Annotated in this window: 54 protein-coding genes and 1 pseudogene (1 of these 55 running past the window's edge); 29 read left to right on the plus strand and 26 right to left on the minus strand. The window is 63.9% G+C overall.

Annotated elements, in window-relative coordinates:
• Positions 1-963: 963 nt before the first annotated feature.
• Positions 964-1425, minus strand: a complete 462-nt coding sequence (locus ACIQT2_RS20435) for a DUF3817 domain-containing protein (RefSeq protein WP_402950175.1) — start codon at positions 1423-1425, stop codon at positions 964-966.
• Positions 1426-1457: 32 nt separating this feature from the next.
• Positions 1458-2051: a hypothetical protein gene (locus ACIQT2_RS20440; protein ID WP_402950178.1), complete on the minus strand. Its 594-nt coding sequence runs from the start codon at positions 2049-2051 to the stop codon at positions 1458-1460.
• A gap of 149 nt (positions 2052-2200) precedes the next feature.
• On the opposite strand from ACIQT2_RS20440, the gene ACIQT2_RS20445 reads away from it, so the two are divergent.
• The 5 genes from ACIQT2_RS20445 to ACIQT2_RS20465 all read left to right on the plus strand — a co-directional run bounded on the left by ACIQT2_RS20445 (position 2201) and on the right by ACIQT2_RS20465 (position 7871).
• Positions 2201-2929: a FadR/GntR family transcriptional regulator gene (locus ACIQT2_RS20445; RefSeq protein WP_402950181.1), complete on the plus strand. Its 729-nt coding sequence runs from the start codon at positions 2201-2203 to the stop codon at positions 2927-2929.
• Positions 2926-3936, plus strand: a complete 1011-nt coding sequence (locus tag ACIQT2_RS20450; protein ID WP_402950184.1) for an asparaginase — start codon at positions 2926-2928, stop codon at positions 3934-3936. Before ACIQT2_RS20445 ends, ACIQT2_RS20450 begins: the two co-directional genes overlap by 4 nt.
• Before the next feature lie 9 nt (positions 3937-3945).
• Entirely contained in the window at positions 3946-5361 is a 1416-nt protein-coding gene (aspA, locus tag ACIQT2_RS20455; RefSeq protein ID WP_402950187.1) for an aspartate ammonia-lyase, read from the plus strand.
• Between the two features lie 139 nt (positions 5362-5500).
• Entirely contained in the window at positions 5501-7009 is a 1509-nt protein-coding gene (locus ACIQT2_RS20460) for an amino acid permease (RefSeq protein WP_402950190.1), read from the plus strand.
• A gap of 190 nt (positions 7010-7199) precedes the next feature.
• On the plus strand, positions 7200-7871 hold the full coding sequence (locus ACIQT2_RS20465) for a FadR/GntR family transcriptional regulator (protein WP_400333613.1): 672 nt from the start codon (positions 7200-7202) through the stop codon (positions 7869-7871).
• On the opposite strand, the gene ACIQT2_RS20470 is transcribed toward ACIQT2_RS20465, so the two are convergent.
• From ACIQT2_RS20470 to ACIQT2_RS20490, 5 genes are read right to left on the minus strand one after another with little or no spacing between them, the layout of a single operon-like run.
• Positions 7868-8728 (minus strand): amidohydrolase family protein, encoded by an 861-nt coding sequence (locus tag ACIQT2_RS20470; protein WP_402950192.1) that lies wholly within the window; start codon positions 8726-8728, stop codon positions 7868-7870. The two genes, ACIQT2_RS20465 and ACIQT2_RS20470, sit on opposite strands and share 4 nt — an antisense overlap.
• Entirely contained in the window at positions 8721-9674 is a 954-nt protein-coding gene (locus ACIQT2_RS20475; RefSeq protein ID WP_402950194.1) for an aldo/keto reductase, read from the minus strand. Before ACIQT2_RS20475 ends, ACIQT2_RS20470 begins: the two co-directional genes overlap by 8 nt.
• The gene (locus tag ACIQT2_RS20480; RefSeq protein WP_400333605.1) at positions 9671-9985 is read right to left on the minus strand and encodes an L-rhamnose mutarotase; all 315 of its coding nucleotides are present in this window, start codon (positions 9983-9985) and stop codon (positions 9671-9673) included. Before ACIQT2_RS20480 ends, ACIQT2_RS20475 begins: the two co-directional genes overlap by 4 nt.
• Entirely contained in the window at positions 9978-11264 is a 1287-nt protein-coding gene (locus ACIQT2_RS20485; RefSeq protein WP_402950197.1) for an alpha-L-fucosidase, read from the minus strand. Before ACIQT2_RS20485 ends, ACIQT2_RS20480 begins: the two co-directional genes overlap by 8 nt.
• The gene (locus ACIQT2_RS20490) at positions 11261-12565 is read right to left on the minus strand and encodes an L-fuconate dehydratase (RefSeq protein WP_402950199.1); all 1305 of its coding nucleotides are present in this window, start codon (positions 12563-12565) and stop codon (positions 11261-11263) included. The genes ACIQT2_RS20485 and ACIQT2_RS20490 overlap by 4 nt, the downstream gene beginning before the upstream one ends.
• Positions 12566-12707: 142 nt before the next feature.
• On the opposite strand from ACIQT2_RS20490, the gene ACIQT2_RS20495 reads away from it, so the two are divergent.
• The 4 genes from ACIQT2_RS20495 to ACIQT2_RS20510 all read left to right on the plus strand — a co-directional run bounded on the left by ACIQT2_RS20495 (position 12708) and on the right by ACIQT2_RS20510 (position 17146).
• Entirely contained in the window at positions 12708-13619 is a 912-nt protein-coding gene (locus ACIQT2_RS20495) for a fumarylacetoacetate hydrolase family protein (protein ID WP_402950202.1), read from the plus strand.
• Between the two features lie 3 nt (positions 13620-13622).
• Entirely contained in the window at positions 13623-14384 is a 762-nt protein-coding gene (locus ACIQT2_RS20500) for an SDR family NAD(P)-dependent oxidoreductase (protein ID WP_402950205.1), read from the plus strand.
• Between the two features lie 107 nt (positions 14385-14491).
• Entirely contained in the window at positions 14492-15784 is a 1293-nt protein-coding gene (locus ACIQT2_RS20505) for an ATP-binding protein (protein WP_402950208.1), read from the plus strand.
• A gap of 117 nt (positions 15785-15901) precedes the next feature.
• Positions 15902-17146: a low temperature requirement protein A gene (locus ACIQT2_RS20510; RefSeq protein ID WP_402950210.1), complete on the plus strand. Its 1245-nt coding sequence runs from the start codon at positions 15902-15904 to the stop codon at positions 17144-17146.
• A gap of 4 nt (positions 17147-17150) precedes the next feature.
• Here the strand turns inward: ACIQT2_RS20510 and ACIQT2_RS20515 are convergent, their stop codons facing one another.
• The 3 genes from ACIQT2_RS20515 to ACIQT2_RS20525 all read right to left on the minus strand — a co-directional run bounded on the left by ACIQT2_RS20515 (position 17151) and on the right by ACIQT2_RS20525 (position 19408).
• Complete coding sequence (locus tag ACIQT2_RS20515) at positions 17151-17945, minus strand: hypothetical protein (RefSeq protein WP_402950213.1); 795 nt, start codon at positions 17943-17945, stop codon at positions 17151-17153.
• A complete protein-coding gene (locus ACIQT2_RS20520) occupies positions 17942-18508 on the minus strand; it encodes an RNA polymerase sigma factor (RefSeq protein WP_402950216.1) in 567 nt (188 codons plus the stop codon). The genes ACIQT2_RS20515 and ACIQT2_RS20520 overlap by 4 nt, the downstream gene beginning before the upstream one ends.
• 111 nt (positions 18509-18619) lie before the next feature.
• Positions 18620-19408, minus strand: coding sequence for an SDR family NAD(P)-dependent oxidoreductase (locus tag ACIQT2_RS20525; RefSeq protein ID WP_402950219.1), 789 nt, complete (start codon positions 19406-19408; stop codon positions 18620-18622).
• 122 nt (positions 19409-19530) lie between these two features.
• Between ACIQT2_RS20525 and ACIQT2_RS20530 the strand changes: the two genes are divergently transcribed.
• Complete coding sequence (locus tag ACIQT2_RS20530) at positions 19531-20157, plus strand: TetR/AcrR family transcriptional regulator (protein WP_402950222.1); 627 nt, start codon at positions 19531-19533, stop codon at positions 20155-20157.
• Between the two features lie 18 nt (positions 20158-20175).
• Here ACIQT2_RS20530 and ACIQT2_RS20535 read toward each other — a convergent pair.
• Together ACIQT2_RS20535 and gluQRS are read right to left on the minus strand one after the other, a co-directional pair.
• Positions 20176-21306, minus strand: a pseudogene (locus ACIQT2_RS20535) (serine hydrolase domain-containing protein).
• 9 nt (positions 21307-21315) lie between these two features.
• Positions 21316-22218, minus strand: coding sequence for a tRNA glutamyl-Q(34) synthetase GluQRS (gene gluQRS / locus ACIQT2_RS20540; protein ID WP_402950224.1), 903 nt, complete (start codon positions 22216-22218; stop codon positions 21316-21318).
• Between the two features lie 346 nt (positions 22219-22564).
• Between gluQRS and ACIQT2_RS20545 the strand changes: the two genes are divergently transcribed.
• The 3 genes from ACIQT2_RS20545 (at position 22565) to ACIQT2_RS20555 (ending at position 25276) form a co-directional block, all read left to right on the plus strand.
• The gene (locus ACIQT2_RS20545) at positions 22565-23032 is read left to right on the plus strand and encodes an Lrp/AsnC family transcriptional regulator (protein WP_397326320.1); all 468 of its coding nucleotides are present in this window, start codon (positions 22565-22567) and stop codon (positions 23030-23032) included.
• Positions 23033-23129: 97 nt separating this feature from the next.
• The gene (locus ACIQT2_RS20550) at positions 23130-24614 is read left to right on the plus strand and encodes a WXG100 family type VII secretion target (RefSeq protein WP_402950227.1); all 1485 of its coding nucleotides are present in this window, start codon (positions 23130-23132) and stop codon (positions 24612-24614) included.
• Between the two features lie 149 nt (positions 24615-24763).
• Positions 24764-25276 carry a hypothetical protein gene (locus ACIQT2_RS20555; RefSeq protein WP_402950230.1) on the plus strand — a complete coding sequence of 171 codons (513 nt, stop codon included), beginning with the start codon at positions 24764-24766 and terminating at the stop codon, positions 25274-25276.
• Positions 25277-25324: 48 nt separating this feature from the next.
• Here the strand turns inward: ACIQT2_RS20555 and ACIQT2_RS20560 are convergent, their stop codons facing one another.
• Complete coding sequence (locus ACIQT2_RS20560; RefSeq protein WP_400333570.1) at positions 25325-25780, minus strand: Lrp/AsnC family transcriptional regulator; 456 nt, start codon at positions 25778-25780, stop codon at positions 25325-25327.
• Between the two features lie 105 nt (positions 25781-25885).
• Between ACIQT2_RS20560 and ACIQT2_RS20565 the strand changes: the two genes are divergently transcribed.
• Entirely contained in the window at positions 25886-26533 is a 648-nt protein-coding gene (locus ACIQT2_RS20565) for a LysE family translocator (RefSeq protein ID WP_402950233.1), read from the plus strand.
• Here ACIQT2_RS20565 and ACIQT2_RS20570 read toward each other — a convergent pair.
• The 3 genes from ACIQT2_RS20570 to ACIQT2_RS20580 all read right to left on the minus strand — a co-directional run bounded on the left by ACIQT2_RS20570 (position 26530) and on the right by ACIQT2_RS20580 (position 28428).
• A complete protein-coding gene (locus tag ACIQT2_RS20570) occupies positions 26530-26997 on the minus strand; it encodes an SRPBCC family protein (protein WP_402950236.1) in 468 nt (155 codons plus the stop codon). The two genes, ACIQT2_RS20565 and ACIQT2_RS20570, sit on opposite strands and share 4 nt — an antisense overlap.
• A gap of 1 nt (position 26998) precedes the next feature.
• Complete coding sequence (locus ACIQT2_RS20575) at positions 26999-27364, minus strand: ArsR/SmtB family transcription factor (RefSeq protein ID WP_400333563.1); 366 nt, start codon at positions 27362-27364, stop codon at positions 26999-27001.
• A 92-nt stretch (positions 27365-27456) separates the two neighbouring features.
• Positions 27457-28428, minus strand: a complete 972-nt coding sequence (locus ACIQT2_RS20580) for a hypothetical protein (RefSeq protein WP_400333561.1) — start codon at positions 28426-28428, stop codon at positions 27457-27459.
• 155 nt (positions 28429-28583) lie between these two features.
• On the opposite strand from ACIQT2_RS20580, the gene ACIQT2_RS20585 reads away from it, so the two are divergent.
• On the plus strand, positions 28584-29057 hold the full coding sequence (locus tag ACIQT2_RS20585; RefSeq protein WP_400333559.1) for a DUF4383 domain-containing protein: 474 nt from the start codon (positions 28584-28586) through the stop codon (positions 29055-29057).
• An 80-nt stretch (positions 29058-29137) separates the two neighbouring features.
• Here the strand turns inward: ACIQT2_RS20585 and ACIQT2_RS20590 are convergent, their stop codons facing one another.
• The 7 genes from ACIQT2_RS20590 to ACIQT2_RS20620 form a co-directional block, all read right to left on the minus strand.
• Entirely contained in the window at positions 29138-31198 is a 2061-nt protein-coding gene (locus ACIQT2_RS20590) for a glycosyl hydrolase family 28 protein (protein ID WP_402950239.1), read from the minus strand.
• A gap of 204 nt (positions 31199-31402) precedes the next feature.
• A complete protein-coding gene (locus ACIQT2_RS20595) occupies positions 31403-32083 on the minus strand; it encodes a response regulator (RefSeq protein WP_402950242.1) in 681 nt (226 codons plus the stop codon).
• On the minus strand, positions 32076-33413 hold the full coding sequence (locus tag ACIQT2_RS20600) for a sensor histidine kinase (RefSeq protein WP_402950244.1): 1338 nt from the start codon (positions 33411-33413) through the stop codon (positions 32076-32078). Before ACIQT2_RS20600 ends, ACIQT2_RS20595 begins: the two co-directional genes overlap by 8 nt.
• A 113-nt stretch (positions 33414-33526) precedes the next feature.
• Complete coding sequence (locus ACIQT2_RS20605; RefSeq protein WP_402950247.1) at positions 33527-34342, minus strand: IclR family transcriptional regulator; 816 nt, start codon at positions 34340-34342, stop codon at positions 33527-33529.
• 87 nt (positions 34343-34429) lie between these two features.
• Entirely contained in the window at positions 34430-35686 is a 1257-nt protein-coding gene (locus ACIQT2_RS20610; RefSeq protein ID WP_402950249.1) for an aminopeptidase P family protein, read from the minus strand.
• A 31-nt stretch (positions 35687-35717) separates the two neighbouring features.
• The gene (locus ACIQT2_RS20615; protein WP_402950251.1) at positions 35718-37064 is read right to left on the minus strand and encodes an MFS transporter; all 1347 of its coding nucleotides are present in this window, start codon (positions 37062-37064) and stop codon (positions 35718-35720) included.
• A gap of 715 nt (positions 37065-37779) precedes the next feature.
• Complete coding sequence (locus ACIQT2_RS20620) at positions 37780-38451, minus strand: GntR family transcriptional regulator (protein ID WP_400333547.1); 672 nt, start codon at positions 38449-38451, stop codon at positions 37780-37782.
• Positions 38452-38602: 151 nt separating this feature from the next.
• Between ACIQT2_RS20620 and glyA the strand changes: the two genes are divergently transcribed.
• From glyA to purU, 7 genes are read left to right on the plus strand one after another with little or no spacing between them, the layout of a single operon-like run.
• Entirely contained in the window at positions 38603-39952 is a 1350-nt protein-coding gene (glyA, locus tag ACIQT2_RS20625; protein ID WP_402950254.1) for a serine hydroxymethyltransferase, read from the plus strand.
• Positions 39949-41169: a sarcosine oxidase subunit beta family protein gene (locus ACIQT2_RS20630; protein ID WP_402950256.1), complete on the plus strand. Its 1221-nt coding sequence runs from the start codon at positions 39949-39951 to the stop codon at positions 41167-41169. Before glyA ends, ACIQT2_RS20630 begins: the two co-directional genes overlap by 4 nt.
• Positions 41170-41181: 12 nt before the next feature.
• A complete protein-coding gene (locus ACIQT2_RS20635) occupies positions 41182-41547 on the plus strand; it encodes a sarcosine oxidase subunit delta (protein ID WP_402950258.1) in 366 nt (121 codons plus the stop codon).
• Positions 41544-44489 (plus strand): 2Fe-2S iron-sulfur cluster-binding protein, encoded by a 2946-nt coding sequence (locus ACIQT2_RS20640; RefSeq protein WP_402950261.1) that lies wholly within the window; start codon positions 41544-41546, stop codon positions 44487-44489. Before ACIQT2_RS20635 ends, ACIQT2_RS20640 begins: the two co-directional genes overlap by 4 nt.
• Entirely contained in the window at positions 44482-45120 is a 639-nt protein-coding gene (locus tag ACIQT2_RS20645) for a sarcosine oxidase subunit gamma (RefSeq protein WP_402950264.1), read from the plus strand. Before ACIQT2_RS20640 ends, ACIQT2_RS20645 begins: the two co-directional genes overlap by 8 nt.
• Positions 45120-46499: an L-serine ammonia-lyase gene (locus ACIQT2_RS20650; protein ID WP_402950267.1), complete on the plus strand. Its 1380-nt coding sequence runs from the start codon at positions 45120-45122 to the stop codon at positions 46497-46499. The genes ACIQT2_RS20645 and ACIQT2_RS20650 overlap by 1 nt, the downstream gene beginning before the upstream one ends.
• A gap of 2 nt (positions 46500-46501) precedes the next feature.
• Positions 46502-47401 (plus strand): formyltetrahydrofolate deformylase, encoded by a 900-nt coding sequence (gene purU / locus ACIQT2_RS20655; protein ID WP_402950269.1) that lies wholly within the window; start codon positions 46502-46504, stop codon positions 47399-47401.
• 119 nt (positions 47402-47520) lie between these two features.
• Here the strand turns inward: purU and ACIQT2_RS20660 are convergent, their stop codons facing one another.
• A complete protein-coding gene (locus ACIQT2_RS20660) occupies positions 47521-48210 on the minus strand; it encodes a type 1 glutamine amidotransferase domain-containing protein (RefSeq protein WP_402950272.1) in 690 nt (229 codons plus the stop codon).
• Between the two features lie 20 nt (positions 48211-48230).
• The gene (locus ACIQT2_RS20665; protein WP_400333529.1) at positions 48231-48620 is read right to left on the minus strand and encodes a nuclear transport factor 2 family protein; all 390 of its coding nucleotides are present in this window, start codon (positions 48618-48620) and stop codon (positions 48231-48233) included.
• A gap of 199 nt (positions 48621-48819) precedes the next feature.
• On the opposite strand from ACIQT2_RS20665, the gene ACIQT2_RS20670 reads away from it, so the two are divergent.
• Positions 48820-49764, plus strand: coding sequence for an AraC family transcriptional regulator N-terminal domain-containing protein (locus tag ACIQT2_RS20670; protein WP_402950276.1), 945 nt, complete (start codon positions 48820-48822; stop codon positions 49762-49764).
• A 35-nt stretch (positions 49765-49799) separates the two neighbouring features.
• Here the strand turns inward: ACIQT2_RS20670 and ACIQT2_RS20675 are convergent, their stop codons facing one another.
• Complete coding sequence (locus ACIQT2_RS20675) at positions 49800-52214, minus strand: LuxR C-terminal-related transcriptional regulator (protein ID WP_402950279.1); 2415 nt, start codon at positions 52212-52214, stop codon at positions 49800-49802.
• Positions 52215-52341: 127 nt separating this feature from the next.
• On the opposite strand from ACIQT2_RS20675, the gene ACIQT2_RS20680 reads away from it, so the two are divergent.
• From ACIQT2_RS20680 to ACIQT2_RS20705, 6 genes are all read left to right on the plus strand, one after another.
• The gene (locus tag ACIQT2_RS20680) at positions 52342-52548 is read left to right on the plus strand and encodes a hypothetical protein (RefSeq protein ID WP_400333523.1); all 207 of its coding nucleotides are present in this window, start codon (positions 52342-52344) and stop codon (positions 52546-52548) included.
• A 73-nt stretch (positions 52549-52621) separates the two neighbouring features.
• On the plus strand, positions 52622-53641 hold the full coding sequence (locus tag ACIQT2_RS20685) for a DJ-1/PfpI family protein (protein ID WP_402950282.1): 1020 nt from the start codon (positions 52622-52624) through the stop codon (positions 53639-53641).
• 29 nt (positions 53642-53670) lie between these two features.
• Positions 53671-54138 (plus strand): nuclear transport factor 2 family protein, encoded by a 468-nt coding sequence (locus ACIQT2_RS20690; RefSeq protein ID WP_402950284.1) that lies wholly within the window; start codon positions 53671-53673, stop codon positions 54136-54138.
• A complete protein-coding gene (locus ACIQT2_RS20695) occupies positions 54138-54638 on the plus strand; it encodes a nuclear transport factor 2 family protein (protein WP_402950287.1) in 501 nt (166 codons plus the stop codon). The genes ACIQT2_RS20690 and ACIQT2_RS20695 overlap by 1 nt, the downstream gene beginning before the upstream one ends.
• Before the next feature lie 19 nt (positions 54639-54657).
• Entirely contained in the window at positions 54658-56175 is a 1518-nt protein-coding gene (locus tag ACIQT2_RS20700; RefSeq protein ID WP_400270236.1) for a toluene monooxygenase, read from the plus strand.
• Positions 56176-56177: 2 nt separating this feature from the next.
• A protein-coding gene (locus ACIQT2_RS20705; RefSeq protein WP_402950290.1) for a toluene-4-monooxygenase system B family protein crosses the window boundary here: on the plus strand, positions 56178-56237 show its beginning. It continues 246 nt past the right edge of the window; 60 of the gene's 306 nt are visible here — the first part of the coding sequence; it begins with the start codon at positions 56178-56180; its stop codon lies off the right edge, out of view.

The following is a 56237-nucleotide window of genomic DNA, read 5'->3' on the forward strand; positions in this document are numbered from 1 at the left end:
CTCCGTACCGCCACGACCAACATTGGCCCCCAAACGCGCCCAGAACGCGGGAAAGACCCACCAACCGGGCCCAAAGTAGGTCGCGAAGGAACACCAGTGCGGGACCTCCGCCCGGCCTGATGCGAGACAGAGACACCCGCAGGGCCGCGCCACGGGCCAGCGCAGGAGTTGTCCAGATAACGCTCCCAAGCAGTTCCGACCAAGGTTGATTGTTCATAGCGTGGATGCGTGATCCCACCGCTTCCCAAGCCCATCGATGTCAACCTTCACAGCGCTCCAGCCGAGTGGTGGCAATTCCTTGCAGGCCTGACGCCTCTGGCTGCTTTGATAGCAGCCGGCATTGCGGGGTGGATTGCATGGAAGTCCCTCCGCCAGAAGACTGCAGCTGATAACCGGGCAGAATGGTGGCGTCGCGCCCAGTGGGCCTTCGACAGCATCCTTTCGGACGAACCGAGACGGGCACAGGCAGGCCTCCGGATCATAGCCGTTCTCGCTCAGGGCCCTCCGGGCGCGGAGGAACTGAAGATCATCGAAGGCGCAACCGACGATTCGCTGGGGGTTGCCGAGGGGCCAGCCCTTAGACCTTTCAGCCGTCACGATTACCCGGGTGACGACACTAGCAAAATGGAATCAAACACTCGCCCCGAACTCCCCTCGGCCGGTTCAGGGCGGGAGGGTAGCGAAGCGGGAAGACAACCCGACTAACGAGGAGTGCAAAGAATGGAGTCTCAAGGGATGCATGCCGAGGGAGCCGCGGAACAAGAATCCACATATCCCATCAAACATCTGGCATCCTCATACGATCGCGGTGTTCAAATTGCCGCTGCCCGCGTCCGCATCATCACAGATCGGGGGCTGGGCAAACAAACCCCTGACTGGATCCTCCAACTCGCCGCCGAGAGATTGTCAGGCGACTACTAAAGGTTCTCCCCGCCTTTGCTTGTCACAGCGGACGACGCAGCTCTACGAGAACCACGTATCCGGCGGCCCCATGTATAGCAGGAAGCTGAACACGGCCGCCACACCAACAAGCACTACACCCAAGGCCAGAATCGGCTTGGCCAAGATCCAGGCCTGAAGTTTCTCCAACACCCCAACAGGCTCTTCTCCGCCAGCGGCAAGCCGCCATCCGCCACGCAACAGGCCACGACGATCGAGTGATTTCTCAACAGGGATCGTGGCGTACGGGATCACCGCAGACGTTACGGCCAGAAGCCCGGTGCCCGCAGGCCACTTCTGGTTGATCCACATGAAGGCGGCCGTAAACGCGTAGCAGAGGAACACAAACCCGTGGATGCCACCCGCGATGCTGACGCCAACATCCGTTGTCTTCGTGACGTATTTGAGGAAGAGCCCTATCAACAAGAGCGTCCACGTCACGGCTTCGGCAAAGGCAACAGTACGGAAGAGGGCGCGGGGCAGCATGGAAAACCTCACATCGGGGAACAGGGGTCGCCCTAAATAACGGACGGAAGCGATGCCTCGTTCCTGATCCGCGAAGAACCGAACTCCAAAGCCACAGTTTCGAGCTCCAGGGGTTCCTGGTGCTTGGTGCGGGCTCTGCCGACGGCTACATGCGGTATCCAACGGGGCGACCTGTACCCGAGTGCCGGCGAACTCAGGATGAAGTCGTCGATGTTGTCCAGGCCGAGGTCGTCCAAAAGTACGTGGAGCCCTTGGACAAGCAGGGTTTGGTAGTCATGAACAGCTTGCGGAACCTCGACTTCCAAGCTGCTGACACGGCCGCCACCCAGGGTGACCAGCTTCGCGGATTTGCCTAGGAATCCGTCCAGCACCGGCAGTCCTCTCAGCCAACTGGAGACTTCCCGAATCACGACGTCTGCGCTGGCAATCCCGCCTGTCCAGGCAACAACATCTGTAGCCAACCGATCCAGGATGCCTACGTGCAACAGCGTCATGTGGAGGCCCTCCGGTTTTCGCACGGAGTCGACGTATCGTCCGAGCGATTCCAAAGGCGCTTCGACGTCGAGCACCGGCACCTCGACGGTAATGCGGGGTAAGCGCTCAGCAGTGGGGTGACTGGCCCTCATGCCAGCCATTATCCGACGGAACCGGGCACCATGGCAGCCCGCCAGCGAAACCCTGCCACCCGCCGTCGTACGCCACCCCAAACGCCCAAAGCGTGAAGCGGTTCTTTCAGCGTTGACAGTGCCTTGTGACCCGTGCCATATTCGATAACGTGAACCTGTCAGACAGCCGGACAGCCGGACAGCAAGGCCAAGAACAAAGCCGCGCAACGCCCACCCCCATCTCCCGCATTTCCGCAGCTGAGGCGGTCTTTGCGGCACTCAGGCGAGCCATCGAGGGCGGGCAGTTCGACATCGGCACCAAGCTGAGTTCCGAAGCCACGCTTGCGGCGCAGTACGGAGTGAGCCGCTCGGTCATCAGGGAGGCGCTGCGGAGTTGCAACACCCTTGGCCTGACAGTCACCAAGACCGGCAAGGGCACGTTCATTGTGGCCAACAAGGTTGCTAATGACCTTACCTTGGGCCAGTACAGCGCGCGCGATCTTAACGAAGCACGTCCCCACATCGAGATTCCGGCGGCTGGCCTGGCTGCCGAGAGGCGAACAGAAGAGGAACTCGAACACCTCAAGGACATCGTCCAGGAGATGCTCAACGAAAACGATCCCGAAGCCTGGGTGAACCTGGACGCGAGCTTCCACTCCGCCGTCGCGCGCGCCAGTGGCAACCGCGTGTTCGCGAGCGTCGTCCAGGATATCCGCGACGCCCTGGCCCACCAGTCCGAAACCCTTAACCTCGTGGCCGACCGCCAGCACCGCTCCGACGAAGAGCACGTCGCCATCCTCGACGCCATCGAGTCGGGCGATTCCCAGGCCGCGAGCAAAGCCATGGCTGAACACCTGCAGGCCGTCAGCGTGGCCCTGGACACGATCCTCAGCAAATGAACCACCCAAAGGACACCATGCCCAGCCCCAAAGTGGCCCACCAAGCAGCGCCCAACCACGTCCCCCTCGTCGAGCAGACCCGCGACGGCTTGGTGGAGAGCGTCCACTACGGCTCGCTGATCGCCTTGAATAAAGACGGAAGCACGGCACTGGAAGCCGGCCAGCCGGATGCCCCGATGTATCCCCGGTCGAGCCTGAAACCGCTGCAAGCCGTCGCCCTCCTCAAGGCCGGCCTGGACATCCCGGAAGAACTCCTGGCCCTGACCGCGGCGAGCCACTCGGGCAGCAAGAAACACCGTGACGGTGCCGCCGAAATCCTGAAACTGCACGGCCTCACCGAAGCAGCGCTCGGAAACAGCTCCGACCTTCCCTATGGGGTCGAAGAACGCAACGAATGGCTGCGGGACGGCAACGGTCCAACGCAACTGGCGCAGAACTGCTCAGGCAAGCACGCCTCCATGACAGCCGTCTGCGTCATCAACGGCTGGCCTGTGGAGGGATACCTGCACCCTGAACATCCGCTGCAGGTCCTGGTCCGCGACACCATCACCGAACTGACCGCCGAGGAAGCCGCCGCAGTGAGCACGGACGGCTGCGGCACGCCGCTCTTCGCCCACTCGCTCCACGGCATGGCCCGCGCCTACGGCCGTCTTGCCTCAGCAGAGCAAGACACCAACGAAGGCAAAGTCGCCCACGCCATGCGCCGCTTCCCGGAAATGGTTGCCGGTGAGGGCCGCGACGTCACCGCCCTCATGCGCGCTGTTCCGGGCCTGCTGGCCAAGGACGGCTTCGAGGGCCTCCAGCTTGTGGGCCTCGAGGACGGCCGCGCGTTGGCTGTGAAGATTTCCGACGGCGGCGACCGCGCCCGCATGCCGGTTACCATCGCAGCCCTGAAGGAGTTGGGGCTCGACGGCGGCAGCCTGGACTCGCTGCAGAGCCCACCCGTGTTGGGTGGCGGCCTTCCGGTCGGCGAGCTCCGCGCGGCACAGATTTTCACCACGAACTAAAGGACAGCTATGACCACCGTCGATCAGGCGATCCCTCTCCGTTCCGAACACGACCTCTTGGGCGACCGCAATGTCCCCGCAGATGCGTACTGGGGCGTCCACACTCTGAGGGCCATTGAGAACTTCCCCATTACCGGGCAGGCCCTCTCCACCAACAAACACCTTGTCAGGGGTTTGGCAGCGGTCAAGCTGGCGGCGGCCAGGACCAACCACGAGCTTGGCCTGCTGGATTCGGAGCGCGCCAACGCCATTGAGCAGGCATGCCAGGACATCCTGGACGGCAAGCTCCAGGACCAGTTCATGGTGGACGTGATCCAAGGTGGCGCGGGCACCAGCTCCAACATGAACGCCAACGAGGTCATCGCCAACCGTGCACTGGAAATCCTTGGCCACCCCAAGGGTGACTACGCGAAGCTGCACCCGAACGACCACGTCAACCTGAGCCAGTCCACCAACGACGTCTACCCGACGGCGGTAAACCTCGCCACAATCTTCTCCGTGAAGGAACTCCTGGAAGCCCTGGAGGAGCTGGAAGTTGCCTTCGCCGAAAAGGGCCGGGAGTTCCGGACGGTCGTGAAGATGGGCCGCACGCAGCTCCAGGACGCGGTGCCTATGACGCTCGGCCAGGAGTTCGGCGGATATGCCGTAACCATTGGTGAAGACCGGGCCCGCCTGGACGAGTCCCACATGCTGATCCACGAGATCAACCTCGGTGCGACGGCCATCGGCACCGGCCTGAACGCCCCGGCCGGCTACGCCGAAGCCGCGTGCCGCCACCTCGCTGAAGTCACGGGCCTGCCCCTCCTCACGGCGGCCGACCTCATCGAGGCCACCCAGGACGTGGGCGCGTTCGTCCACCTGTCCGGCGTACTGAAGCGCGTCGCGGTGAAGCTTTCGAAGATTTGCAACGACCTCCGCCTGCTGTCCTCTGGACCGCGTGCGGGACTGGGCGAGATCAACCTGCCGGCGGTACAGTCCGGCTCGTCGATCATGCCCGGCAAGATCAACCCGGTGATCCCGGAAGTGGTCAGCCAGGTGGCCTACGAAGTCATCGGCAACGATGTCACGGTCACCATGGCCGCGGAAGCAGGGCAGCTCCAGCTGAATGCTTTCGAACCGATCATTGTGCACAGCCTGCACAAGAGCATCTCCCACCTGGAAGCAGCGTGCCGCACCCTTACGGCCCGCTGTGTCCGGGGCATCACAGCAAACACCGAGCGGCTACGGCTTACCGTGGAGCAGTCGATCGGTCTCGTCACGGCATTGAACCCGCACATCGGTTATGCCTCCGCCACTGCCATCGCCCAGGAGGCGTTGGCCACCGGCAAGGGTGTAGCAGAACTCGTCTTGGAACACGGTCTCCTGACCGCAGCCCAGCTTGAAGAACTGCTCAGCCCCGAACGTCTGGCAAACCTGAGCAAGTAGGCCAATCCGGCCAGTCAGCCCAGCGGCTTTGAAAGCCGTCCCGCCCGATGAGGCACCCACAAGAGGCTCTGAGCCGCGCCCGAAACCCCCAGAAGTGCGCGCCCATGAGACCCCCAACAGGACACCCGTAAGGATTCCCATGACCAACCCCATCACGGACCACACGGTCCCGGCCCAAGCGCATGCCAGCGAGAAAGCCCTCCACAAGGAGGACACGGGCTACCACAAGGACTTGAAGCCCCGGCAGATCCAGATGATCGCGATCGGCGGTGCCATCGGTACCGGCCTGTTCCTCGGCGCGGGCGGACGGCTCAATGCAGCCGGCCCCTCGCTGGTCATCGCTTATGCAGTCTGCGGTTTCTTCGCTTTCCTGATCCTCCGCGCCCTCGGCGAATTGGTGCTGCACCGCCCGTCGTCGGGCTCGTTCGTCTCCTACGCCCGTGAGTTCTTCGGCGAAAAGGCGGCGTTCGTTTCGGGTTGGTTCTACTGGATCAACTGGGCCACCACCACCATCGTGGACATCACGGCCGCAGCGCTTTACATGAACTTCTTCGGTAAGTACGTCCCTTGGATGGGGGCCGTTCCGCAGTGGGCGTGGGCCCTTATCGCCTTGGTGGTTGTGCTTAGCCTGAACCTCGTGTCGGTGAAGGTCTTCGGCGAGATGGAGTTCTGGTTCGCGCTGATCAAGGTGGCCGCGCTGGTGGCCTTCCTCCTGGTTGGCACCTACTTCGTCGTTTTCGGCACGCCTGTTGATGGCCAGACGGTCGGCTTCAGCCTCATCTCGGACAACGGCGGAATCTTCCCCAACGGCATCCTTCCCATGATCATCCTGATGCAGGGCGTGCTGTTCGCCTACGCCTCGATCGAACTCGTCGGCACCGCCGCCGGTGAGACCGCAAACCCGGAAAAGATCATGCCCAAGGCCATCAACTCCGTGGTCTTCCGTATCGCTGTCTTCTACGTCGGCTCCGTCATCCTGCTGGCACTCCTCCTCCCCTACACCTCGTACGAGAAGGGTGTGAGCCCGTTCGTGACGTTCTTCGGCTCCATCGGTGTGCAGGGCGTTGACGTGATCATGAACCTCGTGGTTCTCACCGCTGCCCTGTCCTCGCTGAACGCAGGCCTGTACTCCACGGGCCGTATCCTGCGCTCGATGTCCGTCAACGGTTCGGCTCCCAAGTTCGCCCAGCGGATGAACAAGGCCGGCGTACCGTACGGCGGCATCGCGATCACAGCCGGTGTCTCCCTGCTCGGTGTTCCGCTGAACTACCTGGTTCCGTCGGACGCCTTCGAAATCGTCCTGAACGTCGCTTCCGTGGGCATCATCGTCACCTGGGCCACGATCGTCCTGTGCCAGATGCAGTTGAAGCGCTGGGCGGACAAGGGCTGGGTCAAACGCCCGTCGTTCCGGCTCTTCGGCGCTCCGTACACCGGCTGGCTGTCACTGATCTTCCTGGCGGGCGTCCTGGTGATGGTCTTCATCGAGTCGCCACTCACCATGCTGGTCACCGCGGTTGCGTGCGGACTCATGGTCTGGGGATGGTTCCTGTGCCGTAAGCAGATCCACGAGCTTGCAGCCACGCGGGATGGCTACACGGGCAGCGCCCCCGTCATTGCCAACCGCCCCCTGCCTGGCGGCGATAAGTAACAAGACGTGCCCGACGGCGGCACCCGGGTTCCGTACCAACGGAACGTGGGTGCCGCCGTCGTTGGTTAACGAACCCAACTGAGTCGCAGAAGTGCGCGTTTTGAGCGCTCTAAACGCGCACAAATGCGACCCAGTTGGGTGAGAACGCGGCGAACGCAGACATCCGATCATTGCCGTCTACTATGGGTCCATGGCTGTCACAGATGAGGCGATCGGCAAGATCAAGGACATGCTGATCCGCGGGGAACTCAAGGCCGGCGACAGGCTTCCGCCGGAGAAGGAACTCAGCGAACGGCTGGGCTTGTCCCGCAGTTCGCTTCGGGAAGCCGTCAAGGCACTGGAACTCATCCGTGTGCTGGACGTGCGGCGCGGCGACGGCACCTACGTGACCAGCTTGGATGCAAAACTCCTGAACGAAGCCGTTGCGTTCGTCGTGGACCTGCACCAGGACCGCTCCATCCTTGAGCTCTTCGAGGTCCGCCGGATCCTCGAACCCGCCACTGCGCACCTCGCCGCCGGCAAGATCACGCCGGAAGAGATCGACAAGCTCCGTGGCACCATGGCCGGCATCGACGAGAACACCCCAGTGGAAGAACTCGTTGCCCACGACTTGGAGTTCCACGGCATCATTACCGAAGCGGCCGGGAACGATTATCTCGGCAGCCTCTTGGAAGCCCTGTCCAGCAGCACGGTCCGCGCCCGGATTTGGCGTGGTCTCACGCAGGAAAAAGCCGTGGCGCATACTTTGGCAGAGCACCGGGCCATCGCGGACGCCTTGGAACGCGGGGACGCCGAACTCGTCAAAGCGCTGGTCACCGTGCATATCAGCGGCGTGGAGAACTGGCTAAGGCAGGCCCTTTAGCCTGCGCCGGCGTCCAGACCGTAGGTGCGGATCGCCGTCCCCTCAAGGACAGCATCCTGCTCCGAGGGACTCAGCGTCGAAATCAGTTCCAGGAGCACCTCAAGCGTCCGGCCATACGGTGCCCCCAATGTACTCACCGGCCAATCGCTGCCGATCATCAGGCGGTCGGCGCCGAAGCACTCCAGCGCAAACCCGAAGAGCCAACGCAACGAATCCGCCGAGTACTCAACGCCGGGCAAGTGCAACCCTGACAGCTTGGCCACGGCATTTCCCTTGCTTCCCAGGGCACTGAACTCCGTCCGCCACAGCTCCATGCAGTCGGGGTCACCGAGAGGTGGTTTCCCCAAGTGATCCAGGACCACGGTCAGCCCGGGCAACTCCTGTGCCAGCCTGACGGTTGCTCCGAGATGACGGGGGAAAGCGTCGGGAACGTCAAAGGCAAGCCCTCGCCCAGCCACCAAACCAAGGGATTCCCGCACAGGCGCCAGATCCAGGAAATCGTCGCGGTGATCATCGTGCACCAGATGCCGTACTCCCCGGAACACGGGATTCGCTGCAAAACGGTCCAGTTGGGCAGCTGCCTCGCCGGGTGAATCCAGCCAGATCCAGCCCACCACGCCCAAAACCCACGGCTGCCGCCCTGCGACGGCCAACATGCTCTCCGTGTCAGCCAGGGTGTCATCGGCCTGGACCAGCACCGCGCCCCGCATACCTGCAGCAACAAGGACCTCACCGGCCTCGTCCTCACCGAAGCTCCGGAACAATGCGCCATGCTGCGGCCCGAGCCACGAGTGGGGCCGGACCCCTCCGGTGACGAAAGTGTCAAGGCTCCACAAGTGCAGATGCGCATCAATCACGCGGCACGGCCTCCAACGCTGCCCACAGCTCTTCCGGCACGGATTCCTCCATGCGGGCGGCGTTCTCCACCACCTGCTCCGGAGCGCTGGCCCCCACTGTCACATTGACCACGGCCGGATGCCTCAGCGGAAACTGGAGTGCCGCTGTCGGGAGTTCGACGCCGAAATCCCGGCAGACAGCCGCGAGCGCCCGGGCACGCTCCACCAAGGCGCGCGGCGCTTGATCGTAGTTGTAGTGGGCGTCGTCGAGGACTTCGGGACGGGCCAACAGCCCGGAGTTGAAGGCGCCGACATTGACGACGCCGCTGCGGCGCTCCACACAGCGGTCGAGCAGCGGGACGCTGGGCTGCTCAAGCAGCGTGTAGCGTCCAGCGAGCATCACGAGATCGAGGTCTGCGGCTTCGACGCATTCGAGGGCGGCTTCGGCGGAGTTAAGGCCAACGCCGATTGCTTTGACCACACCCTCGGAACGCAGTTTTTCCAACACCGGAAGGCCCTGGGAGATCCCCAACTGCAGGTCATGAACGTCGGCGTCGTGGAGGTAGGCGATGTCCACGTGGTCGAGACCCAGCCGCTCAAGTGAATCTTCGAGGCTGCGGCGGATGCCGGACTCGGAGAAGTCCCATACACGCTTCTTGTCTGCGGGGACGTCGAAGCCTTCCGGGTCGCGACCGCCATGTGGGGTTGGTTCCAGCAGGCGCCCAACCTTGGTGGAGACAACAAACTCGTCCCGGTGCTTATCCCGAAGGACCGCGCCCAACCGCTGTTCGGACAGGCCAAGACCATAGTGCGGGGCAGTATCGAAGTAACGGATCCCCGCGTCCCAGGCTGCAAGTACAGTGGCGAGGGCCTCGCCGTCGGGGATGGCACGGTAGAGGTTCCCGATCCCGGCCCCACCAAAGCCGAGTCTCCCGAGCTTGGGGATTTCAGCGGATTGAGTGTTCATGGCAATTCCCATACCTTCTGGATACCCGAATCGTCACCGGAGTAATCGTCCTGGACCTCAAGAAGTTCAGCCATCCGGGCTTGCCAGGGCACATTGGCGGGGTGGTCGGCGAGCGCGCGGCGCATTGCCTGATAATCGTCCACGTCCACCACATGGAAGAGGTCCTGGCCGCTGCGCCAAATCCGCCAGTTTCGGACACCCGCGTCCTTGAGCGCCTGAACCAAGGACGGCGGGATGTTCGCGTGTGCGTCAGCGTACTCGGCTTCGGCCCCGGGCTTCAGACGGGTGTGGAGTGCGATCGACTCACCCATCGACGGTCTCCGGTGCAAGGAACAGCTCCAGCACGGGCACTGCCACATCGGGCCGCTGCACAGGGAGTTTGATGGTCAGGGTCCCCGCTGGCTGGCCGCCCGGGGTCATGTTCATGGCTTGCTGTTCGGGGTCCACCTCGCGGAGGAAGACCTCCGAGGCGTCGTTGAGGAGTTGGGCGTACTCCACTTTTCCGGCCAAACCCGGGAGGTGGACGTATTCGAAAGGCCACGCGAAGAGGTGCACATAGAGCCTGTCTCCGCGCTGCGTGTAGCGGGCATCCGGCGGCGCGGTCCAGGCAGAGGGACCTGCCCCGTAAATGGCGCGCGAATGCAGCTTCATCCACTCCCCCATTCCCTCCAAGGACGCCAGGGCCCTCGGATCGAGATTCCCTCTCCCTGTGGGGCCGACATTGAGCAGCAGGTTGCCACCTTTGGACACTCCGTCCACGAGCATGCGGATGAGCAGGTCAACAGACTTGTAGTCCAGGTTGTCCCTGTCGTAGCCCCAACTGCCGTTCAACGTCTGGCAAGCCTCCCAGGTGACCGGGACGCCGTCGAGCATCATCGGCGCGGCCGGCTGGTACTGCTCGGGCGTGACGAAGTCTCCCGGAATGTCCAGCCTGTCATTGACGATGATCCCGGGCTGCAGTTCCCGAACCATGGCGAGCAAGGCTTCGGAGTCCCAGTCCTTGCTGCCTTTGCCGCCCCAAAAGTCAGGATGGCCGGCGTAGGAGAAGTCGAAGAACAGGTAGTCGATGGTGCCGTAGTTGCTGAGGAGCTCACGCACCTGGCCGTGCAGGTACTCGCGGTAGCGGGCCATGTCGCGTCCGCTGTTGAGATGTTCGACGTCGGCAGCGTTGCGTTGGGGGTGCACGCCGTCGATGGTGAAATCCGGATGGTGCCAATCGATGAGCGAATGGTAGAAGCCCACTTTGAGCCCCTCCGCCCGGAGCGCCTCGACGTAAGGCTGTATGAGGTCCCTGCCTGCGGGTGTGTTCGTGGCTTTGTAGTCCGTCAGCGCGGAGTCCCAGAGGCAGAAGCCGTCGTGGTGCTTAGTGGTCAGGACAACGTACTTCATCCCGGCCTTGCGTGCGGCACGGGCCCACTCGCGTGGATCGTAGAGGTCAGGATCAAAGCGCCGGAAATACTGTTCGTAGGCTTCGACGCCGATCTCTTCCCGGTTCATGACCCACTCGTGCCGGGCCGGGAGCGCGTACAGCCCCCAGTGCACGAACATGCCAAACCGGGCTTCTCCGAACCATGGTGCGTGCTTGATCAATGCTTGTCCTTCCAGACCGGGCCGTCGGGGAAGCTGTATTGGGCCAGTGTTTCACGGAGCATCTCATTCCCGGCGCCGGGCTTGGCGGGCGGCCAGTAGGCTCCGGCGTGGACGTCGACGGGGTCTACGAAGTGTTCGTGCAGGTGGTCCACGAACTCGATCATCCGGTCTTCCTTGGTCCCGGAAACCGCCACGTAGTCGAACATGGACAGGTGCTGCACGGCCTCGCACAAGCCCACTCCGCCGGCATGTGGACACACCCGCACGCCGAACTTAGCCGCGAGCAGCAGGATGGCGATGTTCTCATTGACTCCGGCCACTCGCGCGGCGTCGATCTGCAACACTTCCAGGGCCTGGGCCTGCAGCAGCTGCTTGAACACCACCCGGTTCTGGACGTGCTCCCCCGTAGCCACGGGAATCGGAGCCACGCCGCGGGCAATGGCCGCGTGGCCCAGGATGTCGTCCGGGCTGGTGGGTTCCTCGATCCACGCGATGTCGCAAGGCGCCAAGTGTGCCATCCAGTCGATGGCGTTCTGCACATCCCATCGCTGGTTGGCGTCCACAGCAATCCGGATGTCCGGACCCACGGCGGCCCTGGCAGCCCGGACACGCCGGACGTCGTCTTCCAGTGACGCCCCGACTTTGAGCTTGATCTGCTTGAATCCGTCGGCCACGGCTTCCTTGGCCAATCGCGAGAGTTTCTCGTCGCTGTATCCCAGCCAGCCCGGCGTCGTGGTGTACGCAGGGTAGCCCTCAGCACGAAGAGCGGCCGTCCGCGCATCCCGTCCCGGCTCGGCGGCCCGGAGGATGTCGAGGGCTTCTTCCGGGGTCAAGGCATCCGTCAGATAACGGAAGTCCACCAGGGAAACGAGTTCTTCCGGGCTCATGTCCGAAAGCAGCTCCCACAGTGGCAACCCGGCACGTTTGGCCTTCACGTCCCACAGGGCATTGACCACCGCACCGATCGCCATATGCATGACACCCTTCTCGGGTCCAAGCCAACGGAGTTGGGAGTCATGGGCCAAGAGTTTCCAGGTGGCGCCCATGTCAGCAAGGAGTTCCTCGACGTTGCGGCCCAGGACGTGATCCCTCAGCGCGTCGATCGCAGCCTGTTCCACCTCATTACCGCGACCGATCGTGAACACGAAACCGTGGCCCTCGTGCCCGTCTGCCGCGTCAGTGTGAAGAATCAGGTAAGCGGCCGAGTAGTCAGGGTCCGGGTTCATGGCGTCCGAGCCGTCGAGTTCCAGCGAGGTGGGGAAGCGGATATCAAAGGTATCCAGTGCGGTGACGATGCTCATGCGGCTCCTGGCTGCGCGTTAGAGGAATTGTCACGAGCCTAAACATCCGATGTCTTAGTTGTCAACGGGTCACATTTCCGTATTATGGACGAAAACAGCACACTAGAGCTCGGATGTTAGTCCCGAACGCACGGAGGAAGCCATGACCTTGAAATTCGCCAGGCTGGGTACGGCCGGAAACGAACAACCGGCCGTCATCGCCCAGGACGCCCGCGGCACGGAGAAGTACTTCAGCCTCTTGTCACTGACCAACGACATCGACGGCGGCTTCCTCGCCGCCGATGGCATCGAACGGACCCGCAAAGCGCTGGAATCCGGGGAACTGGAAGAAATCTCCGCCGAAGGGCTGCGCATCGGAGCGCCTGTTTCGCGGCCGGGATCCGTCATCGCCATTGGCCTCAACTACACCGCCCACGCTGCCGAATCAGGCGCCACCCCGCCCGAGGTTCCAGTGGTGTTCCTCAAGCCGAGCAACACCATCAGTGGCCCGTTTGACGCGGCTCCCATCCCGCCGTCGTCGGAAAAGTACGACTGGGAAGTGGAACTGGCCATCGTGATCGGCAAGGAAGCGTCCTACCTTTCCTCAGTTTCCGAGGCCGCGAACCACATTGCCGGCTACGCCGTGGCCAACGACCTTTCCGAACGGGATTACCAGATTCCTGGCGCTGCCGGGCAGTGGACCAAGGGCAAGTCCCTTCCGGGCTCCACTCCCCTGGGTCCCTGGCTGGTGCCGGCCGGGGACATTGATCCCGGCAACCTGCGTCTGCGGACCCTGGTCAACGGTGAAATCCGCCAGGACTCCAGCACCTCGGACATGATCTTCGATCCAGCCACGATCGTCCACCACCTCAGCCAGTTCATGGTGCTGGAGCCGGGCGACGTGATCATCACCGGAACTCCCGAGGGCGTCGCATTGTCCGGACGATTCCCGTTCATCCAGCCCGGCGACGTGATCGAACTGGAAATCGATGGCTTGGGACGCCAACGGCAGGAGTACTACCGCGCCGTGGCAGGTGCGGCACAGCCCGTTTCCTTCGTGAGCTCCAACGCCTAGGCCGTGGCAACCACGGTGGGCAACGACTTTGAGGGCCTCGCGGCACTCGTGACCGGAGGCGCCTCCGGCATCGGGGCGGCCATCGCGGACCGCCTCGCCGCCGGAGGTGCCCAGGTGGCCGTCCTGGACCTTGCACCGGACGGCACTCCACACTTCGGCGTGGAATGCAACGTGGCCGACGACGCCTCGGTGCGTTCCGCCGTCGAGCGTGTAGCCCAGCGGTTCGGTCGGCTGGACGTCGTGATCAACAACGCCGGGATCGGCGCCCAGGGCGACGTCGCCGCGAACGACGACGACGAATGGCTTCGCGTGCTCAACATCAACGTCGTGGGAATCGCGCGCGTCAGCCGGGCCGCCCTGCCGTACCTGCGCGAGTCGCCGGCCGCCGCGATCGTCAACACATGCTCGATCGCCGCGACGGCGGGGCTCCCGCAGCGTGCGCTGTACTCGGCGTCGAAGGGTGCGGTCCTTTCCCTCACGCTCGCCATGGCGGCCGACCACGTGCGTGAAGGGATCCGCGTCAACTGCGTGAACCCGGGCACCGTGGACACGCCGTGGGTTGGACGGTTGCTTGATGCCGCCGCGGATCCTGCTGCCGAACGTGCAGCGCTGAACGCACGCCAGCCGCACGGGCGCATGGTGGATCCGCACGAGGTGGCTGGCGCCGTGGCGTACCTCGCGAGTCCGCTGTCAGGTTCGACGTCGGGAACCTCGCTGGCGGTCGACGGCGGCATGCAGGGTTTGCGGCTGCGTCCGGTCCAGTAGTGTCCGCGTAACGCAACGGTCCCGCAACCTCCTGTTGGCGCGGTTCGCCTATGCTCAACTCCAAGGCATCAACGGCGATCCACTTTGACCATTCAGGAGACATGGCCATGACCAACTGGCGTATCAGGGACTTCCACTCATCCGATCTGGACGGCATCCTGCACCTCTGGGAGTCGTTGAAGGCCGATGGCGTGGAGCCGGTGTACGCGTTGTCCGAGGTCCTCGCGTCGTGCGAGAAAGACCACGCAGTCGTGGCGGTGCAGGGCGACCAGGTAGTGGGCGCCGCCGTCGGACGTGCCGCGCACGACCAGGGCTGGGTGGTTTTCCTCGCGACGCTGACCGAGTTCCGCGGCCGCGGGATCGGCACCTCGCTGCTGTCCGCCGTCGAAAACCGCATGGCCCCGCACGGACTCAACAAGCTGTCCGCGCTCATGCCGGAGACCGAAACCCGCGTGGAGGCGTTCCTTGGCCGCGGCTTCGTGGTGAAGAAGAATTTGCGCTACTTCGAACGGACCATCCCCGTTCAACGGCAGGAATTGGAACCGCTCAGTTTGCTCGGCGGTCGGATCCTGGCCCGCGATCTGTGGGAGAACGTCGCGGGCATGAAGCGGGAGAAGGAACTCCTGGAACGCAGGCTGGTGCTGCCCTTGGCCGAGGCCGATCTCGCCGATGAATACGGCGTAGTCCCGCCGCGGGCCGTGGTGCTGTTCGGCCCTCCCGGCACGGGCAAGACCACGTTCGCCAAGGCCATCGCGTCCCGGCTGGAGTGGCCGTTCGTGGAAGTCTTCCCCTCGCGTTTGGCGTCCGACCCCAAGGGCCTCGCCGGAGCACTCCGGGAGACGTTCCTGGAAATCGCCGAGCTGGAACACGCGGTGGTGTTCATCGACGAGGTGGAAGAGATCGCCTCCCAACGTGCCGGCGACCCGCCCTCTCCCCTGCAGGGCGTCACCAACGAACTGCTCAAGATCATCCCGGCCTTCCGCGAGCAGCCTGGTCGATTGCTGGTGTGCGCCACCAACTTCATCCGCGCCCTGGACACGGCGTTCCTGCGCCACGGCCGGTTCGATTACGTCATCCCCATCGGCCTGCCGGACATCCACGCCCGCGAAGCCATGTGGCAGCGCTTCATCCCGGCAACGGTGGTGGACTCTGTGGACGTCTCACTCTTGGTGGACCGGACCGAAGGCTTCTCGCCCGCTGACATCGAGTTCGCCGCACGCAGCGCCTCCCAGCGCGCCCTCGAAAAAGCCGTGTACGACGACGGTGCTGCCGCCACCAACGGCCGAAAGGGACCGGTCACGCAGGACTACCTCGACGCGATCGCGGACACCCGCACCACCGTCAGCGATGAGGTCTACCAGGAGTTCCTCGAAGACATCGACGTCCTGGGCCGGGTGTAGGCAGGAGCTCCGGCGGGTTCGCGGGAAGCCTGCTTGTTCCTCCGGAAGTTTCCGGGGGTTTCGACGCATTTCCGCGACCCCGGCGCCAGCCACTTCTCCGGCGGTAACCTTTGAGCTATGTCCACGAATCCCCTTCGCCATGCCCTGGCACGTATGGGCGGACGCGATCCGCATGAAAAGCACCGCACCGCCACGCCCCTGGAGCTGTTCTTCGACCTGACCTTCGTCATCGCCTTCAGCGTGGCGGCGGGCCAGTTGGCGCACAACGTGGCCGATGCCCACTTCGGCGCCGGCCTGCTCGGATTTTGCTATGCCATGTTCGCGGTGATCTGGGCATGGGTGAACTTCACCTGGTTCGCGAGTGCCTACGACACCGATGACTGGGTATTCCGCGTAGTCACCATGGTCCAGATGATCGGCGTGCTGATCCTCGCGATGGGCATCGAGCCGATGTTCCATTCGCTGCTCGAGGGCGACCACGTGAACAACGTGGCCATCCTCATCGGCTACATCGTGATGCGCTTGGCCCTGGTGTTCCAGTGGTTGCGGGCAGCCAAACAGGACCCGGAACGCCGCGAGACGTGCCTCCGCTACGCCAAGTACCTGGCCCTGGTGCAGCTTGGCTGGGTGGCCGCGTTGGTCATCGAGACAGACGTCCTCACCACCTTCCTCCTTGCCGCTCCGCTGTTCATCCTGGAAATGTCCGTCCCCGGGCTCGCAGAGCGGAAGATGCGTACCCCCTGGCACGCCCACCACATTGCCGAGCGCTACGGCTTGTTGGCGATCATTGCCTTGGGCGAATGCCTGATTGGTGCCATTGAGACCCTCCGAGCGATCGTTGCCTTGCACGGTTGGTCCCTGGAGGCAGCCGTGGTGGGGATCGGTGGAACGGGGCTGGCCTTCGGGATGTGGTGGATCTACTTCATCCTTCCCTCCGGCAAGTCACTCCACCTCCAGCGCCACCGCTCGTTCCTCTTCGGCTACGGCCACATGATCGTCTTCGCATCCATTGCCGCAACCGGCGCAGGGCTCCACGTCGCGGCCTACTTCATCGACCACGAAGCCCATATCAGCGCGGCGGCCGCAGTAGCCTGGGTCGCAGTTCCCGTGGCAATCTTCAAGGTCTCGCTGACCACTCTCTATACCGCCATGCTGGGCGTGGACAAGCACGTACTGTGGAGCACTGCCATGGTGGTAGCCGTCCTTGCCGGAAGCATCGCACTGGCCGCAGCCGGAGCCTCGGTACCCGTGTGCATGCTGGTCATGGTCGCAGCCCTTGGCATCTCCATCACCCTCGACGAACGCTTGGGCCACAAGGGCCGTGCAGCAGCACTCCGACGCCTGGAGGCGGCAGCGGGCTGACCGCTCATTCCTCGAAGGAAAGCGTCCGCACCCCGGTAGTGCCGTCGTCGTACGTCACCAGAACGTCCATGCCCGCAGACGAGGCGTCCCGGAGTTCCTCCCCAGGCACCCACAACGCGAAACGCCCCAGGGACACGGTGGCAGCCACCTCACCTTGGGTTTTGCTCTGGTAGGTCATTGCGACGACGGCGGAACCCGCCTCGCCTGCCGCAAGGGAAATATCTCCTGCGCCCATGGTTCCCGTGCCCAATGCCATGGAGCGCAGGTCCCGGGGCCCGAGAGGAGCGGTGTTTGCCGGACCGCCAATGGAGCCTATCCGTGACTTGCCAAAGAGGTGGAAGGAATCGTCGGTGATGCAGAGGGCTGAGAATCCGCCCTGACCCGCAAGAACAACGGTTGTCCAGGCTCCCCGGCGTTCGGAAATGGCTACCTTGGCCGTCGCGAGGTCATCCCTGTACATCCCTCCGCCTACGTCCTTGTTGGACGCCCTGCACTCCTCGGCCACGTCATGACGTTCCTTGGCACTCATGCCGGAGGGCACGGCCGTCCAGGTCGCGAACGCTTGGTCCCCTCCCGTCAGGCCCGGAAGAACCAGCAGACCGGCCGTCACCGCAGCCACGGCTCCGCCCAGCACGGCCAGGCGCCGGTACGTCCTCTTCTTCGGACTGGAGTGGGCTTTCGAGGGATCCGTTGAAAGGATGCGCACCAGGTCCGACCGGGACCGGTGAGCATCGATTCGACTTGCCTTCGCGGGGTCCAGGGATTGCAGCAAAGTGTCGGTGTCTTGGCGCGGGCTCATGGCGTTTTTGTCCTCATCAGCTCGGAAGTGAATTCCGCGGGAACCGCGGGCGGGTGGTCCATCAACAATCGAAGTGCCCGGCGTGCCCGGCCCAGCCTCAGCCGAAAGGCCACAGGGGATATACCCAGGACCACTCCGGCCTGTGTTGCATTGAGTTCTTCGAAGACGGCAAGACCCAGGGCTTCCTGGTGCACGGCCGACAACACATTCCATGCCCGGCCCAAGTCAACCCTGTCCACAATCACGTCCATGCTTTCACCCGGAGATTGCACGGCAGCTGCCACTGCCAAGCGGACTCCAAGGGCTTGGCGGCGCTGGTCTCCGCGCAGCGTATTGAGCAGGATGTTGCGGGCCACTCCAAAAGTCCATGCCCTCGCGTCACCATGCCCAGCGGGTACGTCCTGAAACCTCCGCCAGACTGCCAGGAACGTCTCGGCAACAACGTCGTCAGCGTGGTCCGGGTGGGCCCTGCGCTGGACAAACTTGTGCAGGTCCTCATACAGGGACTCATAGAGCAGGCGAAAGCTGCTCTCTTGGTCCGAAGACTTCGACGTGTGGCTCATACCTTGTACATGTCCCCCATGCGTTCAAGTGTGTCGCATGGGTTCCGCGTTGTGTGGCCCGCTCTACTTGCCTCGAGGCCGTTGCGGAGCGCAAAGCGGCCCGCAACGCTGTCAGTCCTGCACTGCGCGGGCGGCGATGGCAACCGTGAGCGCGCGCGGCAAACGCTGGGCGAATCCAGCGGCCACGCGGTTGGCCCAGCCGGACACCACACTGGCCGGAGTCGCTTTGCCACCAAGTGCCTTGAGCGCGGTCTCAACCACTTGTTCGGACGTCTGCATGACGCCAACAGCTGCGGACTCACTGCCCAGGACCTCAAAGAACTCCGTCCGGGTGGCTCCGGGGCACAGCGCCAGAACACGCAGGTCCGTGTCCTTGGTCTCGTGGGCTACGGCCTCCGTGAAACTCAGGACAAACGCCTTGGTGGCGCCGTAAACGGCCATGCCCGGAATCGGTTGGAAAGCCGCCGTGCTGGCAACATTCACCAGGGCCCCCTTGCCGGACGCCAGCAGTCCGGGGAGGAAGGCGCGCGTGATGTCCACCAAGGCGGACACGTTGAGGGCGATCTCCGAGGCGATGACGTCAGCGTCCTCTTCCACGAACGGTCCCCGCGTTCCGAAGCCCGCATTGTTGACCAGAGTATCCACGGCGATCCCGCGGCCGGAAAGTTCGTCCTTCAAGACGCGGCCCGCGCCGGGTCGGCCCAGGTCCAGGGGAAGGACGGTGATGGTCACGCCGTGCTTGGCGCGAAGGTCCCGGGCCAGATCCTCCAAGCGGTCGGCCCGGCGCGCCACGAGAACCAGGTTGGCGCCGCGGGCAGCGAACCGGGAGGCAAACTCGGCTCCGAGGCCAGAGCTTGCGCCGGTGATCAGTGCGGTGGTGCCGGAGTATGTCATGGTCATGGCAGATTCCATCCTTGTGTATTTGGGTTGAGACCACTTGGTCGATCAGAAGTAGCCAATGCCAACATCGTAGGCACTGCCTACATTGTTGTCAATGACTACTTAACGGCTAAACTGATGACATGACGGACCAGCCTTACCACCACGGCAAACTACGCGAAGCACTCCTGGAACGCGCCATGGAGACCTTGGAGACCTCCGGGGTTGAGGGGCTCTCACTCCGGCAGTTGGCCCGTGACCTGAATGTCAGTCATGCCGCCCCCGCCAAACACTTCCGGGACAAGCAGGCTTTGATCGATGCCCTGGCAATGGCAGGATTCGGCATCATGAACGGCCGCATCCTTGAGGCCTCCCAGCCCGGCCGGGACCTGCAGGGCCGCTTTGTCAGCGTCGCGAAAGCCTATGTCGATTTCGCACTGACCCGCCCCGCCCTGTTGTCCGTCATGTACTCAACCAAGCACCAATCCGACTCCACCGATGAACTCCGCAGCATTGGCGAGCAGGGGATGCTGGTGGCCCTGGCACTCATTCAGGAGGGCCAGGATGCCGGAGCACTGGCAGAAGGCGACCCCGGAACCCTCGCCATGGTCTGCTTCTCCGGCCTCCACGGCACAGCCATGCTGGCAGCAGGCAAACATCTGGAGGGCACCAGTACCGAGGCAATCGTCAAAGCGGTGACGGATACGCTCTGGGCAGGGATGGCCGCCGGAGTGCCCGCAGCCCAGGCTGCCGGACAGACCGTGGGCTAGACACCGCGTCGCGGGGGACTATAGCGCCGCGATGGCCTGCCGCACGGCTGAGCTGAGCTGGAGGTTCCGGCAACCGGCTCCCCCGGGCTCGGCTTACTGCGGAACGTAACCGAAGCCCAACTCGTAAGCCGGGTCCGCGTAGCCCAGGGAGGCACTCGCGCCATCGTGTCCGAAGGCCCGGTAGCTGCCAAACGGCATCCGGCTGTGCGACTTCATGAAAGCCGTGGCAAAGCAGCCGGTTTCGCCGAACACGCGATCGATGCCAAAGACCTGTTCGGCTGAGACAACGCGGACGGTCTCTTCCGTCAACAAAGGTGCGACGGCGGCCGGCCCGCCTTCCGCTGAAGTGCCGGCCAACCCTGTCAAGGCGAGCGCATAGATCCGTGCCATCCCGTCGGCACTGGAAACTCCTGCCGCCGAACACAAGCCTGCGGCCCGGACCTCCGGAATATTGGGCAGGTCGAGGATGTCACCCACGGTTGCGTTCGTTGTCAGGCCGAAATGGCTGGCCGGGTCCACCCATGGCCACGAGGGATCGGCAGCCCACCGGAACGGCGCAAACCTGCTCTCTTCGTCGGCCGGCAAACCGAGGTAGAAATGTGCGCCAGCCACGGACCTGATCCGTTGCTCGAATACCTGCTGGAGCGTCGAGCCCGTGATGCGGCGGCACAGCTCCTCCATGAAGATGCCAATGGTCAGCGCGTGGTAGCCGAAGGCGGCCCCTGGTTTCCAAAGCGGGGGAAGCTTCGCGAGCTTGGCGGCGGCCAACTCCGAGTTATTCACTTCCTCGAGGGTCAGCCCACCGTCAACGCCCAACAGTCCCGCCTGGTGTGACAGCAACTGGGCCACGGAAATGGACGCTTTGCCTTCGACTCCGAACTCAGGCCAGTACTTGACCACCTCCGCGTCGAGATCCAGTACACCGTCTTGAACCAGCAAGGCGATGACCAGACCGGCCATCCCTTTCGAGCAGGAGAAGACGCCCGTCACCGAATCGGCGCGGATATGCGGACCACCGCTCAGGTCCAGGACTTTGACGCCGCGATGGTAGGCCGCAACTTGCGCAGAGTACTCAGGGTCTTGTTCGAGAAAGCTCTCGAAGAGTGCTGCGACGGATTCGAAACCTGAGGCGATCACCGATGAATGCATCCAGCCAGCCTAGCCGGATGCTGTCCCCGCCTTGGGAGTTATCCACACCCAGGGATCCCGCGGGAGCCCTTCAGGATGGAAGGCCGCCAGGGCGGTTTCCAGGCTCCCAGCGGGCAATCCCAGCGACCGGAGAATGATGTCCCGCACGGTGCCAGCGGCAATTCCGACGGCGGCAAGGTCGCCCAGCGTCACGGCGCCATCGCGCTTTGCCAGCCGCGCGCCGTCGTGATTAACCACCAACGGGACGTGCGCATATTCCGGGACCGGCAAGCCCAACAGCGTCGCCAGGTACGCCTGCCGGGGGGTTGAGGGCAGGAGGTCGTCGCCGCGCACCACCTGGTCGATGCCCTGGGCAGCATCGTCCACCACCACGGCAAGGTTGTACGCGGTGACGCCGTCGTTCCTGCGCAGCACAAAGTCGTCCACCACGCCTGTATAGCTCCCCTGCAACTGGTCCTCCACAGCCCACTCACTGACGTCGGCGCGTAACCGGATGGATGCCGGCCGGGACACCCGGCGGATCTCCCGTTCCGCCTCGGACAAACGCCGGCACGTCCCTGGGTAGGCGCCCTGCGGTGCGTGCGGAGCGGATGGCGCCTCCTGGATCTCGCGACGCGTACAGAAACACTCGTAGGTGCGGCCTTCCGCGGTGAGGCTATCGATCGCTGCCGCATAAAGCCGGGTCCGCTCCGTCTGGCGAACGACGGCGGCATCCCACGTCACGCCCACAGCGTGCAGATCGCGGAGCTGCTCCGCCTCCGCGCCGGACCGTGCGCGGTCCAGGTCCTCGACGCGAAGCAGGAAGTTCCTCCCGGTGGACCTGGCGAAGAGCCAGGCGAGGATGGCTGTCCGCAGGTTGCCTACGTGGAGTTCGCCCGACGGGCTGGGGGCAAAGCGTCCTGCGGAAGTCATGGCCCAAGCCTATGCGGCCGTCCACGTGACGAGGGAACACAAGAGCCCCTCAGCTACCGCAACGATCCGGTGGCTCAGGGGCTCTTACTGTGCTGCCCGCGGGGCGGGCGAGTGCGGAATGACAATGCGTGAACAAGAGTCAATCAGCGGCTGCTTCCTTGCGGGAAGTCGTGGCGGACGCTCGGGAGGTGTTCCAAGAGCCCGGTGCCTGCAGGTTCCGGCGGTAGCCTTGCCCTGCTTCGTTGCCACTATTTCAGCAGCGGGCATACAGTTGGTGCAACAGACTTGATCTCAATTGATCGATCTGACCATTCTGGATACAAATCATCGGCAGGAAGTAGTCACATTGCAGGAACTGGACGCCACCGACCGTCGGATCATCGCTGCACTGGACGAGGATCCGCGGGTTCCCATCATGGTCCTGGCGCAGAAGCTCCACCTCGCGAGGGGAACTGTCCAGTCCCGATTGGAACGCATGGCCGCATCCGGTGCCCTGCGGGCCAACAGCAGCCGCGTCCTGCCTACGGCGCTCGGCCGCGGCGTGGCTGCTGCCGTCAGTGCCGAACTGGACCAAAGCCACCTCAACGAGGCCATCGCCGCACTGAGGGAAATCCCGGAAGTCCTCGAGTGCCATGCGCCCGCCGGCGACACGGACCTCATCATCCGCGTGGTGGCCAAAAGCCCGGATGATCTCTACCGCGTCTCGGAGGAGATCAGGCTGTGCCCGGGCATCGTCAGGACATCCACCAGCATGTTCCTCCGCGAGGTCATCCCCTACCGGACTACGGGGTTGTTGAGGGAAAGTGCGGATTAGTCCGCTTCTGCTGTGCACATAGGGCAGGAGTCCCCATGGGCGGGCCTGCCGGGCACACCTAGGATGGTTTCATTCGATCACACCACTTGGGGGAAGCATGGCGGGCAATTTCTACGGCGCGGACGTCGCTCAGCTGCGGCAACTGGCCCAGGACCTTGCCCGCAGCGCAGACCGCTTGACGCAGTTGGGCCAACAGCTCAGCGGTTCCATCTCCTCCAGTCCTTGGCGTGGAGCCGACGCTGACAGATTCCGTCACGACTGGACCGGCTCGCATCTTAGAGCCCTGCAGCAGGCGGCATCCGGAATTGAATCCGCCTCCCAGAGCCTGCGCAAGAATGCGCAGGAACAGGAGACAGCGAGCGGCTGGTCTGGCGCTGGACCCGGCGGTTCGGGCGGCGGGAGCGGCCCCGCGGGCGGAACGGCCCAGGACCTCACGGACCTTCTCAGCGGCATGACCCCGGACGAACGCGCGGCTTACCTGCGCAGTGAAGCATTCAAGCAATGGGCCCTTGAGCATCCCGAGGAGGCCAAGGCTGCCATGGACGCAGCGGCCGACTCCGGGCTGATCGAAAAGAAGTCGCCGGAGTACGCGCAGTTCCTCAGCGACTACTGGAACCAGCAGGCCATGCGGGAAATGGGCATCGATCCGTCCACGTGGGATACCAGCAAGGGCACCGAGTACAACTGGGAAACCATCAAGAAGGTCTACGACTTCTACGGCCAGGCCTTCCTGTCCAACCCGGACTTGCAGTGGGCCGGGATGGCCAACATGATCGGGCCTTCCTTCGCGGGCGGTTTCCGCGACATGGCCATGCTGCGTGATCTTGCGCGGCAGATCGCCGACAATCCGGCCTCGGACGTCCCCATCCCTGTGCTCGACCAGATCGAACAACTGGCCAACATGACTGACGACGAGATCAAGTTCTACGAGACCTCCATGCTGGACATGAACAAGGAGATCTTCCTCGACCAGGCACGGCAGCACCAGGCCTACATGAACGGTGGGATCGACGAGATCAACAGGCTGCGGGACTCCGGCGCCATTGATCCGGGCACCGCCGAGGCCTGGGCCCAGATCGATTCCGGTGATCCTGCGCAAATCAAGGAAGGCAACACGGCACTGCTCTACCGCGAGCAAAACGAAATCATCGCGGACGACTACACCAACATGCGGAACCATCCAGGCGGCGAAGCCGTCACCTACATGGTTACCTTGGCCGGCGAACCCTCCATTCCCGGCGCCAAGAGCTACCCCGAAGTCTTCCCTTACAAGTTCAGTGTGGAGAGCCCCGGACCGGAGAACATCCCGTTCACCAACTGGGACAACCCAACGCAGTTCCGGACGGACTTCACCACGGGATTCCCGGACGGGAACATCGCCGATGCTGATGCGCGCTGGAACCTCATCAAACAGGACACCCTGCCCGCGTACCAGAATCTCCTGGCCAACGATCCCCAGGGTGCCAGGGACATAGTCGGTTCCGACTTCAATGACCGGGTTGAGCAGTACCGGCCCACCAACAACATTCCCGGAATCATGAACCGGTTCCTCGACGGGTTCGACGCCGAGGTGCACCAATGAGCCGTACCCAGCGCAGTGCAGGAGCGTGGGGTCGGAGAGTTGCCGCCGTTCTCGCCATAGGCCTGGCCGCCCTTACTGCGAGCGGATGCCGGATAACCCCTACGCCCGCGGCCACTTCGTCCTCATCCACACCATCCCAAGGGAGCACAGTGATCACCTCGGAATTCTCTACGCTGGATGCATCAGGCGTCGAACAGATCAAAGCCGAAGGGCGGGCACGCCTGGACATGCGCAGCGGCTCACTCCAGAAGTCTGCCGTCAGGGTGGACGACACCAGCTACGGCCCGGAGATCAATACGCAGGGTTCCGGAAAGATCCAGCTCAGCATTGTTGGACCCAGCGGAGAAGTCACCGGCCAAACGGACCGGATCCGGTTCAAGACCACTGACGCCAGCCCGGACTTCAGTGAGGTGACGTACTTCCTCACCGCCGATTCCCCCGAGGACCTCTTCGCCCAGATCAGGGAGGGCGTGAAGAAGTACGGCATCGACTCCGCTGACGCCGAACGCTGGATCACTTCCGCAGGCCAGGACGCGTCCGGGACAAGTGACTACTCACTGACGTCGGGCACCAGCACTGGCCTCAGCGTGAATTACGACATCCGGTTCGACGGCTCCAAGGACACCCAGGTCATCATTGTGCACGTGAGCCCCAGCGCCTGATCCCCTGAAGCCCCCTTTATCAAAGACGTCCGCTATAACAACAGGACTCTAGACCGGTGGGCCGATGTTCGTCTTCAGGTTCTTCATCACCAGCGTGGAGGTCAGGCGCTCGACGGCCGGCAGCGCCGCGAGTTCGTCGTCGTAGAAGCGTTGATACGCCGGCAGGTCGGCCGCTATGACTTTGAGCAGATAATCCGGCGACCCAAAGAGGCGTTGAGCCTCTACGATGTTGCTGCTCGCCGCCACCCTGGCCTCGAAGGCTGCCATGGTTGCCCGGTCCGCGCGCTGCAGGGTCACGAACACAATTGCTTCGAAACCGAGCCCCACGGCTGCGGGATCGATGTCCGCACGGTACCCGCGGATCACCCCGGACTGCTCGAGATCCCGGAGCCGACGATGACACGGAGCCACCGTGAGTCCCACCTTTGAGGCCAGCGCCGTGGCAGTGATGCGGCCGTCCTCTTTGAGGTGCCGCAAAATACTTCTGTCGATTCCGTCGATCACGCAAGAATCTTACCGACAAACCCTGGTCCAGAGCGAAATTAGCGAACACTTTTCGGCGCATTTTCCCTAGAGTTTTCCTACCCGCACACCCCGGAAGGAAAACCAGTGAATCCGCAGCTCTTCGTCGCCTTCCTGCTGGTATCGGTCAGCCTGGCCTGCACCCCCGGCGTCGACTGGGCCTACTCGATTTCCGCCGGCCTCCGCCAGCGCAGTTTCGTTCCCGCGGTGGCAGGATTGTGCAGCGGCTACGTGGTCCATACCCTGCTGATGGCCGCCGGCCTCGCTGCCCTCCTCGCCGGCGTTCCGGGTCTTCTTGGCTGGCTCACGATCGCCGGAGCCGCCTACCTGCTGTGGCTCGGCGTCGGAACCATCCGCTCCTGGCGAGGTGCGAGCTTCAGTGCGGAAGCCGGCGTCGTGCCTTCCCGAACGCAACTCCGCACTTTCCTGACGGGCATGGGAACCAGCGGCATCAACCCCAAAGGGCTCCTGTTCTTCGTAGCGCTGGTTCCCCAATTCGTCAGCCCGGATGCGGCGCTGCCCGTGCCCGTGCAGTCGGGCGTGTTGGGCCTGACCTTCGTGGCCCTGGCAGGCCTCGTGTACACGGTGGTTGCCCTGGCCTCGCGGCGGCTGCTGGCGTCCCGTCCGGGTGCTGCGCGCGTAGTCACGTTGACCAGCGGCATCATCATGGTGGGTCTGGGAACCGTGCTGCTTTCAGAGCAGCTTGTACCGCTCCTTGGCCAGGGGCATCCCTAGGAAGCGAGCATCTCGTCCAAGCGCTCGTATCCTTCCACCACGCCGTAGTTCATGCCGGTGGCGAGGGCCATGTCCCGGGCTTCAACCGAGGGGTAGACCTCGTGGACCACTATCCTGGTCCGGCCATCGGTTTCCTCGAAGGTGGTAGTGCTGATGCCCACCTGGTCCGGGGCGCCGTCGAACTCGAAGGTCATGATGATCAACGATTCGGGGTCCACTTTGTGGAAGACGCCACGGAAGCCGAACATGGCGTTGGCATCGCCGCTTTCATAATGCCAGCTGCCACCAGTGGTCGCGTCGTATTCGGTGACCTTGATGGACGTAGTCCGGGGGCCCAGCCATTTGGCCAGGAGGTCCGGATCCACGTGAGCCTTGAAGACGGCACTGACCGGGGCGTCGAATTCGCGAACGGTGTCAACGAACGGAACGCCGTCGTCGGCGGTGATGGTTGTTGGATTGCTCATGTCAGTTCTTCTTTCCATTACCTGCGGTCCCTGCGGGGCCAGTATTTTTGGCGGGGTCGGCCAGGAGTTCGTCGAGCAACCGGAACCGTTGCTCGGCAATCAGCCTGTAGCGGTCTATCCAGGCCGTCAGCCGTTCGAGGGCTGCTGCGTCCAAATGGACGGGCCTGCGTTGGGCGTCACGGGAGCGCGTGACCAGTCCGGCGTGCTCCAGGACCTGGATGTGTTTGGAAACTGCCTGCTTGCTGATTTCGAAAGGCTCAGCCAGTTCGTTCACGGTGGCATCGCCGCGGGAAAGCCGTGCGACGATGTCCCTTCGGACGGGATCAGCCAACGCCATGAACGCTTTGTCCAGAGCATCGTGATCCATGAGGGGTTCTGCCTTTCGTAATCAACCAAATGCTTTATCAACCATTTGGTTGATTACAAGATTACGCCTCGTCACCGCGAACCACAATGGGCCTATTCGCCGCCGAGCTGCCTGAAATCGTTCTCCCACAAACGACGCATCTCCGCGTCCTTCCGGATCACCTCAAGCGTCTCCAACTCCGCGGGCGGTGCGGGACGCCGCGAGCGCGGAGTCAGGGACATCCGCCCTTGGTCCAGGGCCAGAAGCGCCCGGTCCGTCAGGGCATCCTGGCGCAGGGAAAGGCTGGTCTTCTTCCGCCTCAGGACCTCTTTCAACGCCGCCTGCGCCGAATCGAAGTCCCCGCGAGCCCTCTGGGCCCGCGCCCGGATCAGCAGCAGCGCGGCGGACAGATCGTCCGTATTGAGAAGGCCGTTGGTCCAAACCACCACATCGCGGTGCCGTTCGAGGGCCAGCGCGGCTGTGCACCGCGCCAACGCGGAAGGCAACGACGGCGGCAAACCCACCACGGCTTCCAGGGCGGCCTCCATCATGCCCATTTCCCGCAGTGAGTGGGACAGCGCCAGGAACACGGATTCTTCGCTGAACAGCACTGGAACCTCAACGCGCTCGGCGACCTCAACCCGGGTGACCACCTGCCCAAGGTACTGGGCCGAGAACTGGCTGGCGTCGTCGTCGATCCTTGTCGCCAAGCCGCGCTGCAGCAATTCCGAGGCCCGCAGGTGGCCGCCGTGCTTGTACACGAGCAAGCCCGCCATGACGTAGCAAAGCCCGGCCCAGCCAGGAAACTCGCGGGCCAGGGCAAGGAGCCTCTCCGGTTCTGTAGACGTGAAGACGGCGTCATGCAGGACTTTGGCCTGCCTGCTGGAGAGGAATTTCAAACGCGGAACATCGCCGGCAACCGAAAGCCGCGCGGCACCGCGACCACCCAGGACGCCGGAAACCGCACCACCCAAACCGTCCGTGAGCCCTTTGACCGGCGTACGGATCCGCCCCTCCCGGAACGGGGTCAGGTCACGGGAATCATGAAAGATCGAGGCGAATCCACCGCTGGGACCGTGAGTCATGAACCCATGCTATCGGGCGCTGAACTGGCCGTATCCCCTGCTATCAGGGGCATTTCAGGAGTATTATGGCGGCGTCGGCAAGGTTTTCCGACACCCCTTGCCGCGGGCCGGTTCTCCATGAGAAGAGCCGGATAACAGCGTGAAAGGGAGGACTTATGACCACCGCTTCGCACCCAGCACACCACCATGCGATGGGTTTAACGCTTCACAACACAGCCATGGGAGTTGGCATTGTGTTCCTGCTGGTCGGTGTCCTGGGCTTCATTCCAGGAATCACCACCAATTACGGCGCCATGACCTTCGCAGGACATGATTCCGGCGCCATGCTGCTTGGAGTTTTCCAAGTGTCCATACTCCACAACATTGTCCATTTGCTGTTTGGCGCGGCCGGTTTGGCCATGGCAAGGACGGGCCGCATGGCCCGCCTGTTCCTCCTGGGCGGCGGAGCCGTGTACTTGGTCCTCTGGATCTACGGCCTGGTCATCAACCAGGAAACGGGCGCCAACTTTGTTCCGTTCAACACCGCCGACAACTGGCTCCACTTCATTCTTGGCGTGGCCATGATCGGCTTGGGCGTTTGGCTGGGCAGGGACGCAATGGACGAGACGGCGGCGCGCAGGGCACCTTAGCCATCCGCGCACGTATCAGATTAACCACGACGGCGGCCGCTCCCCTTGCGGGGGCGGCCGCCGCTTCTCTTCTCCGGGTCTTACTGTCCGGCGGGCACAGGAGTGACGTTCGTGAACACATTGCCCGTGGAGTAGCCATCGAACCGCCACGGATTCGCGCCGCCGCGGACGCTTTGGAACGAGACGCCGTCAAAGGTGGAATCAGTCAGGCCTTTGATGTTGGTGGGATTCACGTTCCGGAAAACGACGTCCTGGAACGTGAAAGCGCCCAAGGTCGCCGTTCCTTGTCCCAAGGACGGGCCGGCCTGGATATCGATCACCGGTTTGCTGTCCGAAACCGCCATTCCACACGTGGGCGAGTTGTTTCCGTCCACAGAAACATTCTTGACGGTGACGTTCTTGAAGGTCGCCGAATCGGCGGCAACATACCCGGACGGCGATTGGTTGTAGCTGAGCGACATGATGAAGGCACTGCTGCCCATGCAAGCCATGGCCGTGTCCCGGAACAGGAAGTCCCTGCCGCCACCTGCCATGTCGGAGGTGCTCTTCATGCGGAGGCCGCCGGTTTCCACTTTGTACATGACGTTGTCTTCCGCGAGCACCCGCTGGACCCACGCCGCCGTGTTGGAACCTACAGCGACGCCGCCGTGGCCCATGCGCATGTAGTTGTTGAAGATCCAGACGTCCTCGCTCGGCCGCCCTTGGGCTCCGTACTTGCCCTGGCCCGCCGCAAAGTTCACTTGGTCATCACCGGTGTCGAAGAAATTGTTCAGCACCATCCCATTGCTGGTGCCGCCGAACTCCAGGCCATCGCCGTTATTGGTGTTGTAGGTGGTGTGCCGCATGGCATTGACGGTGGTGTTTTTGCTGTCCAGGATCATCACGCCGTGGAAAGCCGGGTTGTCGGCAGTGATTCCCTCGAGGTACAGATTTTCCACGCCCATGAAGGTCATCAGGCTTGAGCGGTACTGCCCATAGAACACCGAATCATCCGGCGATTCAGGCGGGTTGATCGCGCCCGTGAGGAACTCGGGATGTTCCTTGGCGTTGCGGAACTGCGCGGCGGCCAACACGCCGTCGTCCAGGACCTTACCGGCGGAACTGGCCACGTACTGCGGAAGGGTGTTGCCCGCTTCGTCGGTAATGGAACCCTCGGCCGTCCGCTTCCACCCATTGCCGTCCACCACGCCATGGCCCGTGATGCGGACATTCTTGGCAACGCTTCCCGGCTCCCGGCTTTCGGCTGACCGTCCGCTGTCCCCCGGCAGCACGTTAATGAGCGACGGCGGCCTCCGGTAGTTCCGATACTCGGCCTCGATGGGGAGCGGGTCGGGAACCGGATAGAGGTAGTAGCCCTTGTCCAACGGGTAGTCTGCGGGATCGTCGGAGCCGAGCAGCCGGGCACCGTCTTCGAGCTCGAGCGTCATGTCCGAGTGCAGGAAGATGGCGCCGGTCTTGAACGTGCCGGCAGGGACCACCACCGTGCAGCCGGGGGTCCTGCAGGTATCGATCGCCTTTTGGATCGCCCTGGTATTCAAGGTTTGTCCATCGCCCACCGCTTTGTACGCGGGATGAGTAATGACCACCCTGTGGCGAGCAGGGGTGGTTGTCACGGTGATGGGGCCGCTCGCTGCAGACTCAGTCCCGTCAGCCCTGATGGCAGTGACGCTGAACTGGTAGGAGGTCTTTGGAGCCAGACCCGTCACCGTGAAGTTGTGGGCGACCGTGCGGACATGGAACCCATCCTTGTCTGCGGCGCGGAAGGCATCGACGTACTCCTGGGCAGGCGAATGGCTGCGGGCGTTCTCCTCCGCAGTCCCCAGGGGCTGCCCATTCATGTAGACGCGGTAGTCCACCACATCTTCATAGCTGCCCGGTTTGTTCCAGACGAGGAGGATCTTGTCCTCCTCCGTGGCCTGCGCCGGAACACAAAGATTCTGTGGGGAAGTACCTGAACCCGGAGTGAGTTGGACGCTGCTGCTGGAGCACGCCGGGCTGTCAGCCGCACCGGGCTTCTTACCCAGCGCGGCGGTCCCCGGCGAGGCTGTGGCCGGTGCCGCCAGAGCAGCCAGCCCCAACGCCGCAGCCACGGCCACCGCTCCCACGCCAGGGCTGAGCTGTTTCTTACGGAATGTCTGCATGGATGATCCTTCCAGGGCACAACGATGTGACCCAGTCCTGGAGCGCACGGGCACTCCGGCAATGGATAAACAGGGTAAGAAAACGTTTTCTCAGAACACCCTAGGAAGGAAGAGGGGTCAGGTCAAGCCTGCGTTCCGCCCGGGGTGACAATCAATCACTATGGTCGGCCCGGGATAATCCTCTTTTGTTGTCCCGGCGACGGGTCAGCCGAGTAGACGATGCTCATACGCGAAAGCAACCAATTGCAGGCGCGTCCGCACACCAAGCTTGGTGAGGACGCTCCGAAGATGTGTTTTCACCGTCGCTTCCGAGACAAACAGGCTCTCAGCCATCTCCCCGTTGGCCAAGCCCTTGGCAGCAAGCAGGAAGACATCCCTTTCCCTGGCAGACAGAGGCTCCAAAACTGAGAGGTCAGGTCCCGCCGTCGGCACCGTGCGGGCCGCATGCTGGAAGAGATCGTGGACGGAGCCGGGCGCGATGACGGAGTATCCGGAGTGGACCGTGCGGATGGCTGCCAGCAAGAACTCCGGTTCGGCACTCTTCAGCAGGTACCCGCTGGCCCCGGCCTGGACGGACTCCACTACGGCATGGTCGCGGTTGAAAGTTGTCAAAGCGATGATTTTCGGTTGATCCAGGCCCCGCTCGCGTGCTGAATCCACGATCATCCGCGTGGCGCTCACCCCGTCCATCTCAGGCATGCGCAAATCCATGAGCACCACGTCTGGAGGGTGGTCCGCCGCCATCTCGACCGCACGGCCGCCGTCGTCCGCTTCCCAAGCCAGCACCATGTCCGCCTGGCTCTCCACCACCATGCGGATCCCCGCACGGAACAACGGTTGATCATCCACCAAGGCCACGCGAACCGACGAGGACGGATCAACCACGGTGGCCCGCTTCCAACGCTCCCACGGCAGCCTCGGAGGCGTTCTCCCCGTTCTCTACAAAAACCTCGTCCACCAGCGCCGTACTACTTCGGGCACCATAAGGGATGAACGCAGTTACCCTGAATTGCTCGCCGTCCGGCCCCGCCGTCAACCAGCCGCCGGCAAGGTGGGCACGCTCGCGCATCCCTGCAATCCCACGGCCAACCCGCTCCGCATTGTCTCCGGTGCCCGCTCCCCCCAATGGATCGGACACCGGAAGCGCTGAGGCCGCATGCAACGTCAGCCCTGGCCCGCTCCAGTCCAGATGGAGACGAACCAGTGACCCGCGGCCACCATGTTTGAGGGCATTAGTGAGGCACTCCTGCACAATCCTGAACACTGCCAGTTGTTGGCCCGCACCAAGGTCCACAGGGGCTCCCGATTCGGTGCGTTGGATATCCAAGCTGCCCTGCCGCATCCTTTCGATGAGGGACGGAACGTCGGTCAGCCGTGGCTGTGGCGCAACCATGCCGTCATCCCGCACTCCTTCAATGACGCGCTGCGCATCCACCAAGGCATGCCGAGCCGAACCGGCAATATTTTCCAAAGCATCAAGGACCGCCTTGGGCTGGTTTTGACTCAGGTAGCGTGCGCCGTCCGCCTGGGCTGCGATCACCGCCAGGGAGTGCGCCAGGACATCGTGCAGGTCCCGGGCGATCCTGGTGCGTTCCTGCTCCACGACAAGTTCGATTTCCGTTTCCTTGAGGCTCGCCTGCGTCATGGCCTGGGCTTTGGACAGGTTGCGTCTGTCTTCATACAGCGCCACCAAAATCCCAAGAGTTCCACAAGCGGCTGCGATGACCAGCAGCATGCTGAACAACTGGCCGCCGTAGTTCTTGAGGGCGAAGGCATCGCCGAAATACAACGGTATGAACCAGCCGACTCCGTAGCCGTAGCGCCAGGAGATCATCATGAATGTCATGACCGCCACGAAGAGGACGTTGGCTGCGGCCGCCCAGATCCTTTGCCGCTTACTTCCTGTCCACATTGTGAAGGCCAACGCAAAGGATGATCCGAGATAGATCGCCCAGTGATTGGGAGCCATAGGGGGAATGAGATAAACGAGTTGCCCGAGCAGCAAAGCCGCGGAGAACGACAGGGACACCAGGGGCTTCCACCCCGCCAAGGCGATTGCCGCCGTCGTCATCAGCAGAGGTGCCGTTCCCGCCCAGTATGGCAGGCCGGGCCACGGACCCATGCGGCCCGCCTCGCCAACGCACCACAGCACAAAGAAGATGGCGGCCGCTGCAGGAGCGCCCCAATGCCGTACAACTCTCAGTGTTCGTTCCATGCCAGTCAGACTATCCACGCCGTGATGGGTCACCTGGCCAATTTCGTCGGCCAGCAGTTGATCTCCACCTGCTGGCCAGCAGATTCATCCTTTGGGCCAACTACCCCGGGGCGCTACGCCGGCGGGCGTCCACCCAAGCGCGTGGTGACCTTGGCGGCTGCTTCGAGGCATGCGTCGCCGAGGCTGTTGAGGGTGTCCTGCGAAACGCGGAATTTGGGGGCGGGAACGAGCACAGCCGCAACAATGTGGCCTCTATGGTCGTAAACGGGCGAGGCAACACCTACCTCCTCGATGGAGGTCTCCCCGAAGTTGACGGCCCAACCCCGCGCGCCGGCTTGCTCCAGCCGCTGCAGATAGGCGTCGATGGAAGCTTCGTCCAACCCTGGCAAGGTAATCGAACCGCTGCGGAGCAGGCCCCGGACCCGCTCCGCATCCTCCGCAGCGAGGAAGACTTGGACGGACGAGCTCAGTGCCTCGTTGTACCGGGCCCCCAGCGGAGCAAGGTGCTTGACCTGATGGCGGCTGGGGATCTGCTCCACGCACATGGACTCGACGCCGTTCCACACCATGAGGGCGCTGGTCTCACCGGTGCGTTCGGTCAGCTCGCGCAAAACGGGGTAGGCGACGCGCCGCTCCTCGAGTTCCGCCAGGAGCGGGCCCGCCATCGCGATCATCCCCAGCCCCAAGCGGAACCGGCGCGAATCGACGTCGCGCTCCACTAAACCTTCTTGCTCCAAAGTGGCCAGTATCCGCGAAACGGTGCTCTTGTGGAGGCCAATCCGGCCTGCGATTTCGGTGACGCCCAGCAATGGTTCCTCGGCGCTGAAGCTCTTCAGCACCGCTACGGCGTTGACAATGACCGAGGCACCTTTGCCTTCGCCATTGTTGTTGCTGCTGTCAGGAGTCGCGCTGGATTCCGTGGGAGTCATGGATTCACTATATTTCGCTGCGGATGGTCCGCCGGTCCCGGCGCAGGGCCGGTGGACACTGTGCACCATGTCCACCGGCCCGTCACGCTAGGCTCCGATGATGTTGTACTCGGGGCCGAACGGGAACTTGGTGATGTTCTCGGCGCCGTCCTCGCCCACAACCAGGATGTCGTGCTCGCGGTAGCCACCGGCACCCGGCTGCCCGTCCAGCACCGTAATCATTGGCTCCATGGACACCACCATGCCGGGTTCGAGCACGGTATCGATGTCCTCGCGGAGCTCCAGCCCCGCTTCGCGGCCGTAGTAATGGCTGAGCACGCCGAACGAGTGGCCGTAGCCGAAGGTCCGGTTCGCGAGGAGGCCGTGGCTGACGTAGATCTCGTTCAGCTCAGCGGCTATGTCCTTGCACACAGCGCCGGGCTTGATGAGTTCCAGACCGCGCTTGTGGACCTCCACGTTGATGTTCCACAGTTCCAGCGAGCGGGCATCGGGTTCGCCGTAGAAGAGCGTCCGCTCAAGGGCCGTGTAATAGCCGCTGGTCATGGGGAAGCAGTTCAGCGACAGGATGTCGTGTTCCTGGATCTTCCGGGTGGTGGCCCAGTTATGGGCGCCGTCGGTGTTGATGCCGGACTGGAACCACACCCACGTGTCACGGATTTCGGAGTCCGGGAAGGTCCGCGCAATCTCGTGGACCATGGCTTCGGTACCGATCAGGGCAACCTCGTACTCGGTGATGCCGGCCGTGATGGCATTGCGGATGGCTTCGCCGCCGAGGTCGCCAATGCGGGCACCGTGCTTGATGACCGCGATTTCCTCGGCCGACTTAGTCATGCGCTGGCGCATCGCGGCCTGGGCAACATCAACCAGAGCGGCGTCCGCGAAGGCCGCCTGGATCTTGTTGCGGTTGTCGAGCGGCAAGGAGTCGTCCTCGACGCCGATGCGGCGCGGCTTGATGCCGCGGGTGCGAAGGACTTCCTGGATGGCGTGGATGTAGTTATCCCGGCGCCAGTCCGTGTACACCAGGTTCTCGCCGTAGCTGCGGCGCCAAGGCATCCCGGCGTCGATATTTGCCGTGATGGTGACCGTGTCATCCTTGGTGACCACCATGCCGTAGGAACGGCCGAAGTAGGTGAAGAGGAAGTCGGAGTAGTACTTGATGGAGTGGTAGCTGGTGAGGACTACGGCGTCGAGGTCCTTCTCCGCCATGATGCTGCGGAGGCCGGCAAGGCGACGCTCGAACTCGGCGTCGGAGAACGTCAGCGAAACCTTGTCGCCGTTATTGAGGACCTTGAGGCGCTCCAGTTTGGCGACGTCGTTGACAGCCTGGTCTTGGGTGATGGTCATGGGTGTTCCTTTCGATAGGTGTGGTTGTTTGTCAGTCCTGCTGCAGGGGTTTCTTGGAAGTCTCCGCGGCAAAGAGGACTGCGATCAGGGAAACAATGGAGGCGGCTACGAGGTACCAGCCGGGAGCCAACTGGTTGTGCGTCAAGCCGATCAGGAGGGTCGCCATGAACGGGGCGGTGCCACCGAACAGGGCGTTGGAGAGGTTGAAGCTCACGGCGAATCCCGTGTAGCGGACCTTGGTGGGGAACAGTTCGGCGAGGAAGCTGGGCAGGGTGCCGTCGTTGAGGGTCAGCATGCCGCCCAACAGGATCTGCACCAGCACGATCACCAGGAAGTTCCGCGTATCCAGCAGCATGAACGCCGGCACGGTCAGCAGCACGAAGAGGATGGACGCCGTGAGGAGCATCCGCTTCCGGCCGAATTTGTCCGAGGCGATACCGGTCAGGAAGATAAACCCGATGTAGCTCGCCAAGGCAATGGTCGTGGCCAGGAACGACTCCGTGGCACCGAACCCCAGTTCCTCCGACAGATACGTGGGCATGTAGCTGAGGATCACGTAGAAACCGACGGCGTTCAGCAGCACCGCACCGGTGGCGATGATCAACTGCCGCTTGTAGAGGCGGAACATCGCGAACGCGGGCGCCTTCACGGCGTGGTCCTGGTCGGCGAGCTCGCGGAAGGCTGGGGTGTCCTCAAGCTTGGTCCGGATGTACCTGCCGATCAGGCCCATAGGAGCCGCAAGCAGGAACGGCAAGCGCCAGCCCCACTCATTAAGCTGCTCGGGCGTCATGGCTGAACTCAGCAGGGCGGCCAGCAAGGAACCCAGCAACAGTCCCGCTGCGGTACTTGCAGGCACGACGGCGGCATAGAGTCCGCGCCGATGGGCCGGCGCATACTCCACCAGGAAGGCGGACGCCCCGGCGTACTCCCCTGCCGCAGAGAAGCCTTGGACCACCCTGACCAGCAGGAGCAGGATGGGGGCCATCACGCCGATGGTGGCGTACCCGGGTATGAGGGCGATGCAGAACGTGGCTATGGACATCAACAGGATCGAGAGGCTCAGTGCCTGCTTGCGGCCAAGCCTGTCTCCGATGTGGCCCCAGATGAAACCGCCGAGCGGCCTGACGAAGAAGCTCACGGCGAAGACACCGAAGGTAGCCAGGAGCGCGGTCTGCCGGTCGGATTCCGGGAAGAAGACTGTGGAGATGATGCCGGCAAGGTAGCCGTAGACGGCGTAGTCGAACCATTCGACGAAGTTGCCGATGAAGCTCGCAGTGACAACTCGTCGTCGAGTGTCTTTGCTGACTGTGTGGTTGTTTGTGGTCTTGGCGCCGAGAGCGGTCGTTTGCCCGGCTGCCACAGAGGATTCATTGCTCATGTGTCCACCAAAATCATTTGGGTTGCATTCAACGCAACGCTGTTGCACCAGATTATGTGTGAGCGACGCCACGGTCAAGGGCTAAATTTTCGAAATAGTGTATTGAGTTCCGACCGTAAAGAGCGAACCGCGACATTCAAGACCGCAAACGAGGGAAATCGGAGTTGTTGCACTCAACCCAACTCAGTTGCCACCGACGCTCTCTCACCAAACACCCCCTTCCAGCCAAACGCTCTCCCACCAAACACCCCCTTCCAGCCAAACGCTCTCCCACCAAACACCCCAACCCGCCCAAACGCTCTCTCAACGGCAAAAACGCTCGACGTCGGCACCCGGACGGGTGTCGACGTCGTACGCCAGGGGCCCAACCACCCGAGAACGGGAGAGCGGGGGATCGCCATTAGGGGCGGCCGGCGAGAGCGGGATCGCCATAAGGGGCGGTTTGATGGGAGAGCGTCCGCCAAAAAGGGCGGTTCAGTGAGAGAGGGACCGCCAAAAAGGCGGTTCAGTGAGAGAGCGTCCGCCAAAAAGGGCGGTTCAGTGAGAGAGGGACCCCTAGAACAGGCGGTTCGGTGAGAGAGGGATAGCCATAAGGGGCGGTTTGGTGAGAGAGCGTCCGACAGGAAGGGCGGTTCAGTGAGAGAGCGTCCGCCAAAAAGGGCGGTTCCGTGAGAGAGGGGCCCCCAGAACGGGCGGTTTGGTGAGAGAGGGCCGGTTAGAGGACCTTGCGGATGGTCTCTTCGAAGCTCACCACGTGATGCAGGGCCAGGTTGGCGGCGCGCTCTTCGTCGCCGTCGGCAATGGCGGTCAGGAGGTCGGCGTGTTCGGAGATGTGGCCGGAGACCGAGGGCATCTTCTCCAGCATGTGGCACCAGATGCGGGTGGCGAGGTTGTCGTACCGGATCAGGACGTCCTCAAGGTGCGCGTTGGCCGAGGCTTTGTAGATGAGCCGGTGGACCTGGATGTCGTAACGCATGAGTTCCTGCGAGGAGGCATCCTGGCCTTCGAGATCCCGGATGGCCGCAGCAACATCGCGGAGCTCCGCACGCATTGCCGGACTGGCCATGCGTGCGGCCTTGCGGGAAGCGAGGGGCTCCAGGAGCTCACGGATTTCGGAGACTTCGGCGAGCTGGGTGATGTCCACGCCGGTGGCGAAGGTGCCGCGACGGGGGTAGGACACCACCAGGTGGTCGCTTTCCAGTCGTTTGATGGCTTCACGGACGGGCGTGCGGCCGATACCGAGCTCGGTGGCGATCTGTCCGTCGTTGATGGGGTCGCCCGGTTTGATGTCCAGCATGATGAGCCTGTCGCGCAGGAGCAGGTAGGCGTTCTCCGCCAGGGATGTACCCTGCGGAGCTGTTTCCAAAGCTTCCAGTGCTGTAGTCATTGCCTTCTCCCCGGATGGTCGCCATCGGCCTGCTGGATAAGTTGCCGCAGACCTGTTGACGACTATGTGATGTCCAACATACTATGGCAATAGTTCTAATATATCAGTTGGCTAATAGTCAGCAATCACACGTACTTCAAAGGAGAACACCATGGTTGAACCGCTGATCCGCCCGCTCGCCCAGGCGGACCCGGAGGTTAATCAGGCGATCGCCCAGGAACTCATCCGCCAGCAGTCCACGCTGGAAATGATCGCTTCGGAGAACTTCGCCCCCACGGCCGTCATGGAAGCCCAGGGCTCGGTGCTCACCAACAAGTACGCCGAGGGCTACCCGGGCAAGCGCTACTACGGCGGCTGCGAACACGTTGATGTGATCGAACAGCTCGCCATCGACCGCTTGAAGTCGCTCTTCGGCGCAGAATACGCCAACGTGCAGCCCCACTCCGGAGCGCAGGCCAACGCCGCGGCAATGCACGCGCTGATCACGCCCGGCGACACCATCATGGGCCTCAACCTGGCCCACGGCGGCCACCTGACCCACGGCATGCGGATCAACTTCTCCGGCAAGCTCTACAACGTGGTCCCCTACAGCGTGCGCGAGGACACCCACACCATCGACATGGCCGAGGTGGAGCGCCTGGCACTGGAGAGCAAGCCGCAGCTGATCGTGGCCGGCTGGTCCGCGTACTCCCGCCAACTGGACTTCGCCGAGTTCCGTCGCATCGCCGATTCCGTTGGCGCCTACCTCATGGTGGACATGGCACACTTCGCCGGCCTGGTCGCAGCAGGTCTGCACCCGAGCCCGGTCCCCCACGCCCACATCGTCACCAGCACCACGCACAAGACCCTCGGCGGCCCCCGCGGCGGCGTGATCCTGACCAACGATGCCGACATCGCCAAGAAGGTGAACTCGGCAGTCTTCCCGGGCCAGCAGGGCGGACCGCTGGAGCACGTGATCGCAGCCAAGGCCGTAGCCTTCAAGTTCGCCTCAGAACCGGAGTTCAAGGAGCGCCAGTCCCGCGTCCTCGAAGGCTCCAAAATCCTCGCCCAGCGCCTACTCAAGGACGACGTGGCAGCGGCAGGTATCTCCGTTGTCTCCGGCGGCACCGACGTCCACCTGGTGCTGGTTGACCTCCGCAACTCCGAACTGAACGGCCAGCAGGGCGAAGACGCGCTGCACCACATCGGCATCACGGTCAACCGCAACGCCGTCCCCTTCGACCCCCGCCCGCCGATGGTCTCCTCCGGCCTCCGCGTCGGCACCCCTGCCCTCGCCGCCCGCGGCTTCGGCGCCGGTGAATTCACGGAGGTCGCAGACATCATTGCGACGGCGTTGATCGCCTCGGCGGGCACCGGCACCTTGGACGAGGCGACCGCCGTCGAACTCCGCAGCCGCGTCACGGCGCTGGCGGACAAGTTCCCCCTGTACCCGCACCTTTCCACCAACGGCACCGGTGCCGAATCCGTACTCGAAGCAGAAATGATTGGAGCAGCCCAGTGAGTGTCGACCACCTCCCCGAACACCCTGACTTCCTCTGGCGCAACCCGGACCCCAAAAAGTCGTACGACGCAGTGATCGTCGGCGGCGGTGGGCACGGCCTGGCCACGGCCTACTACCTGGCCAAGAACCACGGCATGACCAACATCGCCATCCTGGAAAAGGGCTGGCTGGCCGGCGGCAACATGGCCCGCAACACCACCATCATCCGGTCCAACTACCTCTGGGACGAGAGCGCTGCCATCTACGAGCACGCCCTGAAGCTGTGGGAGATCCTTCCGGAAGAACTCGAGTACGACTTCCTCTTCAGCCAGCGCGGCGTGATGAACCTCGCGCACACCCTGGGCGATGTCCGTGAGAGCATGCGCCGCGTAGGCGCCAACCGGCTCAACGGTGTGGACGCTGAATGGCTGGAGCCGGACCAGGTCAAGGAACTCTGCCCCATCCTGAACACGAGCGACAACATCCGCTACCCGGTCATGGGCGCCACGTACCAGCCGCGCGCAGGCATCGCCAAGCACGACCACGTGGCCTGGGCCTTTGCCCGCAAGTGCGACGAGCTGGGCGTGGACATCATCCAGAACTGTGAAGTCACCGGCTTCATCAAGGACGGCGACCGGGTGACCGGCGTCAAGACCACCCGCGGCACCATCAACACCGAAAAGGTGGGACTGTGCGCTGCCGGCCACAGCTCCGTGCTGGCCGAGATGGCCGGTTTCCGCCTGCCGATCCAGTCCCACCCGCTGCAGGCCTTGGTGTCCGAACTCCACGAACCCGTCCACCCCACGGTGGTCATGTCCAACCACGTCCACGTGTACGTCTCCCAGGCGCACAAGGGCGAACTGGTGATGGGCGCCGGCGTCGACTCCTACAACGGCTACGGCCAGCGCGGTTCCTTCCACGTGATCGAAGAGCAGATGGCAGCAGCCGTCGAGCTCTTCCCGATCTTCGCCCGGGCCCACGTGCTCCGTACCTGGGGCGGCATCGTGGACACCACGCTGGATGCTTCCCCGATCGTCGGTGTCACGCCGGTGGAGAACATGTTCGTCAACTGTGGTTGGGGAACCGGTGGCTTCAAGGGAACCCCGGCAGCGGGCCTGACCTTCGCCCACACCATCGCCACCGGCGCACCGCACCAGCTCAACAAGCCCTTCGCACTGGAACGCTTCGAAACCGGTGCCCTGATCGACGAACACGGCGCCGCAGCCGTGGCCCACTAAGGAAGGCCGGACATGCTCCTTATCTCATGCCCCAACTGCGGGCCGCGCGACGAAACCGAATTCCACTACGGCGGACAGGCTCACGTCCCCTACCCGCAAAACCCGAACGACCTCACGGACCGGGAATGGGCTGAGTACCTGTTCTACCGCGAGAACACCAAGGGCACCTACGCCGAACGCTGGGTCCACAGCACCGGGTGCCGCCAGTGGTTCAACATGCTCCGCGACACCGTGAGCTATGACATCCACTCCATCTACGCGATGGGTTCGCCTCGCCCGGAGCTCGCGGCAGACAATGCCGCAGGCCAAGCCGGCGCACCCGGCCTCGCCCCCGGCGCCCCCACCACATCCACCTCCCCGGAAGGAGCCCAGAAGTGACAAGCCAGAACGCCCGCCTCGCCACAGGCGGCCGCATCGACCGCAGCATCACCTGGCGGTTTACCGTGGATGGCCAGGAATTCGTTGGCCACCCCGGCGACACCATCGCTTCGGCCCTCCTGGCCAACGGCCACGTCAACGCCGGCAACTCCCTGTACGAGGACCGCCCCCGCGGGATCGTCGCCGCAGGGGTCGAGGAGCCGAACGCACTGGTCAAGATCGCTCCGCGTTTCCCCGGCCACGTCGCCGAATCCATGCTCCCGGCCACGGCGGTGTCCCTGGTGGACGGGCAGAGCATCGAACTGCTCTCCGGCCTGGGCAAGCTTGACCCGGCCGAGGACAAGGCCGAGTACGACAAGAAGTACGTCCACACCGACGTCCTGGTGGTCGGTGGCGGTGTTGCCGGCCTCGCAGCAGCCCGCGAAGCCGTTCGCACCGGTGCCCGCGTCATCCTGATCGACGACCAGCCCGAACTCGGCGGTTCGCTGCTTTCCGGTTCCACCGCTGAGGGCCTCGCCGAGCAGATCGAAGGCAAGCCCGCCCTGGAGTGGGTTGCCGACGTCGAAGCCGAACTGGTCTCCGCCGAGGAATGCACGGTGCTGCACCGCACCACGGCCTTCGGCTCCTACGACTCGAACTACTTCATCGCAGCCCAGAACCGCACGGACCACCTCAGTGTTCCTGCCGCCCCCGGTGTTTCACGCACCCGTATTTGGCACATCCGTGCTGCACAAGTGGTCCTGGCTCCCGGCGCCCACGAGCGTCCGCTGGTCTTCGAGAACAACGACCGCCCGGGCATCATGCTCGCCTCGGCCGTGCGCACCTACCTCAACCGCTACGCCGTCGCAGCCGGCCAGCGCGTTGTCGTCAGCACCACCAACGACTCCGCTTACCTGCTCGCCGCGGACCTGCAGGCAGCAGGCGTGCCGGTTGCCGCCGTCGTCGACGCCCGTCCGCAGATCAGCGAAAAGGCCGCAGCCGCCGTCGAATCCGGCCTCCGGGTCCTGATCGGCAGCGCAGTTGCCGATACCAGCGCTGATGAGGCCGGTCGCCTGAACGGTGTGACCGTCCGCAGCATCAACGACGACGGCGAACTCACCTCGGGCGTCGAGCAGATCGCCGCCGATGTCCTCGCCGTCTCCGGTGGCTGGAGCCCCGTGGTGCACCTCCACAGCCAGCGCCAGGGCAAGCTGCGTTGGGACGACGAACTGGCCGGTTTCATCCCGTCCAGCGTGGTCCGCAACCAGCAGGTTGTTGGCGCAGGCCGCGGCAGCTACGAACTGCAGGACTGCCTGGCCGAGGGCATCTCCGCCGGTGCGGCCGCTTCGATCGCCGCCGGCTTCGAATCCGCCGTCACTCCGTCCGAGGTCAAGGCCCCCGTGGCCAGCGCCCCGACCCGCCAGCTCTGGCTGGTTCCCGCCCAGGAAGGCGAGCCCGGTGAGTGGCACAACCACTTCGTCGACTTCCAGCGCGACCAGTCCGTAGCGGACGTCCTTCGCTCCACCGGCGCCGGCATGCGCTCGGTAGAGCACGTCAAGCGGTACACCTCCATCAGCACCGCCAACGACCAGGGCAAGACCTCCGGCGTCAACGCGATCGGCGTCATCGCCGCAGCCCTCAAGTACGGCGGCGCGGACGCAGTTCCGGGCATCGGCGAGATCGGCACCACGGCCTACCGTGCACCGTTCACCCCGGTGGCCTTCGCAGCCTTGGCAGGACGCCAGCGCGGCGAGCTCTTCGACCCCGCCCGCGTCACCTCGATCCACCCGTGGCACGTTGCCCAGGGTGCCCTGTTCGAAGACGTCGGACAGTGGAAGCGCCCGTGGTACTACCCGCAGGACGGCGAGGACATGGACACCGCGGTGCTCCGCGAATGCGCCGCAGTCCGCGACTCCGTGGGCTTCATGGACGCCACCACCCTCGGCAAGATCGAGATCCGTGGCAAGGACTCCGGTGAATTCCTTAACCGCGTGTACACCAACGCGTTCAAGAAGCTCGCTCCGGGATCGGCCCGCTACGGCGTGATGTGCACGCTGGACGGCATGATCTTCGACGACGGCGTGACCCTGCGCCTGGACGAGGACACCTACTTCATGACCACCACTACCGGCGGCGCAGCCAAGGTGCTGGACTGGCTCGAAGAGTGGCACCAGACAGAATGGCCGGAACTCGATGTCGTCTTCACCTCGGTCACCGAGCAGTGGAGCACCATCGCCGTCGTCGGTCCCAAGTCCCGCGCAGTGATCGCCAAAGTGGCCCCGCAGCTCGCCGAGAACGGTGGCCTGGAAGCTGAGAACTTCCCGTTCATGACGTTCCGCGAGACCACGCTGGCCTCCGGCGTGCAGGCCCGCGTCTGCCGGATCTCGTTCTCCGGTGAACTGGCCTACGAAATCAACGTTCCGTCCTGGTACGGACTCAACACCTGGGAAGCCGTTGCTGCCGCTGGTGCCGAGTTCAACATCACCCCGTACGGCACGGAAACCATGCACGTCCTCCGCGCCGAAAAGGGCTACCCGATCGTTGGCCAGGACACCGACGGCACGGTCACCCCGCAGGACGCCGGCATGGAATGGATTGTCTCCAAGGCCAAGGACTTCATCGGCAAGCGTTCCTACCTCCGCGAGGATTCCAAGCGCGAGGACCGCAAGCACCTGGTGAGCGTCCTTCCCGTGGACCACTCGCTGAAGCTGCCCGAAGGCACCCAGCTGGTGGAGGCTGGCATCGCGGTCAACCCCGCGAACGGCCCGGTTCCCATGGAAGGCTTCGTGACCTCCAGCTACCACAGCGCCGCTTTGGGCCGTTCCTTCGGCCTGGCACTGATCCACAACGGCCGCAACCGCATCGGCGAGACCCTCCAGGCTTCCCTGGGCGACCAGCTGGTGGACGTGGTTGTTGGCGAAACCGTACTTTTCGATGCTGAAGGGACCCGCAAAGATGGCTGAGACAGCAACTCCTGCAGAAACCGTTGCCCGCGTTCGTGAGGCCCGCCGCAGCCCGGCACAGCACCTCGCCGACGCCTTCGTCTCCGGTTCCGTGGCCGGCTCGGTCACGCTCCACGAAATCCCCTACCAGGCACAGGTGGGCATCCGGGTGGACAGGACGTCCGACGCCGGCACCCGGGTTGCGTCCGTAACCGGCGGCTTGCCTGCCACGTCCGGTGAGGTGGTCACCTCCGGTGCCATCAGCACCGTGTGGCTCGGCCCCACCGAATTCCTGGTCATTGCCCCCGAAGAGTCCCACGACTCGCTCGGTGGATCCCTGGTGGGCGACCTGACGTCCGCCCTGGGCACGGACTCCGGCCAGGTGGTGGACCTGTCCGCCAACCGCACCACGTTCGAGCTCTCCGGCAGCCGCGCCCGCGCAGTCCTGGAAAAGAGCTGCGCACTGGACCTGCACCCGCGGGTCCTCAAGGCAGGCACCGCCCTGTCCACGGAAATCGGGCACATCCCGGTGGTCCTGTGGAAGACCGGCGAGGACACCTTCCGGATCTTCCCGCGTGCCTCCTTCGCCGACTTCCTGGGACGCTGGCTCCTCGATTCAATGCGGGAGTACGCGTCGCCTGAGGTCCCGTAATGGCACTTAGCGTGCTTGATCTGTTTTCCGTTGGCATCGGGCCGTCGTCCTCACACACGGTTGGCCCGATGCGGGCGGCAAAGCAGTTCACGGACGGACTTGTTTCGTCCGGCCAACTCCCGGCAACGGTGCGCGTCCAGGCCGAGCTTTTCGGCTCCCTGGGCGCCACCGGCCGGGGCCACGGCTCGGACAAGGCGGTGGTCCTGGGACTGCAGGGCCACTCCCCCGAGACTGTGGATACGCGTACCGCGGACGACCAGGTGGCCGCGGCTGCCTTGGACGCCGAGCTGCGCCTCGACGGCAGCCACCGGGTGGACTTCAACTGGGAAGAGGACGTGGTCCTCCACCGCCGCAAGTCCTTGCCCGCCCACCCCAACGGCATGACCTTCCGGGCGCTGGACCACAGCGGCGCGGTGCTGCGGGAGCGGAGCTACTACTCCATTGGCGGCGGCTTCGTGGTGGACGGTGACGCCTCCGGCACGGACAAGGTGGTACCGGACACCACGGTGCTGCCCTACCCGTTCAGCTCCGGAGATGAGCTGGTTGCCCTCTGTCAACGCGAAGGCAAGTCCATCTCGGACATCATGCTGGCCAACGAACTGGTCTGGCGGTCCGAGGAGGAACTGCGCGAACGTCTCCTGGACATCTGGGCCGTCATGCGTGAGTGCGTGGACAACGGCTGCTCGGCTGAGGGAATCCTGCCCGGAGGCTTGAAGGTCAAGCGACGGGCGCCGTCGTTGTTCAAGAAACTGGCCGAGGCTGACGCTTCCAGCGGCAGCGATCCCTTGCTGGCCATGGAATGGGTAAACCTGTTCGCCTTGGCCGTGAACGAAGAAAACGCGGCCGGTGGCCGGATTGTCACCGCACCAACCAACGGTGCGGCGGGAATCGTGCCGGCCGTTCTGCACTACTACACCAAGTTTGTTCCGGGAGCGAACGACGACGGTGTGGTGCGGTTCCTGCTGGCGGCGGCCGCCGTCGGAATCCTGTTCAAGATCAATGCCTCGATTTCCGGCGCCGAAGTCGGTTGCCAGGGCGAGGTGGGCTCTGCCTGTTCCATGGCCGCGGCAGGCCTGTGCGAGGTCCTGGGCGGAACCCCTGGGCAAGTGGAAAATGCCGCCGAAGTAGGCATCGAGCACAACCTCGGCCTGACCTGCGATCCCGTGGGCGGGCTGGTGCAGATCCCGTGCATCGAACGGAACGCGATCGCCAGCGTCAAGGCGATCAACGCCGCCCGCCTTGCCCTGCACGGCGACGGCAGCCACAAGGTTTCTCTGGACAAGGCCATCAAGACCATGCGGGAAACCGGAGCCGACATGAAATCCAAATACAAAGAGACCTCCCGTGGAGGACTCGCCGTCAACGTAGTGGAGTGCTGACCATGACTGCAATCCAATCCGAAACCGCCGTTGCTTCCGGCGCGGGGACAACCGTGGAACACGTGCTCACGCTGGACTGCCCCGAAGGCCCCGGCATTGTGCACGCGGTCTCCGGGTTCCTGCTGGAGCACGGCTGCGACATCATCGACAACAAGCAGTTCGGTGACCGCGCGGAAGGGCACTTCTTCATGCGCGTGCACTTCGCGTCCGACGGCGACGACTCCACCGTGGATGCGCTGCGGGCGTCTTTCGCCCCCGTGGGCGAGAAGTACGCCATGAACTGGCAACTGCAGCGCCAGGGCTACAAGCGCAAAGTGCTGATCATGGTGTCCAAGTTTGGCCACTGCCTCAACGACCTGCTGTTCCGGGCGCGTATCGGCGAACTCCCCATCGACGTGGTGGGTGTTGTGTCCAACCACCTCGACCACAAGGGCCTCGCGGAGTGGCACGGCATCCCGTTCTTCCATGTGCCTGTCACCGCCGCCACCAAGCCTGCCGCCGAGGCACGCCTGCTGGAGATCATCGACGAACTCGACGTGGAGCTCGTGGTGCTCGCCCGCTACATGCAGGTACTCAGCGACGACCTTGCCCGGAAGCTGGACGGCCGGGCCATCAACATCCACCACTCGTTCCTTCCGAGCTTCAAGGGCGCCAAGCCGTACCACCAGGCTTATGCACGAGGCGTCAAGACCGTGGGCGCTACCGCGCACTACGTCAACGGCGAGCTCGATGAAGGACCGATCATCTCGCAGCAGGTAGTGGAGGTGGACCACACGTTCGGACCGGACGATCTCGTAGCCGCCGGTCGGGACACGGAATGCAAGGCACTGAGCAACGCCGTTCGTTGGCACTGCGAAGGGCGGATCATCCTGAATGGGAACAGGACGATCGTGTTGAAGTAAGGCCTTGCTTCCGCCTGCGTGCGGGGCCTCGTCCGTCGGTGAACGGACGACCACGCGGGTCCGCTGCCAAAACGCCGTTCCGCAACGGCGTACTGGGCAGCGGACCCGCGTTTTGGCGGTTAAGGCAGCCGCACGCTCAGTTCCTGGAGCAGCGCCTCTGCTGCTGCGCGGGACGACTCCGGATTCTGCCCTGTGATGAGCAGGCCGTCCTGGACCACATGGGAACCCCAGTCCGGCCCGCGTTCAAACAAACCGCCCTTGGCCGTAAGCTCGTCCTCGAGGAGGAACGGCACCACCTCCGTGAGTCCAATGGCTTCCTCCTCCGAGTTGGTGAATCCGGTAACTTTCCTGCCTTCAACCAACGGCCGGCCGTCGGCGTCCTTCACGTGCCGCAGGACTCCCGGCGCGTGGCAAACGAGAGCTACGGGCTTGTTGGCATGGGCAAAGCTTTCGATCAGGGCGATGGAGTCAGGGTCCTCGGACAGGTCCCACACCACTCCGTGCCCGCCGGGATAGAAGACCGTGTCAAAGTCCTCCTGCGACACCTCGGAGAGCTTCACAGTCCGCCCCAGCTGGGCCAAGGCATCCTGGTCGGCGAGGAAACGCCGTGTGCTGTCCGTTTCATAATCCGGCCCGGCGCTGGCGGGATCAAACGGCGGGCGCCCTCCTCCCGGCGAGGCCAGCGTGATCGCGGCACCTGCCTCCTTGAAGGCGTAGTACGGCGCCGCCAATTCCTCGAGCCAAAAACCGGTCTCGCGTCCGGTATCCCCCAATTGCCCGTGCGACGTCAGGACGATCAAAATCTTCATGGTGTTCCTCTCGGTTGGGTTCACGCTGACTTCAGGTACGCATCCTTGCGGGCCACTTTGGTCCCGCGGAATTCCCAGTGGTCCACGCCGCGCACGCTGTGCTGTTGCCCGTCAGCGGTGGTGCCTGTCAGGAGCCATTCCGAGACACCGAAGTCCCCGCTGACAGCGTGCCGGTCGGCCGCATAATGGGCGTCCGGCATGGCTGCGAACCGGGCCGCGAAAGCCTCACGGAGCGCCTTCTTTCCGATCAGTCTGCGTCCCCAGGGCGCGGGGCCTTGAGCCAGGTCAAAGGAGCAATCGTCGGTGAAGAACTCCATGATGGCGTCCAGGTCATGGTCGTTGAAGGCTTCAAGGATCGCCTCGAGGGTTTCAACGGAGGCAGCCACATCTGCGGCGGTGTTGATGGTCATCAGAATTCTTCTCTCTGCCGAAAAGCCGTGGTGTAGCTCAACGCTAAGGAAAGCCGGCCGCGTAAAGCTTGCAGATTCCTCCCGTGCTGTTGCGGATTCCGCAGGATGGCGCCGAACCGTATCCTTGACACCTCAATCCATCCAGCGCGTATGCTGGCCTCCACTCCCCCGCCCCCAACGACGTAGAGCCGGAGCCCCCTTGAGCCCAGCCCAGAACCCCCTCGAATTCCGCATCACGTCCGGCGACCTGATCGCCGAGCTCATTTCCCGTGCCCCCAGGACCGGAGCCAATGAAGGCGGGTTTCCGGGCTTGATGATCTACCGCTTCGAGGAGCCGGCCGCGCCGGTCTGGGAAGAAGTCAGCGAACTCCACCTGTGCGTGATCGCCCAGGGCCGCAAGCGCATCACCATGGACGGCACGGACCACTTCTACGATCCGTTCACGTACTTGGCGGTCCCCAACGATGTCCCCTTCCAGACGGTGATCCTTGAGGCAAGTCCGGAGAAGCCGTTCCTTTCCTTCGGCCTGCAGATCGATCCTGGCCTGGTCCGCGAGGTTTCAGCGGACATCCTCGAGGAACGGCGGGTGGCAGCCTTTGCCGAACCGGCGAGCCAGGAGAATCCGGCGTTCTTCTCTGCCCTGGACAGGGACATGATGGACGCGATCCTCCGCTTCCTCCGCTCCCTGAAATCGCCCACGGACCGCCGCGTACTGGCTCCGACGTACCTGAAGGAGATCGTGTACCGGGCACTCCAGGCCGGGCAGTATTCGCGCCTCGTGGAACGTGCTGCGAGCGAAAGCGCCAGGAATCCGGTCAGCGCGGTCATCGCCTACGCCAAGGAACACTTGGCCGAACCCCTGACAGTGGGCGAACTCGCCGGGCAGGCCCACATGAGCCCTTCGGCTTTCTCCCACCTGTTCCGGGACGTCACGGGCAAGTCGCCCTACCAGTTCGTCAAAGAACTCCGGCTGAACCGGGCGCGCGAACTGCTGGTGGAAAACACGTCCACCATCACGCAGATTTCCCGTGCCGTCGGCTACGGCAGCGCGTCCCATTTCATCAACGAATTCCGCGACCGCTACGGGGCCTCTCCGCGGGCTTTCGGCGCAGCACAGGCCGGGTTGCTCAAACAGGCCCAGTGACGTGGAAAGCCCAGTGACGTGGAAAGCCCAGCGGCTTAGACGGCCTGGCTCGCATACCAGGCCGCCACCTGGGTCCGCGATGTGAAGCCCAGTTTGGCCAGGATATTCTCCAGGTGCCCGTCCACCGTCCGCGGCGAGACCACCAGCTCCGCGGCGATGTCCTTGTTGCTGCGGCCTTCGGCCACGAGTCCCGCGATCTGGAACTCCCGCTTGGTCAGGGCCGGCCCCGCGGGTGTCCGGTAGGCAGCGCCCGACGGCGGCCTCCCGCCGTCGGGCTTCACGTCCCGGACGGCGCGTGGCTGCTTGGGTTGCGCCGGGGCTGTCACGGCGCGCACAAGCTCCAGCGCAATGTCGATGGCTTTGGCTTCCGCGGGCTCGCCGGTTTCCACGCCGATGGCTTCGAAACGGTCCGCGCCCAGTTCGCGCTTCAGGAGGACCGCCGTCGCGTCCTTGTCGCCTTCCAGATGCGGGCCGAACGCGGCAACCGACGTACCGAACCCCTTCCACACAGCCCTCGCTGCGTGGTGGGCGGTGGCGGCCTCCTTGTAGTGCTTCAGCGTCGCGAGGGTCCACGCGACATCGTCCATGGTGAGTGCCGTGCAGATCCCGTCCAGGAAGTCCCGCTCGATCTCCAGGGCCCGGACGTGCGCTTGCAGGGCGGAGTCGAGGTCGCCGAGGTGCCGCAAGCAGAGCCCCGAAACCCAGTGCGCGTACGCTTTGGCCCACAGCTCACCCAGTTCCCGGCTCTCCACGATGGCCGCCCGGCAGGCTTCAAGCCCGGCTCGAGCTTCGTCGGGTCCGGCAAAGGCCTGGGCCCAGGCCAGGTGGAACGTGGCGATGAGGGCGGACATGGTGTCCCCGGCAGCACGCTGTGCCGCGATGGCGTCCTTGAACATCCGGATGGCGGGTCCGAGGTCTCCGCTGAAGAGGTGGAGGAGCCCGTCCCAGTGATCGGCCTGCCCGTTGAGCAATGCGTCGTTGCGGAGGCCCGCCACGTGCCGGCACTCCGCCAAATAGCCAGCTGCAGCGCTCTTCTCGCCTTGGACCAGGGAGATCCAGGCACCGGCCCAGAGCGCTTCGCCGCGCTCGGCAGTGGGCTCCGTGGTCAGCGCGAGCATCCGGTCCAGCCACCGGCGCCCGTCGCTCAGGTTGCCGCCGGCATGCCAGTGGTAGCGGAGCAGCGCCGCAAGCCGGGTGCCCGCCAGTTCCTCGCCGGGGGTGGACGCGGACCAGTCAAGGGCGGAGAGCAGGTTGGCGTGGTCCCGCCGGGCCGCCGCGAGCCTTTCGGCCTGGTCCGGCCCGCACCACGTGGCCACCATCCGCGCTGCCCGGTCCAGGTAATGGTCCCGTTGCCGGCGGCGGAGCTCCTGGGTCTCGCCCAAAGCGTCCAGCAGTTCGGCCCCGTACTCGCGGAATGTGAAGAGCTGGCGGTAGCGCTGCCGGTTTCCGCCTTGGCTGGCCGAGCCACCCGAGCGCTCTGACAGCACCAGGGACTTGGCCACCAGGTGGTCCAGCAGGTCCAGAACTTCGCCACGGCTGATGTCCCCGAAGCCGCACACTTCCTCTGCCGCTTCGAGGTCGAAACCGCCGGGAAAAACGGTGAGCCGGGCCCACAGGGTCCGCTCGGCCGGGGTGCACAGCTCGTAGCTCCAGTCCACCAGCGCCCGCAGTGTTTGCTGGCGGGGAATGGCCACCCGGCTGCCGCCGGTGAGGAGGTCGAAGCGCTTGTCCAGGCGCTCCACGAGCTGCGCAACCGACAGCGAGCGCAGCCTGGAGGCGGCCAGTTCGATGGCCAGCGGGATCCCGTCCAGCCGTTGGCAGAGTTGGCCCACGGCCCGGCGGTTGTCCTCGGCGATCTCGAAGTTGGGGTCCACGCTGCGGGCCCTGTCCGCGAGCAGCCGGACGGAGTCGAACGCTTCCAGGGAACCTTCGCCCAGGGTTGCTTCGTCCGGGGCAGCGAGGGGCGGGACGGTGTAGACCTGCTCGCCGAAAATGGCGAGCGGCTCACGGCTGGTGGCCAGGATCCGGAGTCCGGGAGCGAGGTCCAGGAGCTCGGATGCAACGGTGGCCACGGCGTCCAGCAGGTGTTCGCAGTTGTCCAGGACCAGCAAGAGTTGCCGGTCCCGCAGGAAGTCTGCGAGCCGGTCCAGTGGCGCACGGTTGGACTGGTCAGCGAGGCGCAGCGCCGTGGCAACCTGCGATCCGATGAGCGATCCGTCTTCCAGAGCCGCCAGCTCAACGAACCACACGCCGTCGTGGAATCCCTTCCGCGAGCGCGAGGCGAGCTCCATGGAAAGCCGTGTTTTACCCACCCCGCCGGGCCCCACCAGCGTGAGGAGACGGGAGCGTGACATGAGGTCGCGACCGTCGGCGAGTTCCCGCCGTCGACCGATGAAACTCGTGAGGTCCTGGCCACCGGGGAGGTGCCCGACCAGTGCAGTGGTGCTCATAACCCTCCTGTGATGATCCACACAATACAGGTAGTGAAGGGGGTGGTTTCACCCATACGCAACGTCCGCAAAGAGAGCAGGCTGAACTCACGCAAACGGACTGGGGGAGGCAAGGAAGGTGACAACGGTGAAGCAACGAAGCGCATCGGGGTTCCACCCGCAGCAGACGGAAACCGCGGATGCCCTGCGGTCCAGCGGCCTGCAGTCCGGCGTCCTGCAGTTCGGGCACCCCGTGGCCCGTTGGGACCGCTGGAGCGACTGCCAGGTCTGGCCCGACTGCCTGGAAGCGGACGACGGCGGGTCCCCGGCCGAGCGCCCCAGGGCAGTTGCGTGAAGCCTCCCGAGGAATACAGGAATCCGCAACATCGCAGCAGGAATCTACATCCCTTAACAACCAGGAGTTACTCATGACCCGTATCGCCTTCGTTGTCTCCAGCGCACAGGAGATCGACCTCCGCGACAGCCCCGGGCACCCCACCGGCTACTGGGCCGAGGAAGCGCTCAAGTCCTACGAGCGTTTCGTCTCGGCAGGTGCCGACGTTGTGGTAATCACTCCCGATGGCCGTCCGCCGGTGGCGGACCCCTACGGACTGGAGCCCATCTTCCACTACCCGGATAAGGACAGGGACTACTTCGCCTCGGTGTACAGGACCTTCCACCACGATCCCGATGACATCCGGATCACCCTGCAGCACACCACGGAGCTGGAACTCGTGGCTTCGCGCAGGATCGCTGCCCTGCTGGTGGGGGCTGGATCAACCGATCAGGAAGCCCACCAGCTGGTCAGCCTGGCGGCGAAGACCGCGTGGCAGGAGAACCGGAAGCTCGTGGACGTCATGGTTGCCGAGGGACTGACCGGCGGCCTGTCTGAGGTGGCGCTGCGGGCAGCAGTGACGGAACTGGACGAAGCCAGCTCCGCCGTCGCCAAGGAACGCAAGGCCCGACTCGATGCCATCCCCGGTTTCAACAACCCCGTGGCCCTGTCCTCGCTGAGCGAAGAGGAGCTCGCCGGCTTCGACGCCGTCTTTGCCCCCGGCGGCCACGGCCCCATGGTGGACCTCCACGACAATCCGGACGTGGGGCGGCTGCTGGCCATCCTCCACGAAAAGGAAGCGCCCATTGCCTCCCTTTGCCACGGTCCGGCGCTCTTGCTGTCCGCACCGGAGCGCCACGACGGCCAATGGCTCTTCGAGGGCTACCGCTTCACGTCGTATACCGACGACGAGGAGCAGCAGAACCACATCGGCATGCTAGGCATGCCGTGGCTCCTGGCCGACGCCCTCCAGAACGCCGGCGGGATCTTCGACGACGCACCCTACGCCTGGGCATCCCACGTGGTGGTGGACCGCAATCTCATCACCGGTCAGAACCCCAACTCCACCGAAGCAACAGCCGACGCCGTGGTGAAAGCCCTGGCACTGGCATGAGCGTCCCAACAACCCTGAAGGAGTCAACCATGTCCGTTAGTCCCCGGCAGACCGTCGACGCATTCCTGAACGGCTTCCGCCTCAAGGACGTCAACGCAGCACTCTCCACGGTTTCCGACGATGCCAAGGTGACGGTCTATCCGCTGCTGGTGGTGGACGGAACCAAGAGCGTAGTCCGTAGCCTCCTGGAAGACATCGTGGCGGCCTTCCCCGATGTGCTGGTCACCGTCAAGAACGTGATCGAACTCGAACGGGGCCGGGTGATCGTGGCCGAGTTCAAGATCGAAGGAACGCAGGCCGGCGATTTCCTCGGAGCGATCAACCAGGAGAAGCACCTGGACCTGGACACGGCGTGGCGGTTCACGCTTTCCGGCGAGGAGAACAACAGCCGGATCACCGGAATCGACGCCTACTGGTGCCAGAACCAGCTCTACCGCCGGCTCGCAGTGAAACGGCAGGACCAAGTCACGATCGTCAAGCAGAAGGTGAATGCGTAATGACACTCTTGGAAACCCCCGCAGGAACAACCGCAACGGCAGCCCCCACGACGGCGGGTGCGGCAGTCGCCGTCGTGACCGGATTCTTTGACGCCTACCGCCGCCGCGACGTCGTCGCCATGACCGATCTGTGCACCGACAACGCCGATTTCTCCTACATCCCGTTCGAAGTCTGGGCCAAACAGCGCGTTGTCCGCGGAGACGGCAAGGTGCGCACCATCGGCCGCGTGATCTGGAGCGGACTGATCAACGCGTTCCCCAACCTGGGCAACGAGATTTACCACATCGACGGCAATGACAACGGGGACGTCGTGGTCTCCTGCGACATCAACGGCACACAGCAGTCCGCCTGGGGGTTCATTACTTCCCAGGGGCAATACTTCGCCGAACCGCACCTTTTCATCATGCACGTCAACAGCCACGGCCTGATCGACAGCATCAGGGCCTATTGGGACAACGCAGGTGTCAACCGACAACTCGGCCACCTCGAAGTCGACTAAGAGAGGAAGAGAACACACCATGGCTCTGCTTAAACGAGAAGAATGGCAGGACTTCGTCCGCAACACCGACTGGACCCTGTCCTATGTGGATGACGAGGCCGTCTACCCGGACTGGCTGACCGGAACGGGCAAGGTCCCGCGGGAAGCCTGGCTGAAGTGGGAAGAGGGCTACAAGGTCAGCTACCCCGAATACGTCTACACACAGCGCGAGAAGGAAGCCGCAACGTACGCGGTGAAGGCAGCCCTGCAACGCACCTCCACGTTCGACCACCTGGACGAAGGCTGGAAGTCATCGACGAAGATGCACTTCGGTGGCGTGGCACAGGTGGAGTACACGGCAATGCTCGCCGAACTCAAGATGGCACGTTTCGGACTCAACGCGGCCTGGCGGAACATGGCCGTCTACGGGCAGCTGGACGAGCTGCGGCACAACGCGCTCACCACGTTCTTTGGCCACGAACTGGTGGCCAAGGATCCGCAGTTCGACTGGACCCAGAAGACGTACAGCACCAACGACTGGGTCCCGGTGGCCCTGCGTACGCTGTTCGACGGGTTCATGACCACGTCCAACGCCGTGGACTGTGCGCTCATGCTTCCGCTGACGTTCGAGACCGGCTTCACCAACCTGCAGTTCGTGGCGCTCTCCGCGGACGCCCTGCAGGCCGGCGACATCAACTTCGCCAGCATGATCTCCTCCATCCAGACGGACGAAGCCCGGCACTCCCAGCAGGGCGTCGCCACGCTGGAGATCCTGATCGAGCACGATCCGCAGCGCGCCCAGTGGGTCATCGACAAGGGCTTCTGGGCCAACGCCCGCGCCTTTGCCGCCCTCACCGGTCCGGCCATGGACTACTACACCCCGCTGGAACACCGGAAGCAGTCCTACCGGGAGTTCATGGAGGAGTGGATCGTTGACCAGTTCGTCCGCACCATCGAGGACTACGGGCTGAAGAAGCCGTGGTTCTGGGACGAGTTCATGCGCGGCCTGGACACCTGGCACCACAGCCTCCACATGGGCCTGTGGTGGTGGCGGCCCACCCTCTGGTGGAAGCCGACCGCCGGCGTCTCCAAGGACGAACGCGACTGGCTGCGCGAGAAGTACCCCAACTGGGAGGCCGTCTACGGCGACAAGTGGGACACGATCATCGACAACGTCAATGCCAACAACGTCGCCGCCACGCTTCCCGAAACCCTCCCGTGGCTGTGCTCCACGTGCCACCTGCCCATGTGCAACCCGACCCAATCCCGCGATGGATCGTGGCGGATCCGCGAACACTCACTGGACTACAACGGCAAGAAGATCCACTTCTGCAGCATCGCCTGCCGCCAGATCTGGTGGAAGGACCGCGACAACGTCAACCACCAGACGCTGGTGGACCGCTTCCTGGCCGGCCAGATCCAGCCGATGACCGTGGAAGGCATCCTGGGTTACATGGGCCTGACCCCGGACGTCATGGGCGACGACCCGGACTATGCAGCCTGGACCAAGGACTACGTGGGCCGCGAAGCCAGCGGCCTCATCCGGGTAGGTGGCTAGCCGTGACCGAGCAGAAGATCGAACTCGGCGTCGAAGACCGGGCACCGGAGCTTGTCCCGCTC

Origin of the sequence: Paenarthrobacter sp. NPDC090522 (assembly GCF_044769225.1) — a bacterium.
Classification (GTDB): Bacteria; Actinomycetota; Actinomycetes; order Actinomycetales; family Micrococcaceae; genus Arthrobacter.

Bases quoted from the DNA above. Each gene is read 5' to 3' on its own strand.
- purU (WP_402950269.1), top strand. From the start codon at position 46,502: ATGACTGCAATCCAATCCGAAACCGCCGTTGCTTCCGGCGCGGGGACA.
- ACIQT2_RS20650 (WP_402950267.1), top strand. From the start codon at position 45,120: ATGGCACTTAGCGTGCTTGATCTGTTTTCCGTTGGCATCGGGCCGTCG.
- ACIQT2_RS20665 (WP_400333529.1), bottom strand. From the start codon at position 48,620: ATGACCATCAACACCGCCGCAGATGTGGCTGCCTCCGTTGAAACCCTC.
- ACIQT2_RS20690 (WP_402950284.1), top strand. From the start codon at position 53,671: ATGTCCGTTAGTCCCCGGCAGACCGTCGACGCATTCCTGAACGGCTTC.
- ACIQT2_RS20700 (WP_400270236.1), top strand. From the start codon at position 54,658: ATGGCTCTGCTTAAACGAGAAGAATGGCAGGACTTCGTCCGCAACACC.
- ACIQT2_RS20685 (WP_402950282.1), top strand. From the start codon at position 52,622: ATGACCCGTATCGCCTTCGTTGTCTCCAGCGCACAGGAGATCGACCTC.
- ACIQT2_RS20605 (WP_402950247.1), bottom strand. From the start codon at position 34,342: ATGACTCCCACGGAATCCAGCGCGACTCCTGACAGCAGCAACAACAAT.
- ACIQT2_RS20440 (WP_402950178.1), bottom strand. From the start codon at position 2,051: ATGAGGGCCAGTCACCCCACTGCTGAGCGCTTACCCCGCATTACCGTC.
- ACIQT2_RS20675 (WP_402950279.1), bottom strand. From the start codon at position 52,214: ATGAGCACCACTGCACTGGTCGGGCACCTCCCCGGTGGCCAGGACCTC.
- ACIQT2_RS20480 (WP_400333605.1), bottom strand. From the start codon at position 9,985: ATGGGTGAGTCGATCGCACTCCACACCCGTCTGAAGCCCGGGGCCGAA.
- ACIQT2_RS20615 (WP_402950251.1), bottom strand. From the start codon at position 37,064: ATGAGCAATGAATCCTCTGTGGCAGCCGGGCAAACGACCGCTCTCGGC.
- glyA (WP_402950254.1), top strand. From the start codon at position 38,603: ATGGTTGAACCGCTGATCCGCCCGCTCGCCCAGGCGGACCCGGAGGTT.
- ACIQT2_RS20570 (WP_402950236.1), bottom strand. From the start codon at position 26,997: ATGAGCAATCCAACAACCATCACCGCCGACGACGGCGTTCCGTTCGTT.
- ACIQT2_RS20660 (WP_402950272.1), bottom strand. From the start codon at position 48,210: ATGAAGATTTTGATCGTCCTGACGTCGCACGGGCAATTGGGGGATACC.
- ACIQT2_RS20450 (WP_402950184.1), top strand. From the start codon at position 2,926: ATGAACCACCCAAAGGACACCATGCCCAGCCCCAAAGTGGCCCACCAA.
- ACIQT2_RS20610 (WP_402950249.1), bottom strand. From the start codon at position 35,686: ATGACCATCACCCAAGACCAGGCTGTCAACGACGTCGCCAAACTGGAG.
- ACIQT2_RS20490 (WP_402950199.1), bottom strand. From the start codon at position 12,565: ATGAGCATCGTCACCGCACTGGATACCTTTGATATCCGCTTCCCCACC.
- gluQRS (WP_402950224.1), bottom strand. From the start codon at position 22,218: ATGACTTCCGCAGGACGCTTTGCCCCCAGCCCGTCGGGCGAACTCCAC.
- ACIQT2_RS20580 (WP_400333561.1), bottom strand. From the start codon at position 28,428: ATGACTCACGGTCCCAGCGGTGGATTCGCCTCGATCTTTCATGATTCC.
- ACIQT2_RS20585 (WP_400333559.1), top strand. From the start codon at position 28,584: ATGACCACCGCTTCGCACCCAGCACACCACCATGCGATGGGTTTAACG.
- ACIQT2_RS20575 (WP_400333563.1), bottom strand. From the start codon at position 27,364: ATGGATCACGATGCTCTGGACAAAGCGTTCATGGCGTTGGCTGATCCC.
- ACIQT2_RS20435 (WP_402950175.1), bottom strand. From the start codon at position 1,425: ATGCTGCCCCGCGCCCTCTTCCGTACTGTTGCCTTTGCCGAAGCCGTG.
- ACIQT2_RS20505 (WP_402950208.1), top strand. From the start codon at position 14,492: ATGACCAACTGGCGTATCAGGGACTTCCACTCATCCGATCTGGACGGC.
- ACIQT2_RS20530 (WP_402950222.1), top strand. From the start codon at position 19,531: ATGACGGACCAGCCTTACCACCACGGCAAACTACGCGAAGCACTCCTG.
- ACIQT2_RS20510 (WP_402950210.1), top strand. From the start codon at position 15,902: ATGTCCACGAATCCCCTTCGCCATGCCCTGGCACGTATGGGCGGACGC.
- ACIQT2_RS20475 (WP_402950194.1), bottom strand. From the start codon at position 9,674: ATGAACACTCAATCCGCTGAAATCCCCAAGCTCGGGAGACTCGGCTTT.
- ACIQT2_RS20550 (WP_402950227.1), top strand. From the start codon at position 23,130: ATGGCGGGCAATTTCTACGGCGCGGACGTCGCTCAGCTGCGGCAACTG.
- ACIQT2_RS20620 (WP_400333547.1), bottom strand. From the start codon at position 38,451: ATGACTACAGCACTGGAAGCTTTGGAAACAGCTCCGCAGGGTACATCC.
- ACIQT2_RS20465 (WP_400333613.1), top strand. From the start codon at position 7,200: ATGGCTGTCACAGATGAGGCGATCGGCAAGATCAAGGACATGCTGATC.
- ACIQT2_RS20495 (WP_402950202.1), top strand. From the start codon at position 12,708: ATGACCTTGAAATTCGCCAGGCTGGGTACGGCCGGAAACGAACAACCG.
- ACIQT2_RS20635 (WP_402950258.1), top strand. From the start codon at position 41,182: ATGCTCCTTATCTCATGCCCCAACTGCGGGCCGCGCGACGAAACCGAA.
- aspA (WP_402950187.1), top strand. From the start codon at position 3,946: ATGACCACCGTCGATCAGGCGATCCCTCTCCGTTCCGAACACGACCTC.
- ACIQT2_RS20645 (WP_402950264.1), top strand. From the start codon at position 44,482: ATGGCTGAGACAGCAACTCCTGCAGAAACCGTTGCCCGCGTTCGTGAG.
- ACIQT2_RS20520 (WP_402950216.1), bottom strand. From the start codon at position 18,508: ATGAGCCACACGTCGAAGTCTTCGGACCAAGAGAGCAGCTTTCGCCTG.
- ACIQT2_RS20460 (WP_402950190.1), top strand. From the start codon at position 5,501: ATGACCAACCCCATCACGGACCACACGGTCCCGGCCCAAGCGCATGCC.
- ACIQT2_RS20590 (WP_402950239.1), bottom strand. From the start codon at position 31,198: ATGCAGACATTCCGTAAGAAACAGCTCAGCCCTGGCGTGGGAGCGGTG.
- ACIQT2_RS20525 (WP_402950219.1), bottom strand. From the start codon at position 19,408: ATGACCATGACATACTCCGGCACCACCGCACTGATCACCGGCGCAAGC.
- ACIQT2_RS20600 (WP_402950244.1), bottom strand. From the start codon at position 33,413: ATGGAACGAACACTGAGAGTTGTACGGCATTGGGGCGCTCCTGCAGCG.
- ACIQT2_RS20695 (WP_402950287.1), top strand. From the start codon at position 54,138: ATGACACTCTTGGAAACCCCCGCAGGAACAACCGCAACGGCAGCCCCC.
- ACIQT2_RS20515 (WP_402950213.1), bottom strand. From the start codon at position 17,945: ATGAGCCCGCGCCAAGACACCGACACTTTGCTGCAATCCCTGGACCCC.